We start from the raw sequence: 57,671 nt of genomic DNA, 5'->3' as shown, positions 1-57,671 counted from the left end.
GTCCGTGGTCTGGGCCGATGGCGAATGCGCCCTGTTCGCCCATGGCGAGGAGGATCTGGCCGGGTTGCACGGCATCTGGCAGCGGGTTTTCACCCTGTAAGGTGAAAACCCATTCTGTTGTCGCGCAGCTTGGCCGCCTTCAGGCGGCGAGCTGCGCCTGCATGTCCCGTTTCAGCTGCAGCAGGATGCTGGTGGCATCAAACAGCGACGCGCCGTCCTGTTCCACCTGGATCAGCTGAATGAGGTCTTCCGCTTCCGAGACCGCGCCGCGGATCTCTGCCAGTGCGTTGCCGCCGTTGCCGCCATACTCCTCAAAATGGCTGTCCAGCCATTGCACCGACTTCAGGGCGGTGCGGATCAGCTGGCTGCTGCTGCTGCCGGTGCCGTCCTGCAGGGCTTGGCCCATGCTGCGCCCCTGCGCCGACAGGTAGTCCAGCGCCTGATCAAAGACCTGCCGGGTGTCCGGGCTGAGCGCCGCGTCCTGCGGCTCCGCGGATTCTGCAGCCGCCACGGGCGCCTCTGCCACGGGGGCAGGGCGGTCCGGTGCAGGTGTTTCCGCCGCAAGCGGAGCGTCCGGCTCTGCCTGGAGTGCCGCCGGGGGGGGCGGTGCGGCGGTTTTCTCTGCCGGTGCGGCTGCGGGAACGGGAGCGTATTTCGCCAGCAGCACGCCGGCCTGATCCAGCGCCGCCTGCCGCCGCAGCTTCACCTCATGCATGATGGCCGAGATCAGCGCCTGCCCGCCGGAGCGGCGCAGCCGGTCGCGGTCCACCGTGCCATCCGGCTGCCGTGCGGCCTGCGCCTCCAGCGCGGCCAGCGGCAGGATGCCGTTGAAATGCTCCGAGGCCGCGTCCTGAATGCCCGCCAGCGCGGGGGCCAGCCGGTCCTGTGCCGCCAGCTCATCCGCCTTGGTCACCAGGAGGAAGGCGCCGTCCTTCATCTGCTCCGGCGCGCGCGCCCAGGCGGCCTGCTCTGCGGCGGTGAAACCCTGGGTGCACCACAGGGCAATGCCGGTCCGCTGGGCAGCCCAGGGCACCGCGCGTTCCAATGCAGCGGCATCCGGGGCGGCAATTTCCAGGATGCTGATCTGGTTCAGGGCGGGCAGCGGCAGCTGCGCCTCGGCAAAGACCGCGCCCCGGGCAGCCAGCGCGCCGGTGTCGAAACCCGGCAGGCTGAAGCCGCTGCCGTCCGCCAGCACCCCGCTGCAGGCCGCGGTTCCGCCGCCGCTGATCTGCAGGGTGGGCAGGGAGACGCCCGCCGGGATCACCTGGCTGCCAAGCAGCAGGTTGGCGACGCTGGACTTGCCTGAACCGGACAGGCCGAACAGGGTGACGGCCACCGGTTTTTCCAGCTGCTCCAGCAGCGTACCGGTGCCGGCTTGCAGGCGGGCGGGGATCCGGTCCTCTGCCAGAGCGCGCCGCAGCGATGCGGCCGCGGCTGCGGTTTCCGCTTGGGTCATGCCTAGCGCCCTTTCCCGGCCAGCCGGACGACCTTGGCATCCTGCTCCGGCAGGGACGGCCCGTCATAGGAGTTACTGTTCATGGCCACCACGCGGGTTGCGCTGGCCGATTGGTCGCCCACCAGGTCGATCGGCTTGCGGCGCATCTTGCGGGTCACCGGCTTGTTATGGTTGAGCTTGATCACCGCAAAGGAAATGTTGTCCTGATCCGGGTCCGCCAGATCATCCAGCGCCGCCAGCAGCCGTTCGACGATTTCCGCGCTCTTGCGGCGGCGGTACTTGTGCAGGATCTTCTCGATCCGCGCGTCCTCCAGGAACTGCAGCCCGTCGCTGGAAACAACCACCAGGTCGCCGACTTCCAGCCGGAAGGGGGTCTTGGGGCAGTCGGTGCGCGTCACCCGGTCGCCAAGGATCACCGAGGTCAGGCAGTTGCGGTCGGGATGGTCGCGGCCGGCTTCGGCGTCCAGCAGGCCCGCCTTGACCATCATGTCGATCTGCGGCGCCATCGAATGGTCCTCATTCAGCTGCTGCAGCTTGCCGCCGCGCATCAGATAGAGCGGCGAGTCGCCGATCGACAGCCAGTACAGGCGGTCCTCGATCATCACTACCGACACCAGGGTCGCGCCCATGCCGCGGACGCTGGGGTTGTCCTGGACATACTCCTGCACACAGGTGTTGGCCTCAGCCGCAGCGTGGGTCAGGTGATAGGGGATCTGCTTCTCGTACTCGGCGAAGTTGACGCTTTCGAACTTCAGCTTGCTGAAGGCCTCGGTCACCACCATTTTGGAGGCGACATCGCCGGCGGCGTGGCCGCCCATGCCGTCCGCCAGGATGGCCATGCCGATGTCGGTGCCGGCCGGGAAGTCGGTGATGATGGCGTCTTCCTGGTAGTCGCGCGCGCCCTGGCAGATCGCGGCGGCAACGTCAAAGCGCGGTTCAGGCGATTTCCACATGTTCCGCCTCCTGCCCGCCGGCGCTGGTCCAGTTGAAGTCTTTTCCGCACAGCGCCATGAAGCGCAGGGTGGTCTCGCCCAGGCGGATCAGGTCGCCGCTTTTCAGCACCTCGTTGCTGATCACCGGCTGGCCGTTCAGGCGCACGATGTTGCTCTTGCCGCCGTGACCCAGATAGAATTGCGAGCTTTCGGGATCAAAGACGATGGCGGCATGGTTGCTGCGGGAGATCGCGGTGTCGCCGAAGTCGAGCGCAACCGCCTGATCCTCGCCGCGGCCGATGGCCGACATGCCGGCCTTGAGCGTGAAGCTCTCGCCATAGCCCGGTCCGTCAGCGACCACGATCCAACCCACCGGGAACTTGGTGTCGCGGGCCGGGGTGGCGGCGCCAGAGCTGTCGAACAGATTGACGACGTCGCCGTCGGAGGTGTCAAAGCCCAGCAGGCGGGTCTTGGCGCGGCGCTTGCGGGCCGGGGCGGCGCTGACATGCGCGGTCAGATCCGGCAGCTCGCCGCCGGGCTGGGGCATCTGCGCAGCAGCGCCTGCGGGCGGGGCAGCCGGGGCGGCGGCGGCCGGGTCCAGGTCCCAGATGCCGGCTGCCGGATCCGCGGCGGGCATGGCGGCGGTTTCCGTCTGGCTGTCTGCAGCCTGGTCCGCCTGCGGGTCCAGATCCAGTTCCACGGAGCGGGTGTGCTGGGCAACCGCCTTCAGCACTTCCTGCTGCATCGTTTCGTCCGCGACCTGCAGCCTCTCCATCGGGGCGGGTTCAGAAAGCGGGTCCTGCCGTCCGATAAGTTTTCCGAAAAATCCCATGTCGTCTGCCTTTTTTGTTTTACAGGCGTCCGTGCAGTCACGGCAGGCGCCCGGTTTTCCCTTTGTGCGGAGAGCCGCCCGTTCGCGGCCCCTGCGGCCTGCCATGCCCCCGAACCGGGGGCATGGCCGTTGCCCGGATCAGCTGCCGATCTTGTTGAACTCGGCCAGGCTGTCGGCGATGATCGCGTACCATTCGCCGCTTTCGCGCATCTCGTTCAGGCCCTTGTTGAGCAGGGTCAGGTAGACACGGCCGCGCGGGTTGGTCTTATGCGTCACGAAGTGGATCGCCTGCAGCTGCGACAGGTTGGAGTTCAGCTGCACCTTGCCTTCGGCTTCCGCCACTTCGCGGACCGCGGCATCACCGGCTTCGAGGTCCAGCAGCGCCATGTCGGCCTCGCCGCTCACCAGCTTGCGGATGCAGTCAACCGCAGAGGTCGGATGCACCAGGGAGATCACCGGCTCCACCAGGCCTTCGCCGGACAGCTCGGCCAGGGACCAGCCTTCGGGGCGGCAGATCTTGGCGCCGGCGTAATCCGCATAATCCTTGATGTTGGCATAGGGGTTGTCGGCCATGGTCCAGTGGGCGGACACCGATTCATAGATCGGCAGCGAGAAGTTCAGCTGGGTGCAGCGGTACTTGGTGTCGGCGTCGGTGTTTTCGAGGTTGGAGCAATCTGCCGGCTTGTACCAGGCGATCGACACGTCGAAGGCGCCAAGCGGCAGCAGGGTGTCGAAATGGGCTTTCCAGTCGTCCACGAAGCTGAGGTTGTATTCACGGTCGTTGCCGCCGCGGTTCAGCGCGGTGGTGGCCAGGCGCACCAGCATGCCGCCGCCCTTGAGGCTTTCGCCGGTGAAGGGTTCCCAGCCGTTGCCGGACACCATCTTGATCGGCGGCTCGTAGATGCTGGACTTGGCCCGCTTGGCCTGCTTTTCCTCTTCCTGCGCGATGATCTCGGTGACATCGCTGTCGGCGGTCAGGCGGCCGTCCTCACAGGGGATCTGCAGAACGGTGCCGGCCTCCAGGCTGTTGGGGTTGGCAATCGCGTTGCGGTTGGCGTTGAAGATCATCTGATAGTCAAACGAGCCGTAAGCGGCCTGGGCGATGGAGCCGAGGCTGTCGCCATCCTGCACGGTGTAGGGGGCACAGGCCTCCTGCGCGGCTGCCGAAGTGGAGATGAACAGGGCGGCGGAAACGGTGGTTGCGCTGTATTGAACCAGGGATTTGATCATCGACATGAGAGTTAGTTCCTTTTCAATGGGGCACCGCCGTTGCGCAGGGGGCTGCAGGCAGTGGGTCAAGGTTTCTGTTGGGGGGTAGGTCAGTTGGTGAGGGTTCTGATTTCGCGTTGCAGGGCCTTGGAGACGATGGCGTACCATTCGCCGGAGACGGACATTTCCTTCAGTCCGCTGTTGAGCAGATCCAGGGTCTCCTGGGCCCGGGGGTGATCCTTGTGAACGATGGCGTGCAGGGATTTCACCTCGCCTAGGTTCGGGTTTTCCTTGATCTGGCCGGCCAGGCCCATGGTGGCGAGCGTGTCGCTGGCAACCAGGGTATCCAGGGCAACCACATCGACAGCGCCGGCGGCCAGAGCGGTGAAGCACTCCGCGATCTGGACCGGGCGGTAGAATTTCACGGTTTCCGCGGTGAGGCCCGCGGTATCCAGATGGGCCATGGAATAGCCTTCAGGGCGGCAGATCCGGGTGCCCATCAGCTCGCCGTAATCAAAGGCGGCGGCGTAGGGGCTGCCGGTGGCCGCAAAAAAGCCGTCGACAACTTCATAGAAGGGATCGGAGAACCGGTAGTTGTCGCAGCGGAACTTGTCGCCGGCGGACAGCAGGCCGTAGTCGCCGCAGTTGGGTTTCAACCAGGGGAAGGAGCCTTCGAACGCCATGGCAGGCAGCAGGGTTTCCAGATGCGATTCCCAATCGTTGACAAAGGTCACCGAGATCTCGGTCTCCGGCGCGGCGCGCAGGGCGGCGGTTTCGATCAGCTGGGTGAACATACCGCGGCCGGGCAGGTCCTCGCCGGTGAAGGGCGGGAAATCATTGCCGGTGATCAGAACCATCGGTTCCGGGGTTGCAGGCGCAGCCGGGGTCTCTGCCGGCGCGGTTTCTTCTGCAACGGTCTCGGTTGCAAGCACTTCTGCGGCAGCGGTTTCCGCGGCGGATGCCTCCTGAATTTCCGCCGCCGGGGCTTCAGCTTCCTGAGCTGCGGACGCCGCGGCCGGCAGGCTGCCGTCGGCGCAGGGCAGGACCAGCTGCATGCCGATTTCAATGATGTTCGGGTTGCGGCCGATGACAGCGCGGTTGGCGTTGTAGATCACCCGGAATTTGGAGTGGCCATAAGCCTTCTCGGTGATTTCCCGCAGGTTGTCGCCGGACTGGACCTCGTACACCTGGCAGGCTTCCTGGGCCTGAGCAGACTGACCGGCAGCCGCGATGGCGATCAGGGATGCACCCATAAATTTAGCAGTATTGCGCATTAAATCTGTCCTTCGTGGGTCAGAGAGGCAAAGCTCTCCCGGGAACGGCCGCCGGTGGGGCTGACCGCCTGATGCTTGTGGTTGGGTGAAAGGCTGGCGGGGGTTAGCTGTTTCCCGCCAGTTCCAGGCTGGCTGAGGCCGCAGCCCCGTCGCGCAGAATGTCGAAGGTTGCGGTGGCTGCGCCCTTGTCCTGCAGCGCCTGCATGATCTCAGCCAGCGACTCCGCTTCGGTCAGAGTGATGCCGGTTGCGGTTTCACGCAGCAGCACGTCGCCGGGCTGCAGATCCGCGGATCCCTGGGCAGCCTGCTGGCTGACGGAAGTGACCCAGGCGCCATCCTGCATCCGGGCTTCGAACTGCAGGCCGCTGTTCAGACCGGTCCGGCGCACCACCGGAACCGCCAGCAGCCCCATTTCGAACCGCTTGCTTTCGGCACCCTTGTAGCGGATGGAGGCGCGGGTGTAGCCGTCCGGGTCGATCTGCATCGCGGTCAGCAGCTGCGACGCAAACGGCGAGTCTGCCGTCAGCGGCTGGTTGTTGACGGTCAGGATTTCCACGCCCGGTGCAATCCAGCTGCCGGTCTTGCTGAGGTCGGTGTTTTCCCCGGTTCCGGTGATGGACACCACCTGCGCCTTGCGGACGGTCCGTTCTTCGTACTCGAAGGGGATCGAAACATCCCACAGCGCATAGCTGACCTCATGGCCTGCAAAGGGCGCGGGGGCTGCCGGGACCGGCTCTGCCGCTTGCGGTGCAGGTTCGGCGATTGCTGCAGCTTCTGGTTCTGCAACGCCAGCGCTGTCTGCCGCGGCTGTGAGACTGGCAGCTTCCGTGTCCGCAGCAGGGGCCGGGTCAGCGGCCGCCGGGGCCGGATCGGCCGCAACAGGCGCCGGTTCCGCAACTGCCGCGGTTTCAATCGCCGCTGCCGGCTGCTCCGCCGCTGCATCCGTCTGGGTGTTGCTATAGTAGATGTAGCCAGCGGCGCCCAGACCGGCCAGAACCGCCAGAGCGGACACGGCCGGCAGGCGGCTGCGCTTCTTTTCCTCATGAGCAGGTGCCGCGGTGCTGTTGGCCGGCTGCGGTGCAGCAGCCGCAGGTTTCTTGCCGTCCAGCATCGCCAGCCACTCCTCAGCCGATTGCAGGCGCATGGAGGGCTTGGTGTTCATCGCCTTGTCGATGGCCTCCAGGAAGCCTTCGGGGTAGCCGTCCACAGCACCGGCCAGGGGCTCATAGGGGTCGGGGCGCTGTTCGGCGATGGCGACCAGGCGGGCCTGGCCGTTCACCGGCGCCTCGCCCCGGATCACATGATAGAGGGAGGCTGCCAGCGCATAGAGATCGCTCCAGGGGCCCTGTTCGCTGCCGGCAATGTAGAATTCCTGCGGCGAGTAGCCGTCCTTGACCACCCGCAGCGCGGAATGCTTGCGGCCGTCCTCGCTGGTGTCTTCGCGGGCGGCGCCGAAATCAATCAGCACCGGCTCGCCGTCTGCGGTCAGCAGGATGTTGTCGGGGGAAATGTCGCGGTGCAGCAGGTTGGCGTCATGCACATACCCGATGGCGTCCAGCAGCTTGCGGGTCATGCCGGTGATCTGCTCCGGGGCCAGAACGGTTTTCTGATCATCCAGGATGTCCTGCAGGTCGCGGCCGTCGACATAATCGATTGCCATATAGGCGGTGTCGTTGTCCTCGAACACCTGATGCACGCCGACGATGTTGGGGTGCTTCAGCTTGGACAGGCTCTGGGCTTCGCGGATGAAGTGGCGGATGATCGACTTCAGCTCGCTCTGATGCGCCCGCGACCGGGCGCTGACCAGCGCGTTGGTGCGGCGGCAGAAGGCATCCGCAAAGCATTCCTTGATCACCACCGTCCGGTCGAGGCTGTCCTTGGCAAGATAGGTGATGCCAAAGCCGCCGTTGTTCAGAAAGCGTGTGATGGTGTACTGGCCATGGAGCAGAGTCGTGCCCGGCTGCAGATCGTCCTGTTGATCCGCGTCAACTGAAGTCTCAACAAGCGAATTGAGTGCCATTTTGTTGCTCCCGTCTCAATGTTGTCCGGCCGCTGCGTCTGCTGCTGCCCGCTTCTTGCGTTAATTCTTTGTTAAGCTGATCTGTTGAGAAACCGGCAACAATAAGGCGCAAAGAGGGAATATTGGCGAAGCGGGATTTTCCGGGCTTTTCAACCGGGCCGGGAAACATGGTATCCGCAGAGACCGCAGGATTTTCGCACTTTTTCTCAATAGCTTATGCAGGCTATCGGCCGCCGGGCCGCGGATTGGCTGAACAGTGGGCTTAAACCGCCATTTGACGGCAGTACGCCTGGACAGATGCATTTTCCGGCCGGAATCGGGCTGTGTTGCCCCCGGAATCGGCCTGCGGGCGAAGTAAAAAGCCGCAGATTGGTTAACGCAATCGCAACAATATGCAGCAGGCAGGCGGGCCGCTCAGCTGGCTTTTGACTGTTTCCGGATCAGCCCTGCATCTTCCGCAGACCGGTGCTGGCCGCAGCTGCCGCCAAACCCCCGTGCTGCTGGACGCCGGCAGATGAGACAGCACAGACAGGTGCCGGCTGAAAAAATAACATAAACTCCCTTACGCGCCTGTTGGCTGCACGCGGAGCACACTCCCGTGCGCGGCAAGCCTTGAGTATCAAAGCCAGCCAGGATCTCATCGTGCGCGGCAAGCCGGATTGCGGCGAGCTCCGCCAGCAATTCTTCCGGCTCGTCGGTTTGGCTCTCAGGAAAGCGGGCGAAAGGCCGCAGCGGTGAATTTGCCCAGGGCGCAACAGCAAACAACCTCTGATCTGCGGCAGGCATGGGTCAAGAGTCTGGAGGAACGGTGGCGGCAGCGCCTATGCCAGAGCGGACAGGCAGGCGCAAAGCTCTTCGACGGCAGCAGGAATGCGGTCTTCATGGGTGCAGCCGAACCCCAGCAGCAGCCCGTTCAAGTCCCGCCGGTGCATACAGTAATAAGACAGCGCGTAGGCAGACAGCCCGCGCGAATCCAGCTTGCTCAGCACATCCAGGTCGCGGGTGCCCGGCGGCAGATCGGCAATCACCCGCAGGCCGCTGGTGTTCTGGCGCAGCGACACATGCGGGCTGGCAATACGGTCAAAGCTGCTGATCATCGCCCTGCGGCGGCGCACATAGGCGCTGTGCATACGGCGCATGTGGGTGCTCAGGTGGCCCTGGCTGATGAACTCCGCCAGCACTGCCTGCAGCCAGGTATTGGGACCGCGGTCGGTGATCGCGCTCAGCGCCATCAGCGGCCGGGCCAGCGCCGGGGGCGCAATGATGAACCCCAGCCGCAGCGACGGGAACAGTGCGTTGTTGAAGCTGGAAACATAAATCGTGCGCCCCTGACGGTCGTCGCAATAGATCGCCGGATCGGGCCGTCCGCCGAACATAAACTCATTGTCCAGATCGTCCTCGATCAGCCAGGCATCCTTGCGGCGGGCCCAGTCCATCCACTCCAGCCGCTGCGCAATCGGCATCACCGCACCCAGCGGATACTGGCAGGAGGGGGTCAGATAGGCCAGCCGCGCGCCGCCGGTCTGCGGGCCGTCCTGCGGAACTGCGGCGCCGGTTTCCGTTACCCGGACCGGCACCACGGTTCCGCCCTGGGCCTGAAAGCTCAGCCGCACCACCGGGCTGGAGGGATCCTCCATCAGCACCTTGCCGCCGGGGTCGAGCAGCAGCGCGGCAATCAGGTTCAAGGACTGCTGCGATCCATTGGTGACGATCACCTGGCCAGGGCTGCATTTCAGGCCGCGCCGGTTCAGCACATGGTCGCAGATTGCCTCGCGCAGCGGCCCATAGCCGCCGGGCTGGCCATAGGCCATCATGCTGCTGTCCAGCTGGTTGCGGATGCGGTTTTCGATGCGGCCCCAGACCTTGTGCGGAAACAGGTCGATGGCTGGAATATTAGCGAGGAACGGGCGCACCCGGACCGGATCGAAATAGGTAGGATCCAGCCCCTCCGCAGCCGCCCTGCCGCGCAGTGACAGCCGCGGCGGTTGCGGCGCTTCCACGGCAATGCCGGTGCCGGGATGCAGGCCGGGAAACTCCGGGTTCACAAAAGTGCCGGACCCGGTGCGGCTTTGCAGGTAGCCTTCGCTGGCCAGCTGCTCGAAAGCGGCGACCAGGGTGCTGCGGGCAATTCCGTGATGCTCTTTCAGCCAGCGGGTCGACGGCAGTTTCTGTCCGGGTTTGATGCCGCCGTCCCGGATCATCCGGCGCAGCTGCTGGACCAGTTGCAGATAAAGCGGCGTGGCCGATGCGCGGTCCAGCTGCAAAAACGGCAGCGGGGCAAAATGCTTGGTCTGCTCCGGCACCGGCGGCCTCCAAAATGGTTTGCATCATTTAACCAAAATGGACGTAGCGGGCAAAACCATTTTCTGCCACCACATCCTGGCCTGCCCCAGACGGGGCGTTTGAACAGCAACAGGCTGTATTGCCCTGTCCGGGGTGTGGTGCAGCCAGCAGGGAAACAACATGTCCGACATCATCAGCCACTACGTGGAACGGGCGGTCAAAGGCTTCATGACCCGCCGCGAATTCATCGGCCGCCTTGGCGCGCTGGGGGTTGCCGCCGCCAGCGCCAACAGCCTGCTGGCCTCTGCCGCTCGGGCCGAAGGCCCGAAAAAGGGCGGGCTGATCCGGTCCGGCCTGCAGGGCGGCGCCAGCACCGACAGCCTGGACCCGGCGCTGGCAGCCAGTTCGGTCGCCAACAATGTGCTGACCGCCTATGGCGATCTGCTGGTCGAAGTCAGCCCGCAGGGCGAAATCGTGCCGCGCCTGGCGGAAACGGTCGAGGCCAGCGCCGACGCCAAGACCTGGACCTTCAAGATCCGCCGAGGGGTGGAGTTCCACAACGGCAAGACGCTGAAACCGGAAGACGTGCTGAAAACCATGCAGCGCCACTCCAACGAGGACAGCCAGTCCGGCGCCCTGGGCATTATGCGCGGCATCGAGTCGATGAAGGCGGACGGCGGTTACTTCAGCGTCACCCTGGAAACGCCGAACGCCGACCTGCCCTATCTGATGGCGGATTATCACCTGGTGGTGCAGCCGGAGGGCGGCATGGACGCACCCGCTGCCGGCATCGGTACAGGCCCCTACACGGTTGAGGTCAACGAGCCCGGCGCCCGCCACGCCTTCAAGAAATTCGCGAACTACTGGGATACGGACCGCGGCCACGCGGAGGAGATCGAGATCCTGGTGCTGAACGACGACACCGCCCGCACCGCCGCGCTGCAAAGCGGCCAGGTGCATTTCATCAACCGGGTATCGCCCAAGATCGCCAACCTTCTGGGCCGCGCACCCGGCCTGCGGATCGAGAGCATTTCGGGCCGCGGCCATTACTGCTTCCTCATGCATTGCGACACTGCGCCTTTTGCCTCCAACGACCTGCGGATGGCGCTGAAACTGGCGGTGGACCGGCAGGAGATGGTCGACAAGGTGCTGCGCGGCTATGGCAGCGTGGGCAACGACATGCCGATCAACGCCGCCTACCCGCTGTTCTCCGGCGACATCGAGCAGCGCAGCTATGACCCGGATCAGGCCCGCCACTATTACCAGAAGTCCGGCCATGACGGCCCGGTTGTCCTGAAAGTGTCAGACAACGCCTTTCCCGGCGCGGTGGATGCCGCGGCACTGTTCCAGCAAAGCGCGGCCAAGGCAGGCATCCCGCTGCAGATCGAGCGCGTGCCCAGCGACGGCTACTGGTCCGAGGTCTGGAACAAGGACCCCTTCTGCGCCTCCTACTGGGGCGGTCGCCCGGTGCAGGACCAGATGTTCTCCACCGCCTACAAATCCGATGCCGACTGGAACGACACCCGGTTCAAGAGGGAGGATTTCGACGCGCTTCTGCTGCAGGCCAAGGGAGAGCTCGACACCGCCAAGCGCACCGCGCTCTACCACGAAATGGGCCTTATGGTGCGCGACGAGGGCGGCGCCATCATCCCGATGTTCAACGACTTCATCGACGGGGTCAGCGAGCAGATCGGCGGCTGGGAGAACGATCCGGGCGGCGGCATGATGTATGACGGCGCGCTGGTGAAAACCTGGCTGCTGTGAGCTGATTTCCCGAAGACTGCGGCGGGCGCCCTTGGGCTGCCCGCCGTTTTTTGGAACGCTGCGGTCAAAATCACTGACCTGCCAGCGCCAGACACAGATCCCCGTCACCGAATGGGATGCAGGGGAAAACGCATCTGAACCCGCCCTATTCCGCCGCCTGCGGGAACGTGTGCCGTGCTAGCAGGCCCGCAATATCGGGGCGGCAGGAGCCGCAGTTTGTGCCCGCCTGCAAGGCCGCGCCGACCTCCTCAACGCTCATCAGCCCGCCGGTTTGGATGGCGTGCACAATCGTATTGGCTCCGACGCTGAAACAGGCGCAGACCACCGGGCCGGGGTCGGGCCGGCCCGCTGCGGCAAAGCCGGTCAGGACGTCCGGCGCGAAGCTGCCCGGCAGCCCCGCCAGGTAATCCCGGCGGACTGCCACCGGCTCCGGCGCCGTGAACAGGGCGGCCATGACCTTGCCCTCCTGGTACAGGGCAAGCCGGGCAATACCCTTGCGGCGGTCCGTCATCACCTGCACGTCTGCTTCCGGCAGCGCGAACAGATCCCGCGCAACCGCCTCCAGGTCCGCCAGCGGGGTCAGCCCGGCCAGTTCCGCCCGGTACCCGGCACCGGTCCGTGACACGGCCCAGTACTCCGACTGGGGGCTCATCGGCCGCGAAGATACCGCAAAACCGTACCAGGCGGGCTGCCAGCGTTCCGCGGCAACAACGGCAGCCTTGCTTTCGGGCTGGCCCGAAACCGGATCAACGGCAGCAGCGACGAGAGTATCTATACGCGCCGCAGGGGCGGTTTCGCCGGTCCAGTGGATCGGCACAAACAGGTCGCCGGGCTGCACGTCCGCAGTGATCCGCGCCCGCAGGATGGCCTGCCCGTACGGGCTGTTGAGGCGCAGCAGGTCCGCGGGCTGCACCCCCAGCCGCCGGGCGTCCTCCGGGTGGATGTCGGCAAAGGGTTCCGCCAGGTGGCCCGACAGGCGCGATGCTTTGCCGGTGCGGGTCATCGTGTGCCACTGGTCGCGGATGCGGCCGGTGTTCAGGCGGAACGGGTAGCGGCGGTCCTGCGCAGCAGCCGGGGGGCGCCAGCGGACCGGCAGCATGCGGGCCTTGCCATCCGGGTGAAAGAACCGCCCGTCCGCGAAGAACCGCCCGCCCTGCCTGTCGAGGCTGACCGGCCAGCGCACTGGGGCCAGCCCGTCATATCCTGCATCGGACAGGGTGCTGAGGCCGGAGATATCGAAGTCCAGCCCGAAGCCGCCGGCCAGCCCGGACAAGGCCGCATGCTCGCGGAAGATCTGCGCCGGGGTCTGATAGTCAAAGGCTTTGCCCCAGCCCATGCGCCGGCCTGCGTCTGCCAGAATGTCCCAGTCCGGGCGGGCCTCGCCCGGCGGCGGCAGGACAGCGCGCTGACGGCTGATGGTGCGGTCCGAATTGGTGACGGTGCCATCCTTTTCCGCCCAGGCGGCGGCGGGCAGCAGCACATCCGCCAGACGGGCGGTGTCGGTTGCGGCGGTGATGTCGCTGACCACGGTGAAATCGCAGGCCTTGATCGCGGCGGCAACGGCATCGGCCTCCGGCATGGTGGCGGCGGGGTTGGTGTGGATGATCCACAGCGCCTTGAGCCGCCCGTCACCCGCGGCGCGGAACAGGTCCACCGCCTTCAGGCCCGCCCGCTCCGGCATCGCGGGCGCGTCCCAGAACGCCTGCACCGCATCGCGGTGGCTGCTGTTTTCCAGATCCATGTGGCAGGCCAGCATATTGGCCAGCCCGCCAACCTCGCGCCCGCCCATGGCATTGGGCTGGCCGGTTACTGAGAACGGCCCGCAGCCGGGCTTGCCGATGCGCCCCGTGGCCAGATGGCAGTTGAGGATGGCATTCACCTTGTCCGCACCGGAAGTGGACTGGTTCACGCCCTGGCTGAAGACCGTCACCACCTTTTCGGTGCGCATCCACAGATCGCAGAAAGCCTTGATTTCTCCGTCAGGCAGCCCGGTCACAGAGGCATCCTCTGCAGCGGCGGCTTCCAGCGCCGCGCCCAGCCCCTCCACATGCCGCAAATACTCCGCATCCAGGGCGCCGCCCTTATAAAGCGCCGCCAGCAAGCGATTGAACAGCGCCACATCGCTGCCTGCGCGCAGCTTCAGGTGCATGTCCGCCTGATCGCAGCTCGCCGTGCGGCGGGGGTCGATCACCACCAGCCGGGTGCCGCGCGCCTCGCGCGCTGCCAGGATGCGCTGGTACAGAACCGGGTGGCACCAGGCGAGGTTGGAGCCCACCAGCACGATCAGATCCGCCTCCTCCAGATCCTCATAGGTGCCGGGCACCGTGTCGGTGCCAAAGGCGCGCTTGTGTCCCGCGACGGTGGAGGCCATGCACAGGCGCGAGTTGGTGTCGATATTGGCGGAGCCGAGAAAGCCCTTCATCAGCTTGTTGGCGACGTAATAGTCCTCGGTCAGCATCTGCCCCGACAGGTAGAACCCCACGCTGTCCGGGCCGTGCTGGTCCACGGCCTGCCGGAACTTGGCTGCCACCAGGTCCAGCGCGCTGTCCCAATCACCTTCGCGGCCCTGCACCTGCGGCGCCAGCAGGCGGCCCTCCAGGCCCACGGTCTCCCCCAGCGCCAGCCCCTTGGAGCACAGCCTTCCGCGGTTGGCCGGGTGATCAGGGTCGCCGCGCACCGCCAACCCGCCCGCGCCATCCGGGCGCAGCAGCACGCCGCAGCCGGTGCCGCAATAGGGGCAGGCAGAGCGGACCTCCCGGCAGGCGACCCCCGGCATCACGCCGCGCTCCGCTTGCCGATGGCATCACCATCGATCAGCAGGCGCCCGCTTTCGATGCGCACCGGGTAAGTGCCGATCCGGCCCTCATCCGCCCCCTGCGCCGCGCCGGTGTTCAGGTCGAACACCCAGTTGTGCAGCGGGCAGGTCACGCTTTGGCCGTGCACGATACCCTCGGACAGCGGCCCGCCCTTGTGCGGGCAGCGGTCGTCGGCGGCAAACACTTCCGCCGCGCCGGTACGGAACAGCGCAACGCAGCCCACCGGGGTTTTCACAACCCGCGCGCCATGCAGCGGGATGTCTTCGATATGGCCGATGTCGATCCAGTTCATTCCGCAGCCTCCAGGGTGAGATTTGCAAGCGGCACGTATTGCGCCCTTGTGGCGCTGTCCTGCGCGTGTTCGGCCCAGGGGTCCTTGCGGTAGACCGATTGCGACAGCTGAAACCGCTCCGCCAGCGCCCTGCGGTTCTCCGCATCATCCACGATTTGCGCCTTGACCCAGTCGAGCCCGACCCTGGCCAGCCATTTGTAGATCCGGTCCAGGTACCGGGCGTTCTCGCGGTAGATCTGGGTCATCGCCGAGATCACCTCGATCGCCTCTTCCTCACTCGCTACCTTGCACAGCAGCTCGGTGCCCTTGATCTCCATCCCCGCGGCGCCGCCGACGTGGATCTCATAGCCGCTGTCGACGCAGACCACGCCGATATCCTTGCAGGTCGCCTCGGCGCAGTTGCGCGGGCAGCCGGAGACCGCGAGCTTCAGCTTGTGCGGCGTCCAGGACCCCCACAGGTGTTTCTCCAGCTTGATGCCCAGCCCGGTCGAGTCTTGGGTGCCGAACCGGCAATGGTCGGTGCCGACGCAGGTCTTCACCGTGCGCAGCCCCTTGGAATAGGCATGGCCCGAAACCAGCCCGGCCCGGTTCAGATCGGACCAGATCTCGGGCAGGTCCTCGCCCCTGACGCCCAAAAGGTCGATACGCTGGCCGCCAGTCACCTTGACCGTGGGCACCGCGTATTTGTCGGCAGCATCGGCAATCGCACGCAGTTCGTCCGGGGTGGTGATGCCGCCCCACATCCGCGGCACCACGGAAAAGGTGCCGTCCTTCTGGATGTTGGCATGCTTGCGCTCGTTGACGAAGCGGCTTTGCGGGTCGTCCCGGTATTCCAGCGGCCAGTCCGCCAGCAGGTAGTAGTTCACCGCCGGGCGGCAGACATGGCAGCCGTTGGGGGTGGTCCAGCCCAGTTCTTGCCAGACCGCCGCCTGGCTTTTCAGCTCCTGCGCCTTGATCAGGCGGCGCACGTCCTCGTGGGTATGGCTGGTGCAGCCGCAGACCGGCTGCGCCTGCGGCGCGGCATAGCCATCGCCCAGCGTCACCGCCAGCAGCTGCTCCACCAGCCCGGTGCAGGTGCCGCAGGAGGCCGAGGCCTTGGTTGTGGCGCGGATCGCGCCAAGGTCGGTGGCGCCGCCTTCGATGGCGCTGGTGATCTGTCCCTTGCAGACGCCGTTGCAGCCGCAGATCTCCGCCTCAGGCGGCAAGGCTGCAACGGCTGACAGAGGGTCCGCGGAGGCGCCCCCCTGGAAGGCCGGGCCGAATATCAGCGTCTCGCGCATCTCCTCGATATCGGTGCCGTCCTTGATCAGCCCGAAGAACCAGCTGCCGTCTGCAGTGTCGCCATACATCACCGCACCGACCAGCCGGTCGTCTTCGATGACCAGCCGTTTGTAGACCCCGCGGGCCGGGTCGCGGAAGACAATGTCCTCGCGCCCCTCGCCCTCGGCAAAATCCCCGGCGCTGAACAGGTCGCAGCCAGTGACCTTGAGCTTGGTCGCCAGTTCCTTGACGGCAAAAGCATTCGGCTGGCCCAGCAGACTGTCCGCCAGCACCTTGGCCTGATCGTAGAGTGGTGCCACCAGGCCGAACAGATGGCCGCCGAACTCCACGCATTCCCCCACCGCATAGACATCCGGGTCGGAGGTCTGCATCTGCGCGTTCACCTCGATGCCGCGGGCCACATCCAGATGCGCGTCCGTGGCAAGCCGGGTTTCCGGGCGGATGCCCACTGCCATCACCACCAGATCGGCCCCCAGCGTCTCGCCGCTTTCCAAGAGTACCGCCTGGGCGCGGTCCTCGCCCAGGACCGCCTTGGTGGAGGCCTGGGTTTTCACGGTGATGCCGCGCGCTTCCAGGTCCTTGCGCAGCAGATACCCCGCGGCCTCATCCAGCTGGCGTTCCATCAGGTGGCCCATCAGGTGCAGCACGGTCACATCCATGCCGCGCTCCTTGAGCCCCGCCGCGGCCTCCAGCCCGAGGAGGCCGCCGCCGATCACCACCGCCTTGCCCCCGCTGGCGGCAGCGTCGATCATCGCGTTGGTGTCATCAAGATCGCGGTAGGAAATCACCCCCGGCAGATCGTGCCCCGGCACCGGGATGATGAAGGGGGCGGAGCCGGTGGCGATGATCAGCTTGTCATAAGGCACATGGCCGTTCTCGCCCTCGACCACTTTCATCTCGCGGTCGATCTTCACCACATGCTCGCCGAACCGGCAGGTGATGCCGCGCTCCGCGTACCATTCGTCACTGTGGGTGACGATCTCTTCATAGGTCTTCTCGCCCGACAGCACCGGGCTCAGCATGATGCGGTTGTAATTGCCGCGCGGCTCGGCGTTGAACAGGGTGATGTCATAGGCGCCGGGATCGGCATCGAGCAGATGCTCGATCACCCGGCCAGAGGCCATGCCGGCCCCGATGATGACGAGTTTCTGGGTCATGGTCTCACTCCGCTGCGATCTGTTTTGCGGCTGGCTTGGGTTTGGCCCCGTGCTCGTATTCCTCCAGGAAATCGAGCACCTCCTGCCGGTAGGTGTAGTAATTCGGGTGCTCCAGCAGCGCCTTGCGGGTGCGCGGGCGCGGCAGGTCTACTTCGGTGATCTTGCCGATGGTGGCCTGGGGCCCGTTGGTCATCATCACCACCCGGTCAGCCAGCAGGATCGCCTCGTCAACATCATGGGTGACGCAGATGGCGGTCACCTTGGTGCGGCTCCAGACCTCCATCAGCACCTCCTGCAGCTCCCAGCGGGTCAGGCTGTCGAGCATCCCGAAGGGTTCATCCAGCAGCAGGAGTTTCGGGGACAGCGCAAAGGCGCGGGCGATGCCGACCCGCTGCTGCATGCCGTTCGACATCGCGTTTGCGGGCTTGTCCATCGCATCCGCCAGCCCGACGCGCTCCAGGTAGTATTCGACCACGTCCTGCCGCTCGGCCTGCGACGCCTTGGGATACACCTTGTCGACCCCGATGGCGCAGTTCTCCCGCGCGGTCAGCCAGGGAAACAGGTTGGGCGACTGGAACACCACGGCGCGCTCGGGGTCGGCACCCTCGACATGGCGGCGGTCCAGCTTGATCGCCCCCTTGGAGATCGGGTTCAGCCCCGCGGCCATGGTCAGCACCGTGGACTTGCCGCAGCCGGAATGGCCGATCAGCGAGATGAACTCGCCCTTATTGATCTTGAGGTTGAAGTCCTCGACCACGGTCAGCGGCCCCTTGGGCGTCGGGTAGATCTTGTGCAGCTGCGAGAAATCCAGAAACCGCTCCTCGGTCATCGACTTCGCGGCTTCAGCCACAGCCGCCGGCAGCCCGTGGATCGGTGTCACGTCCGGAAGGATCTTCGAACCCTTGGCCCGCGCCTGGATGCCCACGTCCATCAGGCAGGAGGTGACCGCTGCCCGCAGGCGCTTGAAGCTCTCGTCCGTGTTCATCGCGGAACGGTCGCGCGGGCGGGGAAGGACGACGGAGAACTCTTCCCCCAGGCTGCCGTCCGGGTTCAGCACGAGGATGCGGTCGGCCAGCAGAATGGCCTCGTCCACGTCGTTGGTGATCAGCACGCAGGTCTTCTTGTCCGCCTCCCAGATCGCTTCGATTTCATCCGCCAGATTGGCCCGTGTCAGCGCGTCCAGCGCCGAAAGCGGCTCATCCAGCAGCAGCATCTCCGGGTCCATCGCCAGCGCCCGCGCCACGTTGACCCGCTGGCGCATCCCCCCCGACAGCTCTGCCGGGCGGCGGTGCGCAGCATGGCTGAGGCCGACCATTTTCACGTAATGGTCCACCTTTGCCTGTTTCTCTGCTTTGGTTAGGCCGGGAAACACGGTGTCCACCGCCAGCGCAACATTGCCGTTCACCGTCAGCCACGGCATCAGCGAATAGTTTTGGAAGATCACCCCGCGCTCAGGGCCGGGGCCTGTGATGGCTTTGCCCCGGTAGGCAACCGACCCTTGCGACGGCCTCTCCAGCCCGGCCATCAGGTTGATCAGGGTTGTCTTGCCGGTGCCGGAAAAGCCCAGGAGCACAAGAAACTCGCCCTCCTGCACCTGCAGGCTGATGTTGTTCAGAACCTGGGTGCGGCGGGTGCCCTCGCCAAAGCTCTTGGAGACATTTTTGAACTCAAGAATGCTCATGGCGGCTCACCGGTTGTTCGTGAAGGTAAACAGCGACTGCAGCGCGTACATCACCCGGTCCAGCAGGAAACCGATGACGCCGATGGTCAGCACCGCAACAATGATCCGGGCCAGCGACTGGCTGGAGCCGTTCTGGAATTCGTCCCAGACGAATTTGCCAAGGCCCGGGTTCTGCGCCAGCATCTCTGCCGCGATCAGCACCATCCAGCCGACCCCCAGCGACAGCCGCAGCCCGGTGAAGATCAGCGGCAGCGCCGACGGCAGCACCAGCTTGGTGATCTTGGTCCAGGTGTTCATCTTCAGAACCTTGGAGACATTCACCAAGTCCTTGTCGATGGAGGCCACCCCCAGCGCGGTATTGATCAGCGCAGGCCACAGCGAACACAGCGTGACAGTGATGGCAGAAACCAGGAACGACTTGGAAAACAGCCCGTCATTGGTGGCATAAAGCGCCGAAACCACCATGGTCACAATCGGCAGCCAGGCCAGCGGTGACACCGGCTTGAAGATCTGCACCAGCGGGTTGATGGCCGCGTTTGCAGCCGGTGAAAGCCCGGCCAGGATGCCCAGCGGGATCGCCACGGCGGCAGCAATCAGGAACCCGAAAAAGACAGTCAGGATCGAGGTCCCGATCTGCTGGTAATAAGACGGCGCACCGGTAAAGGGGATGTCCTTGACCCGCTCCGGCTGGCCGCGGTCGATGAACCGCTGGTTGCGGGCCTCCACCTTCTCGTAATGAGCGCGCTCCTTGGCGGCCTTGGCCTGCGCGTCCTGATGCAGGTTCACCGCTTCGGTCCACACCGCCCCCGGGCCGGGGATAGCGCCCAGCGAGGTCTGCACCTTGGGCGCCAGCACGGCCCACAGCATCAGGAAGGCGGCAATGGCGATGACGGGAACCGCCAGCAGCCGCCAGATTTCCTTCATCTGCGCCCTGGGATTGTCCCCGGCTGCGGCTTTCAGCACCGGGGTCACCCAGGCAAGTCCGAAGACCTGGAACCAGGCGTCCATCTTGCTGATGCGGGTGAACAGCCGGGCGCGGCGGGCCTCCTTCTGTTCACTGGCGGGGCTCAGAGTGTCGGGGTCGGCGATCGTCATGGTGTCGTCCTCTGGGAATTACTGAGGGTGGGAAACGCCGCCCGCTCATGCGGGCGCATCGCCCCCCTGCCCTCTTGTCCGGGGTCAGCCCTGGATGGCGCTGCCAACAACGGTCTGGCCGGACTTCAGTCCGATCGGCAGGCTGTCGATATAGGCGTTGGGTGTTTTGCCATCGAAGGGGATGCCGTCGATGATGTCCTCTGCGGGCGTCGGGGCCTTGTAGCCGTCGCTGTCCCAGGGGAAATCCCCGGGGCTGGCAAGCCCCTCATCCACCAGCATTTTTGCGGCTTCCAGATAGATCTCCGGCTTGTAGACAGAACGGGCAACCTCGTCATACCAGCTGTCCGGCTTGGGCTCGGCAATCTGCCCCCAGCGGCGCATCTGGGTCAGGTACCAGACCGCATCCGAATAAAACGGATAGGTGGCGTTGTAACGGAAGAACACGTTGAAATCCGGGACGTCGCGCTTATCGCTCTTCTCATACTCGAAGGTGCCGGTCATCGAATTGGCGATCACCTCATAATCGGCACCGACGTACTCGGGCCGCGACAGGATCTCCACCGCTTCCGGGCGGTTGGCATTTTCGCTTTCATCCAGCCACTGGGCCGCGCGGATCAGCGCCTTGACCACCGCCAGCGTGGTGTTCGGGTTTTCCTCGGCAAATTCCGCGGTGATGCCGAACACCTTTTCCGGGTTGTTCTTCCACAGCTCGTAATCGGTGATCACCGGCACGCCGATGCCCTTGAACACCGCCTGCTGGTTCCACGGCTCGCCGACGCAGTAGCCGGAGATCGTGCCGGCCTCCAGCGTCGCGGGCATCTGCGGCGGCGGGGTCACCGACAGGAACGCCTCTGCGCCGATCTGCCCGGTCACGTTCTCCGGCGAGTAATAGCCGGGGTTGATGCCGCCCGCCGCCAGCCAGTAGCGCAGCTCGTAGTTATGAGTGGAAACCGGGAACACCATGCCCATGTTGAACGGCTTGCCCTTGGCATTGAAATCCTCGATCACCGGCTTCAGATAGGAGGCCGAGATCGGATGCGCGATATTACCATCCGCGTCCGTGGGCAGGTTCGGCTTCATCATCTCCCACACCTCGTTGGACAGGGTGATGCCGTTGCCGTTCAGATCCATGGAAAACGGCGTGACGATATGCGCCTCGGTGCCATAGCCGATGGTCGCGGCCAGCGGCTGGCCTGCCAGCATATGGGCACCGTCCAGCGTGCCGCTGATCACGCCATCCAGCAGAACCTTCCAGTTCGCCTGCGCTTCCAGCGTGACAAACAGCCCCTCGTCATCGAAAAAGCCCTGCTCATAGGCCACCGCCAGCGGCGCCATATCGGTCAGCTTGATAAAGCCGAAGGTCAGCACGTCCTTTTCCAGCTCCAGGGTTCCGGCCAGGGTCGGTCCGGTCAGTGCAGTTGAGGCCGCAAGCGCCATTATGAGTGTCTTCATCGGGTTGGTTCCTTTTCCTAGCTGCGTCCGGCGGCAGGCGCCGGAACAGAAAAAAGCCGCTGACACGCACCGCCGGAAGGAGTGGCGGTGGGTCGAGCGGCTTTGCTCAGTGAACCCCGGTCTTCGGGAAAATTCTCAGTCAGGCTCCGTTGCCTGTCTGACCTCAGACTGCCGCAAGAACCGGCCTGCGCCAAAGGTTTCTTTGCTCGTGCAGCAAGAAATTCTGCGTTGCAGCGTCGCGGCGCAGCAAGCTGCCTGTATTTTCATCAGTCCGCGGCCAGGGGATCAAAAACGCGGCCATCGAAAAACCGGTTCTGCAGCAGGCCGGCCGGTTCCGATTCTCCGCCAGCCGCCAGCGGCGCGCCAACAGCACCCTCCGGTTTCGAGGAGCCGTCCGGCAATTCCGCGCCAGTGTCCCGCAGGGCGGCACGGTACAGGTCGCTGCGGAATACTGACCCGGCTGTTTCCAGCGCTGCCCGGCGGTCCAGCCCGTTGCGCCGGGCAAGCTGCAGGGCAATCCACTGCGCCTGGCTGCGCCAGGGAAACCCCGCGGCGCCATCGTGGAAGCCGATGAAACCGGGCGCTTCGCGCTGCAGCCCCTGCGGCGTCACGGTGAACTTCCCCGACAGCGCACGCTCGATGATTTCAGCCGGCAGGTCAAGGTAGCGCCGCGCGGACAGGATTTCCGCCGCCAGCCCGCGCGACGCCGGATCGGCCAGCCAGCGGCCTGCGCGCCACAGCGCCCGGATCAGGCGGCCGGACAGGCCGGGTTCCCTGTCCGCCCAGGCGCTGCGGACCGCCAGCACCTTTTCCGGCGCAAAGGACCAGATCGCCCGGCCGGGCAGCAGCAGCGCGCCGGCCCCCTGCTCCACCGCCATCGACCCCCAGGGCTCGCCGACACAGAAGGCGTCGATCTCGCCGCTGCGGATGGCCTCCGCCATCAGCGGCGGCGGCACCGTGCGGATGCCGATGTCCGGGGGCGTGCCCGCCCCCAGCCCTGTCAGCCAATAAGTCAGCAATTCGGCATGCATGGAAAAGGGGAACGGGACGCCGATCCGCAGCTCCGGGCCGCCCGCAGCGATCAGCGCCCTGCCCGCGGCCACGGCATCGTCAAAGAAAAACCTGTGCCCCGCCGCCGCCATTTTGCGGGCCAACCCGCCGCTGACCCCGATCACCGTGCCGTTGACGGACAGCACCGACAGCACCGACAGGGGCGCGCTGGCGCCGCCCAGGCCAAGCGCCGCGGCAACCGGCACCGGCGCCAGCATCTGGGCGGCGTCCACTTGGCCAAAGGCCAGCATGTCCCGCAGCAACGACCAGGAGGGTGCGCGGTGCAGGTCCAGCGCCAGCTTCTCCTCGGCGGCAAAGCCCATTTCCTGCGCCGCAATCAGCGGCGCCGCATCGGTCAGCGGGACATAGCCGGCCGGGATCCGCGTCACGCTCATGCCAGCAGCCCCGCCGCCGTGACCAGCGCCTGCGCCACCTCGGCGACCCGCTTGTTCTGATCCATCGCTGCCTTGCGCAGCAGCGCATAAGCTTCGTCCTCGCTGATGCCGCGGGCCTTCATCACCATCCCCTTGGCGCGGTCGATCACCTTGCGCTCTTCCAGCGCGCGCTTGGCCTCGGCAAGCTCCGTGCGCATCCGCTGAAACAGCCGGAAGCGGGCAATGGCAGCATCCAGAACCGGTTTCAGCCGGGCCGGCTGCAGCCCGTCCACCACATAGGCCGAAACCCCCGCCTCCACCGCGGCAGCAGACAGCCCGTCCTCGCTGCGGTCGGCGAAAATGGCCACCGGCCGGTCCTTGGGCCCGGAGGCCAGCGTCAGCTCCTCCAGCACATCGCGGGAGGGATTGGCGATATCGATCAGCACCACATCCGGGTCGCGCATCTGTATCTGGCGCGCAAGCCCCGACGGCTCCGAGATTACCTGGACGTCAAAATCCCCGGCTTCCCGCAGCCCCTCCACGATCATGAAGGCGCGTTCACGGTCCGGTTCGACAACGGCAATGGACAGGGCATCCGGCATGCGCAGAACCATGCAGAGCGCTGCGGGCGGCTGTAAAGGACACAAGCATGCCGCAATTTCCGGATACCCTGCGGGCGCCGGATTTTTAGGCAATCTGCCCGGACATCCGGCATCAGAAACACACGCGCCGGCGGCGGTCCTTGTGCGCTCCGCCGCCGGGACTGCGCCTTAGACGGTTGCCGCAGCAGCAGGAAGCGGCTAAGCAGGCAGCGGCGCAGTTGGAGTTGCGAGGCGAGAGTGAAATCTGTTTCTGGATGCCCCGGATCCGCCGCCGCAACCCTGGCCAGAAAGCGGTCCCTGTCCTTCATGCTGCTGCGGGTGATCCGCGGCCACCAAAGCGATGATGACATTTCCCTTGGCGCCTTTCTGGAACAGCTTGGCGACCGGTCTTTCGGCTGGGCCATCCTGCTCTCCTGCCTGATCAACCTGCTGCCGCTGCCGCCGGGGGCAACGCTTGTCACCGCCCTGCCGCTGCTGTTCTTCTGCGCCCAGATGGGGCTTGGCTTTGCCAGTGTCCGGCTGCCGCGCAGGATCGCACGGATCCGGATCTCCGGCGCGGCCATGCGCCGGATCGTGCTGCGCCTGCGCCCGGTGTCGCGGCGGCTGGAGCGGATCGCCCGGCCGCGCCTTGGGGCAGTGTTCCAGCCGCGGCGGGAGCAGCTGACCGGGGGCCTGCTGTTCCTGGTCTCGCTGGCCCTGTTCATTCCGCTGCCGCTCACCGGCTGGTTTCCGGCCATCGCCCTGTTCATCACCAGCATCGGGCTGGTGGAGCGGGACGGGGTGATCGTGCTGGCAGGCGCCTGCGCCGGGCTGCTGTCGATTGCCCTGACGGTGTTTGTGGCCGCTTCGCTCCTGATCGGGGCAAACAGCCTGATGCACTGACCCGCATCCGCAGCACCTGCAGCGGACAGTTCTCCTCTTGGCGGTTGTTCCCCGCGCACCGGCGGCCTATATTGCACGCACCGGAAATGGAGATTTTGTGTCCTGGTAAGGATGGGAGGCTTGCTGCCTCCCGGTGCACAGCAGCCGATTGCCCCCCGCCTCCCGCCGGAGAGCGGCTTCGTCTCTGTGCATGTACATTCCCCTTACTCCTGCGCCCGGGCCCACCCCGCGGCAACGACATGAAAGACATTCCAATGACACGGGACTATTCCCAGTTCTTTTCCAGCCCGCTGGACACGCAAAAACCTACCCTCACCCCGCTGCAGGCCCTGGGCTGGCAGCCGCATTTCGCACAGCAGGTCTGCACCGAAGAGATGGCCGCCGCCCCGCCCGTCCGCATCACCGCGGTGCACCGCAGCGTGCTGCACGCCACAGGTGACGGGTTTGAAACCACCCTGCCGCCGCGCCCGGATGCAACCGTGGGTGACTGGCTGATGCTGGACCGCGCGCTGCCGCAGAACAGCCGGATGCTGGAGCGCACCAGCCTGATCCGGCGGCGGGCACCCGGCACCGGCCGGCAGGACCAGCTGATCGCGGCCAATATCGACACCGGTTTTGCCGTCACCTCCTGCAATCAGGACTTCAACACCGCCCGGCTGGAACGCTATCTGGCGCTGATGCTGGAGGCGCAGATCACCCCGGTCATCGTGCTGACCAAGGCGGACCTGACGGATGATCCGCAGGGTTATGTTCAGGCCGCCCGCGCCATTTCGGACAGGGCTGAGGTGGTGGCGCTGGACGCCCGCGGCGGCGAAGTGCAGACCGCGCTTGCGCCCTGGTGCAAACCGGGCAGGACGGTGGCCTTCCTCGGCTCTTCCGGGGTTGGCAAATCGACGCTGGCAAACGCGCTGCTCGGCGGCCAAACCATCGCCACGCAGGCGATCCGCGAGGACGACGCCAAGGGCCGCCACACCACCACGCACCGCGAGCTGCACAAAGCCCCGAACGGCTGCCTGATCCTCGACACCCCCGGCATGCGGGAGCTGCAGCTGACCGATGCGGCGGACGGCATCAGCAGCCTGTTTGCAAACATCACCGAACGGGCCGCGGGCTGCCGCTTCAGCAACTGCCGCCATGACAGCGAACCGGGCTGCGCCGTGCTGCAGGCCGTCGAACAGGGGGAAATCGAACAGGCGCAGCTGGACCGCTGGCGCAAGCTGATGGCTGAGGACGCCTTCAACTCCGCCACGCTGGCCGAGCGCCGCGCCCGCGGCAAGGCGTTTGGCAAAATGGTCCGCAGCGCGGTGAGGATGAAAGACCGCAAGAGGTAGGCGGAAACAAACGTTAGGGTCAGGCTCAGGCCTGACCCTAGATATGCAGCGCCTGCCCCAGCGCCCTCAGGCAGGCCTCCTGCAGGGCTTCCGACTGGGTCGGGTGGGCGTGGATCGTCGCGCCGATATCCTCCAGGCAGGCGCCCATTTCGATGGCCAGCGCAAAGGCGGCAGACAGTTCCGACACCCCTGCCCCGACCGCCTGCAGGCCCACCACCGCATGGTCGCTCTGCCGCCAGATCACCCTCAGGAACCCGTCCTCGCGCTCTGCTGTCAGCGCCCGCCCGTTGGCCTGCAGCGGAAACAGCGTGGCGGCGGTGCCCTCGGCCTCACCCGGCAGCGCGCCGCAGGCCACCACCTCCGGATCGGTGAAGCACACCGCCGGAATGGCCCGCTTGTCCCACTGGACCGCATGGCCCGCGATATACTCGGCCACCATCTCGCCCTGCGCCATGGCGCGGTGCGCCAGCATCGGCTCGCCGGTGACATCACCGATTGCATAGATGCCGCGCATCGACGACTGGCAATGGCTGTCGGTTTTGACAAACGGCCCGTCCTGGGTCAGCGCCAGCTCCTCTATGCCGATCCCGGCGGTGCGGGGCCGCCGCCCGACGGTCACCAGCACCTTCTCCGCCGCCACGTCGCCCTGACTGGTCTGCAGCCTGCCGTTCTCATAGCCCCGCGCCCTTGTGCCGGTCTTCACCGCCACCCCCAGCGCCTTCAGCCGCGCCGAAACCGGGCGGGTCAGCTCCGCATCATAGAGCGGCAGGATGCGCTCTTCCGCCTCGACCACCGTGACCTTCGTGCCCAGCTTGGCAAAGGCGGTGCCCAGCTCCAGCCCGATATAGCCGCCGCCTACCACCGCCAGGCTGTCCGGCACCTGCGTCAGCTCCATCGCCCCGGTCGAGGACAGGATGGGGCCCCCGAACGGCAGATCCGGCAGCTCCACCGGGGCAGAGCCGGAGGCGATGACGATATACTGCGCCTGGATCACCTGGCCGCTGCCGTTCACCGCCACCGTCTTGCCATCCAGGAACCGGGCGCGGCCCTCAACAAACCGCACGCCCGCCTTTTTCATCAGCGCCGCCACGCCGCTGTTCAGCCGCTGCACGATGCCATCCTTCCAGGCCACCGTCTTGGCAAAATCAATCTCAGGCGCGCCGCAGCGGATCCCCAGTGGCCCCTGCGGCGCCTGTGCAATCCGGTGGAACTCTTCCGCCGCATGGATCAGCGCCTTCGACGGGATGCAGCCCACGTTCAGGCAGGTGCCGCCCGGCTTGCCCTCGTCCACCACGATGGTGTCGATGCCCAGCTGGCCCGCGCGGATGGCGCAGACATAGCCGCCGGGGCCGGCACCGATGATCAGCAGTTTGCATTTCAGATCAGACATTCAGCCCTCGACAAACAGCATCGCTGGGGTTTCCAGCAGGGATTTCAGTTTCTGCACAAAGACCGCGGCGTCCCAGCCGTCGACCACCCGGTGATCGAAGGAGCAGGACAGGTTCATCATCTTGCGCGGCCGGAACTGCTGGCCGTCCCAGACCGGGCGGATCTGCATCTTGTTGACGCCGACGATGGCCACCTCCGGGTAGTTCACGATCGGGGTGGTGGCGATGGCACCCAAGGGGCCCAGCGAGGTGATGGTGATGGTGCCGCCGCTCAGCTCCTCCCGCTTGATGGAGCCGTCGCGGGCGGCCTCTGCCAGCCGCTGGATTTCCGCCGCATTGTCCCACAGGCTGCCCGCCTCGGCATGGTGCACCACCGGCACCGTCAGCCCCTGCCCTGTCTGGGTGGCGATGCCCGCATGCACACCGCCGTGGCGGTGGATCACGCCGTCTTCGTCATCGAACCGGGCGTTCAGCCCGGGCTGCTCGCGCACCGCCTCGACAATGGCGCGCAGCAGGAAGGGCAGCAGCGTCAGCTTGGGGCGGCTGCCCTCGTGTTTCTTGTTCAGCGCCGCGCGCAGATCCTCCAGCGCGCCCATCTCCACCTCCTCGACGATGGTGATATGCGGGATCTGCCGTTTCGCCAGCGCCATCTTCTCGGCGATCTTGCGGCGCATGCCGACCACCCGGATCTCCTCGACCCCGGTGTTGCGGCCGCGGGTGACACCGCCCTGCTTGATGCCGCCGGAGGCGATCCAGTTGTCCAGGTCCTCATGGCTGATGCGCCCCGCCGGGCCGCTGCCCGGCACCTGCCGCAGGTTCACCCCCTCGGCCCGCGCCCGCGCCCGCACCGAGGGCGCGGCCAGCGGCTTGGCGCCCTCCGGCGGCGGCAGCCGGTGCCCCGCTCTTTTTGCCACCGCCGGCGGCGCCGGCTCTGGCTCTGTCCCAGCCCCCTGCTCAGACTGCGGCGCAGGCTTTGCCTCCGGCTCAGGTGCGGGCGCGGCAGCATTGCCCGCGCCTTCGACCTCCAGCCGCACCAGAACCCCGCCGACCGGGATCATTGCGCCGATCTCGCCGCCCAGCTCCAGCACCGTGCCATCGGCTGAGGACGGCACCTCCACCGCGGCCTTGTCGGTCATCACCGCGGCCAGGATGTCGTCCTCGCGCACCACATCGCCCGGCTTCACATGCCATTCGATCAGCTCCGCCTCGGCGACGCCCTCGCCGACATCGGGCAGCCGGATTTCAAACACCCCCATGGATCACTCCTCCATGACTTTCTTCAGCGCCTCGCCAACCCGGCCAGGCCCCGGAAAATACTCCCACTCCTGCGCATGCGGGTACGGCGTGTCCCAGCCCGTCACCCGGATCACCGGCGCCTCCAGGTGGTAAAAGCAATGCTCCTGCACCAGCGCCATCAGCTCCGCCCCGAAACCACAGGTGCGGGTCGCCTCATGCACGATCACGCAGCGCCCGGTTTTCTGCACCGAACCCACGATCGCCTCCAGGTCCAGCGGCATCAGGCTGCGCAGGTCGATCACCTCCGCATCCACCCCGGTCTCCTCTGCCGCGGCTTCGGCCACAAAAACCATGGTGCCATAGGCCAGCACCGTCACCTCCGCGCCCTCGCGGCGGATGGCCGCCTTTCCCAGCGGCACGATTTCGTCCCCGTCCGGCACCTCGCCCAGCGGATGGGACTTCCAGCTTTCGACCGGTTTGTCGTGATGGCCGTCAAACGGCCCGTTATAGAGCCGCTTCGGCTCGAAAAAAATCACTGGATCCGGGTCGGCAACCGCCGCCAGCAGAAGCCCCTTGGCGTCGCGCGGATTGGACGGCATCACCACCTTCAGCCCCGACACATGGGTAAACAGCGCCTCCGGGCTCTGGCTGTGGGTCTGGCCGCCAAAGATGCCGCCGCCGGTGGGCATCCGGATCACCAGCGGACAGGTGAAATCGGCGTTCGAGCGGTGCCGCAGCCGTGCCGCTTCTGAAACGATCTGGTCATAGGCCGGATAGACATAATCCGCGAACTGGATCTCGATCACCGGCTTCAGCCCATAGGCCGCCATGCCGATGGCGGTGCCGACAATGCCGGATTCATTGATCGGCGCGTCAAAGCAGCGGGATTTGCCGTATTTCTCCTGCAGCCCCGCGGTGCAGCGGAACACGCCGCCGAAAAACCCCACATCCTCGCCGAAAACAACCACCCGCTCGTCCGCCGCCATCGCCACGTCATGGGCCTCGCGGATGGCTTCGATCATGGTCATCCGCGCCATCTCAGAACCCCGCTTCCTGGCGCTGCCGGATCAGATGCGGCGGCATCGTTTCATAGACGCCTTCGAACATGTCGCGCGGGCTGGGGACCTTGCCGGCGCTCAGCGTGCCGATGGCCTCCGCCTCCTTCTGCGCCGCGCGCACGGTGTCCAGCACCTCCGCCTCGGCCTGGGCGTGGCGCTCCTCGCTCCATTCCCCGATGGCGATCAGATGCTTCTTCAGCCGCTCCACCGGGTCGCCCAGCGGCCAGGCCGCCGCCTCGCGCCGGGACCGGTAGGCAGAGGGGTCATCGCTGGTGGAATGGCCGCCCGCGCGGTAGGACACATGCTCGATCAAGGTCGGCCCATGCCCCCGCCGCGCCCGCTCGCAGGCCCATTTCGCCACCGCATGCACCGCCAGGTAATCGTTGCCATCCACCCGGACAGAGGCGATGCCGAACCCGTGGCCGCGGGCGGCAAAGGTGCCGACCCCGCCGCGGGCAATGCCCTGGAAGGTCGAGATGGCCCATTGGTTGTTGACGATATTCAGCACCACCGGCGCGGTGTAGGTCGAAGCAAACACCATCGCCGCATGGAAATCGTTTTCCGCGGTGGAGCCGTCGCCGATCCAGCCCGCCGCAATCCGCGTGTCGCCTGATATGGCAGAGGCCATCGCCCAGCCCACCGACTGCACGAACTGGGTGCCCAGATTGCCGGAAATCGTGAAAAACCCGTGTTCCTTGGAGGAATACATGATCGGCAGCTGCCGCCCGTGCAGCGGGTCCTCGGCGTTGGAATAGATCTGGTTCATCATCGTGACCATCGGATAGCCGCTGGCGATCAGCAGCCCGGCCTGCCGGTAGGTCGGGAAATTCATGTCGCCCGGCTCCAGCGCCCGGCTGAAGGCGCAGCTGACCGCCTCCTCGCCCAGGTGCTGCATGTAGAAACTGGTCTTGCCCTGCCGCTGCGCATTCAGCATCCGCGCATCGAACGTCCGCAGCAGCAGCATGTGGCGCAGCCCCTCGTGCAGCTCTTCGGTGCTCAGCGCGCCCGCCCAGTCGCCCACCGCCTCGCCGTCCTTGTTCAGCACCCGCACGATGGAAAACGCCATGTCCCGGATCGCATCCGGGTCCACATCCACCGGCGGCCGCGGCACTGCGCCTGCGCGGGGGATTTCAAAGCCGGAAAAATCCGGCGTGCTGCCCGGCCGGCAGCCCGGCTCTGGAACATTCAGCGAAAGCGGTCGGGTGTCACTGGTCATGCTGCACCTTTCTGGCTGCGCAGCCTTCGGACGCCGTCGGGCGGGCTGCTCCGTGCCGGGCAAGCGCCGCCGCTCTGTGCCGCTGCTGCCTGCCCTGCCCCGTTTTTTACCACATAGTCCGGTAACCAAGTGCGGCCACGGTTGCAGAACCGCGCCGCCGCGGCAACCTTTGCATGACGGCAAACCGCCCGGGCGGCGGCCCAGGCGGCTGGTTTACGCAACTTTTCGGTACAAGGGACGCCGCAGGCGCTCTCAGGCGTAATGCTTGTTCCGTGACATCTTGCCGATGCCGGGGTTCATGCTGTTGGTGGGGTCCACCGATTTATAGAACTCCGCCAGGTCCGGTTTGGCCGGGTACAGGTGGCCGACGTTGTGCTCTGCCGGGTATTCCGCCCCGCGCTGATCCAGCAGCGCCAGCATCGCCTCCTTCAGCGCCTTCACGTCTGCGCCCTTCTTCACGATGTAATCCTGATGCAGCACGTGGCACATGAAATGCCCGTAATAGAGCCTGCCGGCCAGCTGATCCGCGATCTCCGGCGGCAGCTCCTCGAACCAGTCCTGATCGTTGCGGCGCAGGGCGATATCCAGCGCGATGATGTCCTCCACCTCCGCCCGGTGCACCGCCATGTAGCGCACCGCGGCGCCGGCCGCGGCAAAGCGGTGCAGCCCCGCCATCTTGGCCTCGCGCGGGGAGCATTCGAAATAGCTGAGCATCCCCTCCCCCGCCATCTCCTCCAGCAGGGCGCGGGCCTCGGCGATGCCGCCATCGCGCATCTTGAGGATCAGGTGATGCGGGTGGGACCGGCGGAACGCCCGCATCCGCCGCGGCAGGATATCCGGCCACAGGCGCGACAGCATCTGCATTACGCGGTCGGTCAGATTGCCAAGCCCGGGAATGCCCGCCAGCCGCGCATCCACCGCGCCTTTCAGGGCAAAGAACAGCGGCAGCCGGTCCGTGCCCAGCTTGTCGATCATCACCATGGTGTCCTTGCCATAGCGGTCCGACAGGTCAAAGACATCCCGGTGCATGTATTCGGCGCTCACCGGCAGAGTGGCAAACTCCGCCAGAATGCGGCGGCGCAGGGCGGTCAGCGCCGCGGTGGTCCGGCTGCCGACGTAAAACGTCAGCTCTTCCTCATTCTTGGCATAGGTATCCAGCCGCACCGCAAACACCGCCAGCTTGCCCGCACAGCCCGCCGCCTCATACAGCCGCGACTTGTCGGCGTTGAACCGCGCCGGGGTCGGCGCGTCGATGTCCCGGACCCGGCGGGCATAGGAGGTGTCAGAGGCTTTCCGATTGCCGGTCTCGATATCTTCGGGGCGGTAGTCGCCGCTCTGCAGCCGGGTCAGGATCTCCTCCGGGCTGGCGCCCAGATTGATGCCCAGGTGGTTGACCAGCTCCAGCTGGCCGTCCCCGGTAATGCGGGCGAACAGCGACAGTTCGGTATAGGACGGCCCCCGCTCCACCAGCGACCCGCCGGAATTGTTGCAGACGCCACCCACGATGGACGCCCCGATGCAGGAGGAGCCGATCACCGAATGCGGCTGGCGGCCCAGCGGCGCCAGCAGCCTTTCCAGCGCAAACAGGGTGCTGCCGGGGAAGCTGACGACCTGCCTGCCGCCGTCCAGCAGCTGCAGCTGGTCCATCCGCCGGGTGTTGATCAGCACCACGTCCCGGTCATAGCGGCCCTTGGGGGTGGAGCCCTCGGTCAGCCCGGTGTTGGCCGCCTGCATGATCACGATCTTGTCCGCCGCCACACAGGCCTGCAGCACCTTCCACTGCTCCAGCAGGGTTGCGGGCCGGACCACCGCCAGCGCCTCCCCCTCGCCGGAGCGGAACCCCTTGCGGAACCGCCGCGTGGCGCGGTCGCCGGTCAGCACATGGCGCCGCCCGCAGATGGATTTCAGCGTCTCGATCAGCTCTGCATCGCTCATGACAGCCGCCCTCCCCTGCTCAGTAAGCCACAGATGGCAGCCAGGTCGCCAGTGCCGGCCACAGGTAGACAAACATCAGGCCCGTCAGCTGCAGCAGCACAAACGGAATGATGCCCTTGTAGATATGGCCCAAACGGATCTCCGGCGGGCAGACGCCCTTGAGGTAGAACAGCGCAAAGCCAACCGGCGGCGTCAGGAAGGAGGTCTGCAGCGTCACCGCCACCAGGATCACGAACCACACCAGCGCCGGCTCATCGATGGCGCCGAAACCGGGAATATCCAGCCCCAACCCGTTCACGATCGGGCGCATCAGCGGCAGCACGATCAGGGTGATCTCGATCCAGTCCAGCACAAACCCCAAGAGGAACACGATGAACAGGATCATGAAGACGGTGCCCTCCGGCCCGAAGCCGGTGCCCTGGATCATCTCCTCGATCAGCGCATCGCCGCCCAGCTCCCGCAGCACATAGGAAAACACCGTCGCGCCGAGGAAGATCGCAAAGATATAGGCGGTGGTGTTAAACGTCGCCTTCAGCACGTTGACCAGCTTCGCCAGCGTCAGCCTGCGGTAGCCAAGCGCCAGCAGCGTCGCCCCCAAAGCGCCCACTCCGGACGCCTCGGTCGGGGTGGTGAGACCTGCAAAAATAGAGCCTAACACAGCCAGAATTAGCCCCAGTGTCGGCAGCACCGCAATCATCACGTCCTTGACCGCCGCCCAGTCCGGGCGCTTGGCCCCCGCAGGTGCCGGGGCCGCGTCGCGTTTGATCAGCGCAATCACGAAGATATAGGTGAGGTACAGCGCGCCGATGATCACGCCGGGGAACACCGCCGCCATGAACAGGTCGCCGACGCTCAGCGCCATCTGGTCCGCCATGATCACCAGCATGATCGAGGGCGGGATCAGGATCCCCAGCGTGCCGGAGGCAGAGACCACGCCCGCCGCCAGCGCAGGCGAATACTTCTGCTCCATCATCGACGGCAGCGACAAGACACCCAGCAGCACCACAGAGGCACCGATGATGCCGGTGGAGGCCGCAAGGATGATGCCGATCAGGGTGACGGTGATCGCCAGCCCGCCGCGCACGGTGCCGAACAGGCGCTGCATCGCACTCATCAGACGCTCCGCCACGCCGCTTTCATCCAGCATCAGACCCATGAAGATGAACATCGGCAGCGCCACCAGCACCGCGTTCGACATGGTGGCATAAACCCGGTTCACCACCGCACCCAGGGTCAGGTAATCCAGCCCGGTCAGGGTTTCCTCCAGCCCGGTCCAGTGCATCATGCCGTTGTCGAACAGATAGGCCAGCCCGCAATAGGCCACCCCTACCCCGGCCAGCGTCCAGGCCACCGGAAAGCCGGTGAACAGCAGCGCGATGAAGGTCAGGAACATGGCGATGACCAACTTTTCCTCGGTGGTCTCCACCAGGAAGGTCAGCGCGGTCGCCACAACAGCAAAGCCAACCAGCGCCCAGACCACCAGCCGCAGGCTTTTGCCGGCGCGCTCCTCTGCCGGGCCTGCCAGCAGCGCGTGGCCGTCATGGATCAGCCGCGCCAGCGCCGCCGCCGCCAAGAGGACAAAGCTCAGCGGGATCACCGCTTTCAGCGCCCAGCGGGCCGGCAGGCCCGTGGGGCTGTCAGAGCGTTCGCTCACCCGCCAGCTTTCGTAAAAATAATCATAGCCCTGATCGATCATCAGATAGATGAACGGCACCAGCAGGGTCAAGATGCCGATCACTTCGATGATCCGCCGGGCGCGGCGGCTCAGCTGCATATGCAGCACATCCACCCGCACATGGCTGTCAGTGACCAGCGCATAAGAAATGCCGATCATCGTCACCAGCCCGTAGAAATGCCACTGGATCTCGTCCAGTTTGGGATAGTTCTGGTTCAGCAGGTAGCGCAGCGCCACTTGCGACACGATGGCCAGCACCAGCAGCACGTTGGCCCACATCACCAGGTTGCCGGTCCCCTTGACCGCAGTGTCGATCCACACCGCCAGCTGCTGCCGGTCCTCGTCGCCATGCTCCAGGATCTCTTCGTAGCGTTCGATCGGGTCATCCTGCAGGTGCAGATTCTCAGCCATGGTTTCCTCCTCCGGAACGTGGCGTGCGCGGACGTGAATGCGCCCGTGTCAGTCAGGGAAATGACGAAAATCAGGGAAAGCGGGGCGGCGGAAATACTGCCGCCCCAAGGTGCGCAAGCGGGTTACTTGCGCGGGAGGAATGCGTTTTCTTTCCAGACCGCATAGCCTTCGCGGAAGGTCTGCATGTCCAGCAGCACCCGGCCGAAGAACTGGTCGTTGGTGGCCTCTTCCGCGGCGACCTCGTCCCAGGTGGCACGGAACAGCTCCAGCATCTGGTCGTCCCATTGCTTGATCTGCACGCCGTTGTTTTCGACGTTGTCGATCAGCGCCTCGTGCTGGATCGCCTCGCCTTCGGCAAAGCTGTCGGCCATCGAGGCCTTGCAGGCATTTTCGATGATCGCCTTGTGCTGGGCGCTGGCCTCGTTCCAGACGTCCTTATTGACCAGCAGTTCAAACACGGTGGCCTGCTGGTGCCAGCCGGGGAAGTAGTTGTATTTCACCAGCTTGTGAAAGCCCAAACGGGCGTCGATTGCGGGCATCGAGAACTCGGTCGCGTCAATCGCGCCCTTCTCCAGCGCCGGGAAGATCTCGCCGCCGGGCAGCAGCGATGTGGCCACGCCCAGCTTCTGCATCACCTTGCCGCCGAGGCCGAAGAAGCGCATCTTCAGGCCGTTCAGATCCTCGGCGCTGTTGATCTCCTTGGCGAACCAGCCGGAGGTCTCCGGCGCGATCACCGCGCAGGGCAGCACCTTCACGTTATAGCCCGCCTGGTCGTACATCTCCTGATACAGGGTCATGCCGTTGCCATAGTAGAGCCAGGCCATGTACTCGCCCGCCTCCGGGCCGAACGGCACAGCAGAGAACAACGGCGCAGCCGGGATCTTGCCCGCCCAGTAACCGGCGGTGGTGTAGCCGGAGTTAATCTTGCCGGAGGATACCGCGTCCAGGATTTCAAACGGCGGCACCAGTTTGCCAGGCTCATAGACCTTCATCTTCAGGCTGCCGCCAGACATCAGGTCCAGCTGCTCCGCCACCCGCGGGATCGGCGAGCCGAGGCCCGGCAGCGCGGTCGAAAACGCAATCGGGGTTTTCAGCAGCAGCTTGTCAGCGGCCTGTGCGGCGGGGGCTGCCAGCAGCGATGCGGCCACGGCCAGCGAGGTCAGGGTCTTTTTCATGGGATCTCCTCCGGGTTCAGTCCGGCCGCTCCTCCGGCCGCAATTCCAACCGCTGATGCGGTATGACTGGTAAATATTGTTGACCACATAATTCAGTCAACAACTTTATTTACCACTTTGCTGGTAGGCCGCGGGAAGGTGAGGCGTGCAAAACCGCATGTATTTTCGGAGATTTCAGCGCCGGTTCAGAAAAGATTGTTTTCTTTCATGCTATTGTCTCAATCCCGGATATCCGTATTTCTGGGTACCTCGGCTTGCAGTTTTGCGGCGCAGTGGTAAAGTTTCGGAATGACCTCTGGCTTGAGGTTTCCCTGCATCAAAGTGGACGCCATGACCGACATCCGCCCGTTTGACCCCGTTGGACACGAATCGATTGCCGATGCCGTGGTGGAGCAGATTGAGACGATGATCGTAGACGGCATCCTCAAGGAAGGCCGCAAACTGCCCTCCGAGCGGGAACTGGCAGAGGCCATGGGAGTGTCGCGCCCCAAGCTGCGCGAGGCGCTGCAAACGCTGGAAGGCCGCGGGTTGGTCAATGTCCGCCATGGCGAGGGCACCTTCATCGCGCCGCTCACCGGCCGGGCCATGTCCCCTGCCCTCCTGTCGCTCTACACCCGCCACGGCGGCGCCTTCTACGACTACCTGGAATACCGCCGCGAACAGGAGGCTTTTGCCAGCCGCCTGGCCGCCGCCCGCGCCACAGACTCCGACAAGGCGCGGCTGGCTGAGATCATCGCCGATATGCAGAAAGCCTGGGAGCAGGACGATCAGGACGCCAGCCAGGAGGCCGATTTCCGCCTGCACACCGCCGTTGTCGACGCCAGCCAGAACACCACGCTGATCCACATGATGGCCTCGGTCTACGACCTGACCCGGCAGGGGGTGTTCTACAACCGCGAATTCCTGCGCACCATGGACGGCACCGGCGCGGAGCTGCTGAAGCAGCACAAGGAGATCGCCCAGGCAATTATCGACGGCGACCCGGAGCGCGCCGAGGTCGCAGCCCGGCGCCACATGGATTTTGTCGAGGAATCCTTCCGCACTGGACAGGAGCAGCAGGCCCGCGAGATCCGCGCTGCCAAGCGGCGGCAACTGACTAAATAGGTCCGCGGCGGACCCGCCGGAGCGCTTTTACCTCAACCGGGCCGGAGCCTTATCCAGTCGGCAAAACCGCACTGCCCCGGTTTTCTGCTCCCTGCGACTCAGGCAACTGGCTCCGCATTTACTGCCGCAATCTGGCTAGGCTGTTTTCACAGCGGTAAGGGCAGGCAAGGAGTTCACAGCTGTGAACTCTCTAGGCTGCGGCTTTGCGGGCGAGTGCCATGACCATCGGGGCACTGGTGAAGGTTCCGGAGACAGCCTTGGCATTCAGATGCCTGAGGTATCCGCTGGGCGAGCGGATATCGGGGAACCGTTCGAGCATTGCGGCGACCACGGTTGCGGCTTCTGCGGCCCCCATAACAGTCTTGGTCTCTTCCCAGACGGCTGAAGAGATTCCCATCATCGGCCGCACGGTATCGGCGGCCCGCAGGAGGTCGGGCCAATGGCGGATGGCTCCATCCGCATAGCTCTGGATTTCACCGCAGGCCGAAAGGATCAGGCGCAGCGGGAGGTTCGGGCCGCTGGGGTCAGGGGCCTTTGGTGGCTGGGGTCGGGTTTCATGGCTCACGGGACCTTGTTCTGAGGGTTTCTCAGCATAGCCGGTATCCTCTTGCGATTCCGTATGCGGTGCGTGCGCTGGCTTAACGGCCTGTTCAGATTCAAAAGAGTCTTTCTTAGAATTCTGATAGTGGTGCTCAATTTGGGCGTCACTGGTGCCCGGTTTCTCTGCAAAAAGGGTCTCTAATTGGCGTTTGGTTTCCTCCAATGCGGTGGAGAGAGATGCCTGGATGTCAGCCAGATCAGTCAGACCGAGCTTGCGGCGCAGGTCGCGGGCTGTGAGATGTGCGAGGTCCTGGAACTGGTCCCAAATGGACAGCTCAGGATCTTCTGCAGCGCCAAGCAGAGCCAGGTTCAGCAGGTCGCGGCGCATCAGGCTGACGGTTTCGCGCAGCTGCTTGATGCGGGACGCCAGGGCGCGCTCAGCCTCGGCGGCGTCCGAAAACTCGGCGTAGCGGCGGGCGAGGGGGGAGAGGTCGAAGCCGTAGGCCACACGCTCGCCCTGGGAACGGCGCACGTAGCGTTTGCCGTTGGGGCTGTCGCGGCGGATCAGGATGCCCGCGGCTACCAGCTTGGCCATGTGGCGGCGCATGGTGGAATTGGGCATCCCGTTCAGCCGCTCGCAGATGGTCCGGTTGGAAGGGTGCACCACGGTGACTCCGGGCTGGGGATCCACATCGGTGCCGGGCAGGAAGCTGATCAGCGCCTGCAGGACGGAGAGGTCGCGGTCATTCAGGCCATAGGCCTTGCGCGCCGCTGCGAGTTCGCGCAGCGCGTCCCACTTGCTGACAGGGCTGAGCATAGGGGAGGGTGCGGCGGCGGCCTGCTGGTGTTTCAGCAGGACAGCATCCACCGTTCGCCCAAAAGGCGTGAGGGGCATATATCCCATGTCATCATCACGAAAGACAAAAAAACAGCGGCCCGCGAATCGCTTTGGACTTGCGGTCAAACGCTCCGGCCACTAACTTGAAGGTGCTAGAAACAAGTTGGTCTCGTGGAGCTTCGGTTTTGCGGGGCCTTCTTTTTTGCCTGCTCAGTGCCTCCTAAGTTGTTGTTATCATTTATTCTTCGCCGCGCGACTGCCAGCGCGCGTGAAGCTCTTCAATCAGTGTTTGCGCCTCAGCCTCCAGCCAGTCGGCAAAGCCGCCGCCAGGAAGTTCGAGGCTGACGCCCTTGGCGGTGCGGCGCAGGGTGGCGCTGCGCAGGCCATCCACGGTGAGCGGCTGGCTGAGGGTGCGGGCCTTGGGTTCCTTTGCCGGTTTCTGCGGGGCAGGGGAGGGCGCTACGGCGCTGTACACCGCCTCAAACGCAAGCACCGACGGGTCGGCGGGCTCCGTCTCGGCAGCGCCGTTGACGGCCCGCATTGTGAAATCGTCGTATTCCTTCTGGGCGATGGCAATCAGCCCCTCCTGGCTGGCGCCGCTGGCGGCAATTGCCTTGGCCAGCGCGTCCCAGCGGGGGCGGCCGATGCCCTGGGCCGGGCCGATGGCGCGGATCAGATCGGGGCCCACCGCCTCGGCAATGGCGATGGCCATGGAGACGGAGGATTTGGTGACGGTCAGAACCTCGGCGACCTGCGACTGGTTGCCAAAGCCGTTTTCGACCAGCTCCTGCGCGAACAGGGCCTTTTCGATGAAGCTCAGGTCGCGGCGCGCCATGTTTTCGGAAATCTGGGCGCGCACGGCGGCGTCATCATCCAGTGTTGCGACCAGGGCGCGGACCTTGGTCACCTTGTCGGAGGCGCGGATCGCCTCCAGCCGGCGGCGGCCGTAGACCAGCAGATAGCGGTCGGCTTCGGACGGGTGGCGGCGCACCAGGATCGGCACGGTCTGGCCGTTGGCCTCAATCGCGTCGCGCAGGTCGTGGATGTCGTTGGGGTCGAGCCGGTCGTGGACGCGGGTGTCCTCGATCTGATGCGGCTCCAGATCCCAGACCCGGTGCGAATCAACCGCGTCGCGGGCCGAGCGCAGGGCGCGGTTGCTGGACATCATCGGCGTCGCCGGGGCAGGGGAGGAGACCGGCGCGCCGGCCGCGGCCAGGCTGTCGAGCATCGAAAGGCGTGATTTTTTGCTGGTCATGTGCGCCCCCAGGTTTCCTGAATGAGCTGGCTGATTTCGTCGTTCACGGCGTTCAGGCTTTCGACCGCGCGGTCATAGGTGGAGCGGGTGAAAGCGCTGCGTTCGACCTCGTATAGAGTCTGTTTTGTGAGGCCTGCGTCGGAAATCGCTGTGGATTTCAGCATCGGCGCGTTCAGCACCTTGTCGCCGTACATGGTGCGCAGGAAGGCAACGATGCGGTTCTGCGGCGCGTCCGAGGGTTCGTAGCGGGTCAGCAGGTAGCGCATCCAGTCGTGGCTCATATCCGCGCCGGACTGGGCGATCACGTCCATCAGGTCGGCGGTCATGCGCAGGAATTGCGACATCGACATCACGTCGAGCATCTCCGGGTGGATCGTCACCAGCACGCCGGTGGCGGCGGAGAGCGCCGACATGGTGAGGAAGCCGAGCTGCGGCGGGCAGTCGATCACCACCACGTCATAGTCGGAATCGACCTGTGTCAGAGCCTCTTTGACCCGGAAAAAGAACAAGCCGGCGCTGCCCTGCGCGAGGGCGCGGGGGGTGTCGTGCTCGAATTCCATCAGTTCGAGGTTGCCGGGGATCAGGTCGAGGTTCGGGATATAGGTCTTGCGGATCACCGAGGAGATCGGCGCCGGGTCGTCGTAGCGGATGGCGTCATAAAGCGTGCCGCCGTCCTTGAGGTCGAACTCCGGCTGGACGCCGTGCAGCGCGGTCAGCGACGCCTGCGGGTCGAGGTCGATCGCCAGCACCCGGTAGCCCTTGAGCGCGAGGCGCTGCGCCAGATGGGCGGAAGTGGTGGTCTTGCCGGAGCCGCCCTTGAAATTCATCACGCCGATGATCTGCATGTGATCATCTTCGCGGCGGCCGGGCAGGTAATCGCCGGGTTTGCGGGCGGTTTTTTCCAGCAGCTCGCGCAGCTCGCGGATGTCCTCGGCGGAATACTGGCGGCGGTTGCCGGCGGTCAGCTCGGGCGAGGGGCCCTTGCCGTCCAGATGCAGCTTGCGCAGGTAGGAATCATTCACGCCCAGCAGGCTTGCGGCCTCGCCGGAGGTGAATTTGCGCATGGTCTTGGAGGCGTTCGGCGGGAACAGGCTTTCGCGCTGCGCATGCAGCTGGGCCGCAATCCATTCGGAATGCTGGCGGATCACCGCATTGAGATCCTCAGGTGTGTATGTATGATCCATCTGCCCTTGTGCCTGCCATCTGCGCCGCTCTGCCTTTTACCCGTGTGTCTGCTGCCTGGCGTGTTCACGGAATTTGGCGTTTGCCGCCTCTTTTCCGTGACTATTGGCCAAAGAGCGGGATTCGTGCAAGCGTTTTCTATAGTTGGCGTTTGCCGGGCGGGCAGGGGGCGCGGCGTCAGCGGCTGGGAAACAGGCCGGGCATCCAGTCCCCGGCCAGCGCCGCGGGGAAGGTCAGCTGCAGGGGCGCGCGCTGGGTTGGCGATGCCAGCGCGCCGGCCGCCAGCAATCCGGCGGTCACCTTGCGGGCCTGGCGGTCGCTGACGCCAAGCAGCCCGTGCACGCTCCCGCGTTCCAGTTTGCCCAGGGTTAGAGCCTCGCGCATCACGGTTTCGGCACCGGTCAGCAGGCGGCCTGCCTTGATTTCCTGCTGGCACCAGGCCTCAACCCGGGTGCGCAGGGCCTGCGGCTGCATCAGCCGCTCCATGAAGCGGACCTGGTCGATTGCGGTTTCCAGGAAGAAGGCGGCAAACTCCGCCAGCCGCTGCTCCGACAGGTTGCCGCGGCCGTCGGCGCCGCCGTGGCGGGGTTCATCCGCAGCCATCAGGCGCTGCTTGTACTCGGCCTCCTTGCGGGCGAGGCCGCGGGAGGCGGACCACAGGCCCTCGGAATTCACGTTCTGGCGCAGCATGGCGTGGGCGACCATGCGCGACACCCGCCCGTTCAGGTCCAGGAAAGGGTGCACCCAGACCAGCCGGTGATGGGCGCAGGCGGTGGCGATGATGGCGCCGCTGCGGCCCTGGGCGCCGTACATCTTGCGCATATGGGCCAGCAGCCGCGCCACCGCGCCGGGGCTGGGGGCGACGTGCTTGCCCACCTGCACGTAATCCGTGCGGAAGGCGCCGGGGATGATCCGGGTCTCCGTGCCGTCCGGGCTGCGCGCGGTCAGCAGGCTTTCGGGCAGGTTTTCGCAGAACCGGCGGTGGATTTCCTGCAGCACGGCGGGATCGAGCGGATGGCCGGGCAGCCCGCCCTCATCTATCCATTTCTGCACGGCGATATGGGCGACTGCCTCCAGCTGCAGATCGCGCTTGGCCTGATCCTGGCTGAAATCCTGATTGAGTGCGCGTTCGATGTCGACCGGGTGGGTGTTGTGGCCCTCGATCAGGTTCGAATAGTAGCAGTTCATCGACCGCACCAGGCCTGCCAGCGGAGTGCGGACGGCCTCTGGCAGCGCGGCGCGCAGGGCTGAGGAGGCCATCGCCAGCTCCACCGCCAGATCGTTGAGGGCAGGGCGGTGCCGGGAGGCTTCTTCGGGGATCAGCGGCTCGACGATGGTGATCGGCTCGCCATCATCCGCCAAGTCGGTTGGCCTGTCCGCCGCCATGCAGTGCCCCTGTTCCGCTTCCGGGGTGTGACGCCCGTTTTGTTCCTATTCAAGTTCCGTTTTATAGCCCGTTTTCGGCCGCTGGGGAACAGAATAAAATAGTATTATTATCATCGTGTTATCAATGTGATTGGAATGCTTTATGCTGACTCTGTTCCGCTTTTAGTTCCGGTTTCTATTCCGGTTTGAGCCTGGCATAGGCCCCTGCGGCGTTGGTGCAGTTGCCGGAGGGGCCGGTGATGCGGCAGGCTGGAAACGGTGGCCGGTGGCGGCCGCGGAGGGCAAAGCGCATGGCAAATCCGGCTCAGGACAGCGCTGGCGGGCGGGTCAGCGGGCTGACGCGGCAGCAGGCGGAAGCGGCGCGGCGGACCTATGGCTGGAACGAGCTGCCGCGGGGCCGGCGCACCGGGCCGCTGAAAGTGTTCCTGCGCCAGTTCAGCAATTTTCTGGTGCTGATCCTGATTGCCGCCGGGATCATCGCCTTCACGCTGGGCGAGTATGCCGACACGCTGGCAATCGGGCTGGTGATCGGGCTGAACGGGATCCTGGGCTTTGTGCAGGAATGGCGGGCGGAGACCGCGCTGGAAAGCCTGCGCAGCATGCTGTCGCCGCAGGCGCTGGCGGTGCGGGACGGGCGCGAGCAGGTGATTGAGGCGCGCGAGCTGGTGCCGGGCGATCTGATCATCCTGGAGGCGGGCGCGCGGGTGCCCGCCGATGCGCATCTGGAGGAAGCTGCCGGGCTGCGGCTGGATGAAAGCGCGCTGACCGGGGAATCGGTTCCGGTGGACAAGGCGCCCGGGGGAGACGCCGCGGAGGTGTTTGCCGGCACGGTGGTGGCAGCGGGGCGGGCGCTGGCGGTGGTCACGGCGACAGGCGCGCGCACCGCCTTTGGCGAGATCGCGGCGCTGACCGGGGCGGTGGGGCTGAAGAAGACCAATCTGCAGGTGCAGCTGGGCCGCCTGGCGCGGCAGCTGGGGTTTGCGGCGCTGGCCATCGCCTCCGCGATCCTGGCGCTGGGGCTCTACATGGGGCGGGACGCGGCGGAGATGTTCATGACCGGCCTGTCGCTGTCTGTGGCAATGGTGCCGGAGGGGCTGCCCGCGGTGGTCACCATCACCCTGGCGCTGGGGGCGGCGGCGATGGTGCGCCAGAAAGCCTTGGCGCGGCGTTTGCAGGCAGTGGAAACGCTGGGCGCGGCCTCGGTCATCTGCACCGACAAGACCGGCACCCTGACTGAAAACAAGATGACCGTGACGCGGGTCTGGACGCTGGACCGCATCTATCAGGTGACCGGCACCGGCTATGACCCGGCGGGCCATATTGCCTGGAACGGCGCGGTTACCGGCGCGCGGGAGGATGCGGTGCTGGCGCAGCTGTTGGAGGCGGGGCTCACCTGCACCCATGCCAGCCTGCACCGCGAGGGCGGCCACTGGCAGATGACCGGTGCCCCGACCGAGGGCGCGCTGGTCACGCTGGGCTACAAGGGCTGGGCAGAGCTGCCGCCGCCGGATTCGGTGCTGGCGGAAATCCCCTTCAGCAGCGAGCGCAAGCGGATGAGCGTGCTGGTAAAGGGCATCGGCGGCGAAAAGGTGCTGACCAAGGGCGCGCCGGAGCAGGTTCTGAGCCTCTGCACGGAGGTGCTGACCCAGAACGGCCCGCGGCAGCTGGGTGCAGAGCAGACGGCAGCAATCACTGAAGCCTATGAGGTGATGGCAGCGGAGGGGCTGCGGGTGATCGGCCTCGCAACGGGTACGGCGCCGGGCGGAGAGATTCGAGAGCAGGACATGACCTTCCTCGGGCTGGCGGGGCTGATTGATCCGCCGCGGCCGGAGGTGCGGGCCGCAATCGGCGCGGCCCGGTCGGCGGGCATCCGGGTGATCATGATCACCGGCGACAGCCCGCTGACTGCCAAGGCGATTGCCGCCCAGCTGGGCCTGCCTGCCGGAAAGACCCTGACCGGCGATGCGCTGGAGGCGCTGGAGGATGCGGAGCTGGACCGGATCCTGCAGCAGGATGTGCTGTTTGCCCGCACAAGGCCCGCCCACAAGATGCGGATCGTCTCCGCCCTGCAGGGGCAGCATCAGATCGTGGCGATGACCGGCGACGGGGTGAATGATGCGCCGGCCCTGAAACAGGCCGACATCGGCGTCTCGATGGGGGTGCGGGGCACGGATGTGGCCAAGGATGCCTCTGACCTGGTGCTGCTGGACGATAACTTTGCCACCATTGTGCGCGCCATAGGCGAGGGGCGGCGGCAGTTCACCAATGTGCGCAAATTCGTGCGCTACCTGCTGTCTTCCAACGCGGGCGAGGTGATTGCGCTCTTGATCAATATCCTGATCGGCGGGCCGCTGATATTCCTGGCCACCCAGATCCTGTGGATGAACCTGGTCACCGACGGGGTGACGGCGGTGGCGCTGGGGCTGGAGAAGGGCGAGCCGGACCAGATGGAGCATCCGCCGCGCAGGAAGGACGCGCCGATTGTGGGGAAGGCCGGGCTGCTGACCATTCTGGCGCTGGGGCTGTATACCGGGCTCGCCAGCCTATGGCTGTTCCTGCATCTGCTGGACGGCAACGAGGATCTGGCCCGCACCGCCGCCTTTACTGCCATGGTGGTGTTTGAGAAGGCCAGCGTCTTTGCCTTCCGCTCCTTGCATCTGCCGTGCTGGCGGATCGGGTTTTTCAGCAATCCGCTGCTGCTGGCGGCGCTGGCGGTGACCATCGGGGCGCAGGTGGCGGCGGTGTACTGGCCGCCGCTGCAGGTGCTGCTGCACACGGTGCCGCTGCAGGCGGAGCACTGGGGCCTGATCGCGCTGCTGGTGCTGCCGGTCCTGGTGGTGCCGGAGGTGCTGAAAACCCTGCGCTATCTCGCCAGCCGCCGGACCAGCCGGGCAGCTGCGGCGGCTTGACCTCCCTCAATGCGGGTTTTGCCGTTTCGGGTCATCCTGCGGGCATGAAGGGCGATCACGGGCACAGCAAGGAGGACATCGCGCGGCGGCTTGCGGGCAGCAACGGCACCGGGCGGCTGCGGGATGCGGTTTACGGCGGCATTGACGGCGCGGTCACCACCTTTGCGATTGCTGCAGGTGTTGAGGGGGCCGGGTTTTCGCAAGGTGTGATCATCGCCCTGGGCATTGCCAACGTGCTGGCGGACGGGTTTTCGATGGCGGCGGCCAACTACCTGGGCACCAAGGCGGATCTGGACGACCGGCGGCGGCTTTACAAGGTGGAGAAGCGCCATATCCGCCAGTACCCGGAGGGCGAGCGCGAGGAGCTGCGCCAGATCTTCCAGGAATTGGGGCTGAGCGGCGAGGTGCTGGAAGGGGCGGTGCGGTCGGTTGCCGCCAAGCCGGAGAAGTGGATCTCGCTGATGCTGACCAGCGAATACGGGCTGGCCCCGGCCGAGCCCAACCCGGTGGCAGCGGCGCTGACCACCTTTGCCGCCTTCATGGCGGCGGGCATTGTGCCGCTCTTGCCGTTCATGCTGGGGGTGCCGGATCCGTTCCTGACGGCGGCGCTGGCCACCGGGGCGGTGTTTTTCGGCATCGGCGCCAGCAAGAGTGTCTGGTCGCTGGCGCCCTGGTGGAAATCGGGACTGGAGACGCTGGCAATCGGCTCCTGCGCTGCCGCGGTGGCCTATCTGGCGGGCAGCCTGTTCCGGGTTTGAGCCGGATCAAGGGGGCGGGGCCGGTTTGGCGCTAGGGTCGGGACGGGAGGGAAGCCGATGTTTTCCAATGCCATCAAGATCGCCACCTTGCAGGGGTTTGACATCCGCATTGACCCGAGCTGGGCGCTGATTGCCGCGCTGATCACCTGGAGCCTGTCGGCGCAGTATTTTCCGATGGTCTATCCCGGTGCCAGCGGCAGCGTGTATTTCACCTTGGCGCTGCTGGCGATGCTGGGCCTTTTTGCCTCGCTGATCCTGCACGAGATGTCCCATTCGGTGGTGGCCCGCCGCTTCGGGGTTGAGATCAAGGGGATCACCCTGTTCATCTTCGGCGGGGTTGCCGAGCTGGGATCGGAGCCGAAGACCGCCGCCAGCGAGTTCTGGATTGCGATTGCCGGCCCTCTGATGAGCTTTGCGCTGGCCCTTGGCTTCTGGCTGCTGGCTCAGATGGGCGGGTGGCTTGCGCCGGGGATGGCGCTGAACCCGGTGCTGGACTACCTGGCGCTGATCAACCTGGTGCTGGCGGTGTTCAACCTGCTGCCGGCTTTTCCCTTGGATGGCGGGCGGATCTTTCGCGCCTTCCTGTGGAGCCGCAGCCGCGACCTGCTGCAGGCGACCGCCACCGCGACCCGGATCAGCAGCTATTTTGCCTATGCGCTGATCATTTTTGGGGTCGTCGGGTTGTTTTCCGGCAACCCGGTTGCGTCGCTCTGGCAGGTGCTGATCGGGGTGTTTGTGCTGACCGCGGCCAAGGGCACCTATGCCCATCAGCTGCAGGCGGCGGCGTTCAAGGGCAAGACGGTGGCCCTGCTGATGACGCGCGACCCGGTCACGGTGGCACCGGATATCAGCCTGCAAGAGCTTGCGGATCAGGTGATGCTGGCGGAGCGCAAGAGCTTTGTGCCGGTGGTGCTGGATGATGTGCTGCTGGGCTATGCCGATACCGGGCTGCTGGCGCAGACCCCGCGCGCGGACTGGGCGGCAACCCGCGTGGGCGATGTCTATGCCGCGGCGGATGCAGATAATACGGTCGGCCCGGAAATGCCCGCCGCGGAGCTGATGGCGAAAATCTCTGCCACCGGGCGGCGCAAGTTCCTGGTGGCGGAGGACCGACAGCTGCTGGGGGTGGTCACGCTATCCGACCTGATGGGATATCTGGCGGTTCTGCAGGAAATCCGGCTGCCGGACCGCAAGGTGGAGTAAGACGGCGGCGTCAGCGGCTTTGCTCAGATGAGTGTTCAGGCTGCCGCTGCGCGGAGCCGCCGAGAAAAGCGAACCAATAGGCCAGGGCGACACCGCCCGCGCCGCCGGCGATATTGCCAAGGGTGACCCAAAAGAGGTTGGCGGCTGCCGCGGCAAGGGGGATGTCCGCCCCGGCACCCCAGGCCTGCGGAAAGAAATACATGTTGGCGATGGAGTGCTCGAGCCCCAGGAGGACGAAGGCGGTGATCGGCCAGAGGATGGCCAGGACCTTGCCAGCGGCGGTGCGGGCGGCAAAGGAGAGCCAGACGGCGAGGCAGACCAGGGCGTTGCACAGTGCACCGCGCATGAAGGCCTCAAGCGGCGTCAGATCTGCCTTGGCCATGGCAAGGGAACTGGCGGTTGCGCCCATCGGGCCGTCCAGCAGCCCCGTCAGGGCAAAGGCGGCGGCCAGCCCGGCGGCGCCCGCCAGATTTCCGGCATAGACAATGCCCCAGCTGCGCAGCAGCAGGCGCAGCGGGATCTTGCGGTCCACTGCAGCAATCACCATCAGCACGTTGCCTGTGAACAGCTCTGCCCCGGCGATCACCACCAGGATCAGGCCGAGCGAGAACACCGCACCGCCCAGCACCCGGACCGGTCCTGTGATGAGGGATGCGCCGGTCAGGGTCATGGTATAGGCCGCCGCGCCGAAGCCAATGAAAGCGCCGGCCAGCATCGCCAGCACGAACATTTGCGGCAGCGGCAGCCGGGCCTTGGCGGTCCCGGCGGTCTCTACCAGTTTTGCGATTTCGGCAGGCTTGTAGGCATCAAACGGGGCCTGGCTGGTCATTAGGCGGCTCCTGAGTTCATGGGCTAAGGGGGCAGCGGGTATCAGTGGGCAAAGAGGACCGGCAGTTCCGTCTGGTCTATCATCGTGCGGGTGGTGCCGCCAAACACTGCCTCGCGCAGGCGGGAATGGCCATAGGCGCCCATCACCACCAGACCAGCCCCGGCCTCGCGGGCGCGCTGCAGGATTGCGTGGCCGACGTCCTGGCCGCCGCCGGGGAATTGCGAAACAGTGACATTGCAGCCGTGGTGGCTGAGCCAGGTGGCAGCATCGGTGCCCGGGTCCTCGCCGTCGCGCTGGTCTGAGGCGCTGGATTCAAAGCAGCCGATCACCACTTCCTCAGCGCGGCGCAAGCGGGGCAGGGCCGCATGGGCGGCGCGGGAGGCGGCAAGGCTGCTGTCCCAGGCGAGAAAGACACGGCTGAAGCTGGCAAATGGCGAGCCGTTCACGATGACCGGAACCGGCGACTGGAACAGCAGGCCGTGCAGGGCTTCGCGGAACACGTCCTCGCGGTCCCTGAGGCCATCGGCAAACTGTGCGGTATCGCAGGTCTTGGCACGCTGGGCGCAAAGCTGCCGGATGTCAGCGCCGGCACAGACTGCGTATAGCACGTCGCCGGAGCAGCTGTTGCGGGTGAGGAGATCGTTTACCTCTGCGGCGCGGGTTTCTGCCGCCTGCCGGGCGTCCCGCAGATGATCAACCCAGTCCGCAGGCATCGCCGCCGCGCCAAAGCCCGTCGCACTGTAAACGAAGTAGGGCCTGGCGGGCAGGCTGTCCAAAAGCAGGCAGGCGAGATAGGCGTCGTGGCTCTGCGCCGCCTCGGCAGCGGCGGTGACGGTTTCATCGCTGGTGTCAGGGGCGAGCACGAAGAGAGAGGTTTGGCGTTGCATGGCAGGCCTCCGGCAGCTGGTTCGCGGCAGGCGGGCATGCACACCGCGTTCACCAGTAGAGCAGTTTTGCGGGAGGTTGCCATGATCCTGATCAATCCGCTGCCGCTGGGGCGGCTAACCTGTGTCAAGGCAGGCCGCCGCCAACCGGCGTAGACTCGGGCCGCATCAGAGGAGGAATACGATGTACAAGCATGTTCTGGTTCCGATTGCCCCGGATCACGGTGCCGATACGGCCCGGTCGCTGGAGGCTGCCCGCCTGCTGGCGGACAGCGATGCCAGGATCACCGCGCTGACCGTAGCAGATGAGATCCCCGGCTATGTGGTTCAGCAGCTGCCCAAGGGTCTGCTGGAAAACACCCTCGCCGAGATGCTGGCAGAGCTGAAGGCGGATCTGGGCGGGGTGACGGACGTCGAGGCGGACTTGGTCACCGGCCACGCCGGGCGCACGATCACCGATTACGCGGACGCGCATGGCGCCGACTGCATTGTCATCGCCTCGCACCGGCCGGGCCTGCAGGATTATTTCCTGGGTTCGACAGCGGCACGGGTCGTGCGCCATGCCAAATGCACCGTGGTTGTGATCCGTTAGCCGTCCTGCGCCACTGAGCGGCGGAACAGAACCAGGCTGGTTGCCAGCAGGGCCGCGCCCAGCAGTGCCATCCACAGGAATTCCGGCCAGACGGTCTCAGCCCCAGCGCCCTTGAAGACGATGGCCTGGCTGGCGGCCATGTAGTGCCGCGAGGGCAGGAGGGTGGTGGCGGCCTGCAGCCACGCGGGCTGGCTTTCCACCGGGGTTTCGCCGCCCGACAGCATCAGCATCGGCAGGATGGTAAGCATCACCAGCAGCGCAAACTGCGCCATCGAGCGCGCGACGGTTGCCAGGAATACCCCCAGCGCGGTTGCGGTGAACAGGAACAGCGCCGTGCCGCAGAGAAACAGCAGCGTGGATCCCGCGATGGTGATGTCCAGCACCCCCTGCATGACAAAACCCAGCGACAGGGCCGCCGCAGCCAGCACCACCGCGGCGTTGGCCCAGATCTTGGCAACCGCGATGTCAAAGGGCGACAGCGGCATCGCCAAAAGATGCTCAATGGTGCCGTGCTCGCGCTCGCGGATCATCGCGGCGCCGGTGAGGATCGTGGTCAGCCACATGATCTGGCCGATCAGCGCGTTGATGCCGGCAAAGCGAACGGTGTCGCGGTTCGGGTTGAAGGCGCTGCGGATAATGATGTCCAGCGGCTGCGGCTGGGCCAGATCGGCGCCGATGGCAAAGCGGCGGATCTCGGTGCTGAGGATGCTGGTGATGTAGCTGGCGCCGATGCCCGCCTGTTCCATTGCGGTGGCGTCGATCAGCACCTGGATTTCCGGCACGCGGGCGGCGCGCAGGTCTTTTTCGAATCCGGGCGGCACGGCGACGACGAACAGGAAATCGCCCGCATCCATCCGGGCGGCACCGGTGCCCGGTTCGATCTGCACCACCGGCTGGAACTCGGGCGGGAAGAAGGCGGCGGCCAAGGTGCGGGACAGGGGGGAGTTGTCCTCATCCGCAAAGGCGATCGAGGCGTTGTTGACCGAGGTGGCGACCCCGGTCGCCTCCATCACCGGCGCCAGGGTGAAGGACCAGGCCAGGAGCGCCATCATCACCCAGTCGCGGCGCAGGCTCATCATCTCTTTGAGGCCGAGCCAGAATATGCAGGAGAGCCGCCGCATCTATTTCTCCTGCGCCCGCAGGGCGAGTGCGGCCAGCAGGGTGAGGGCCGGCCCGAAGCAGGCCCGCGCCAGGATGTCGGGCAGCAGCGCCTCCCAGCCCAGCCCCTTGGTGAAGGCGCCGACGTTCAGATGCAGGAAATAAGACGACGGCCACAGCGCGCCGATGGTCTGGGCGCCATCCTCCAGTGTCGAGACCGGCTGCAGCAGGCCGGAGAACTGGATCGTCGGCACCACCGAGGCGATGGTGGTTGCAAAGGTCGCCGCCACCTGGCTGGAGGTCATGGTGGCGATCAGCAGCCCGTAGGACGTGGCGGCCCAGACATAGAGCAGCGCGCCCAGGGCCAGCGGCAGCGGGTCGCCCTTGAGCGGCACCCCGAAGACCGCGATGGTCATTGCCGTCAGCAGCAGGAAGTTCAGATAGGCGATTGCGATATAGGGGATCTGCTTGCCGATCAGGAACTCCAGCCGGGTGGTCGGGGTGACGTAAAAATTGGTGACTGAGCCCAGCTCCTTTTCCCGCGCGACGCTGACCGCCATCAGCACCGCAGGCAGCATGATCAGCAGGATTGCGGGCATTGCCGGCGCCATCGCGGCAATGCTTTCAAAGCTCTGATTGTAGCGGAACCGCGGCTGTATGCGGGCGATTTCGGGCTGGCGGGTGCCACGGGCGGCGGCCTGTGCGGTCAGGAATGTCTGATGCAGACCGGCGGCGTAGCCCTCCACCGTTTCGCCCTTGAAGGGGATCGCGCCATCGACAATCGCCAGCACCTCTGCCGGTTCACCGGCGCGCAGCTTGCGCCCGAAACCGGGGGGGAGTTCGATCACCAGCGAGACCTCGCCCGAGACCAGCCGGCTGCGCCCTTCGGCAGCGCTGGACAGGGGCGGGGTGGGGCGGAAGTAGCGGGAGCCGGATATCTCCGCGAGGTAGGCGCGGCTTTCGGGGCTTTGCGACAGGTCGAGGGCGGCATAGTCCAGCTCATCAATGTCCAGCGAAATGCCAAAGCAGAACACCAGCATCAGGATCACCGAGCCAAGGAAGGCAAAGGCAAGCCGCACCCGGTCGCGCAGGACCTCGACCGTTTCGCGCCGGGCATAGGCCAGCGCGCGGGTGAGGGAGCCGCCGGCCGGAGCGGCGCCTGTATGCACGGCTGTTTCGGGAGCGGAGACCGGGGCAGGGGGGTCGGCGGCCTTGAGAATGGAGACAAAGGCCTGTTCCAGCGTATCCGGCCCAAGGGGCCCGAAGCTGCAAAAGTGACCAAAATCTAGAACATTTGTGAACGCTTGAAGCCCCCGCCATTCGCTGCGCACTGCTTGAACTGGAAAGACGCGGGACAATGTGAGCATTCGCTGCGCCTGCGCCAGTGTCTGCAATGGCTTTAAAATGGAGGCGGCCGCATTCTCACCGGGCTGGATTTCACGATAGATGTATTTGTCGTCGCCATCCGGCTGAATGTTTCCAGCAGCGGGTCCAGTTCGCCAATCTCTTTCAGCAAGATACGAGCCACGAAACCATCCTCCCCAGTAACCTTGTCGCATTGTACGATCCTGTCGGTCTCCTGAATTTGCGCTTCCAGCACATGGCGCTTGCCGGGGAGCGGCCGAAACCTCACTACGGCTTCGAGTGAGAAACCCAACGCGGCTGGAGCAATCTCGACCGCGAAGCCCTGAATTACACCTGTGTCCTGAAGCCGTTTCACGCGATCGCGGATGGTTGGCGCCGAGACCCCCGCCTCGGTGGCGAGGTCTTTCCAACTGACGCGCGCGTCACGCGCCAGAGCGGTTAGAATGCAGCGGTCAAGATCGTCCAATGGGCTTCTCATAAAAAACCAACTAGCGCATACAGCCTCATAAAGCACGATCCATTTAGCGAGAGACTTTTCTTGCTGAAAGTACGGGCGACCGGTTGAATGGTAGATTTCCTGCAATCTGACTTCATCGGCAGGAGGCACCATGAACTGGGCGCTTTGGATATCGTTCGCAACCGTATCGGCCGTGAATATCGTGACACCGGGACCGGCAAATCTGAACACGGTGCGCCGTGCCGTGCAATTGGGCGGCAAACGTGTCCTGCCAACAATATTTGGCAACGCCCTCGGCCTTGCCATTGGCGGGGCCATTTGCGCGGCAGGGATCGCGTCCTTTGTGATGGCCTCGGGCTTTTTGTGGTCACTCTTTCGCTGGTTGGGCGTTACCTATCTTGCCTGGCTTGGCCTCAAGCTGATCTTCAGAAAAGAAAGGTTGTCCCTGACGGCACAGATAGAAGCGCCTGTGCGCGCCAAGGCGCTGTTCTCCGAGGCCTTCCTGCTTGCCGCGTCCAACCCCAAGGCGCTGCTCTTCTATATGGCGCTGTTCCCGCAGATATTGGACCCGGAGCGCGGTCTGGCGCCGCAGGCGGGCATTCTGATCCTGACCTATTGCGGTCTGTCCATCCTGTCTCTCAGCACCTATTCCGCATTGGCGCACGTGCTGCGGACCCGGTTCATGACCCAGGCGAGATACGACAGGTTCCGGCAGATTTCGGGCGCCGTTCTCCTGGGCTTTGCGGCCAAGCTTCTCACCGGCATGAGGTAGGTCCATGAAGTATAGCCTGTTAATCCTTCTGGGGTTGCTGTGGAGCCTGCGCCTCGCAGCCATGAAATCAGCGGGTCAGTCGGGTATTCCGCCTCATGTGGTCGCTCCGGTATCGATCTTGGGAATAGCGATCATCTATTCAGCCGCAGCTGCCATGCGCCGCAGATGGCCGCCGCTCGGCCGACACGCCATCGCATTCTATCTATTCAGCGGCGTCCTTGGCTTTGTTCTGCCATTCATCCTAGAGATCGTGGTCGCGCCCCAGCTCCCATTGTTCGCCTTTGTCGTTATCATTTCCACGATGCCCGTTCTCACGTCCATGCTCGCCGCTATTCTTGGCGTGGAGCATCTGAACATGAAGCGGGTCTGCTCGGTTCTTCTGGGGTTTGGCGCCGCGCTTCTGGTCTTATGGGATACCGCGGATCTCCCGACTGGAAAAGTTGCATGGCCATGCCTTCTTGCAGCTTTGGCGGTTCCAACTCTCTACGCTGCAAACACGGTTTTTGTCGCCTCCCGGTGGCCAAAACAGGTGGATGCATTGCACGTGGCCAATGCGCAGGCACTTATCGTTTCGATAGCCTCCATTGCAGGGGGAGTGGCTTCCGGCATCATCTCTGAGTGGCACCTGGCAGCGTCGAACATACCAGCCGTCGGCACAATCAGTGCCAGTGAGGGACTTGCATTGCTTGTCTACTTGAAACTGACCCGCGACCATGGCCCGACGCTCGTTTCACTTGCAAATTTCATCTCGCTGTTTATGGCCGCGATACTCGGAGCCATTTTCTTCGATGACCGGTTTACCTGGATGTCTGCTCTGGCGGGATTGGTTCTCGTAGCGGCTTTGGCCATGCGCAATCAGGATGAGCGGTACCGCGCATCGCACGGGGGCTCTCTCGTTGAATCCGCTGCAGTTTCAATCAACGACCGCTTCGGTTTCGGGATCTGCGAGTGCCCGGTAGACGGTCATTCTTGAAACCCCCAAATCTCGGGCGATCTGCGCTTTGGCAATGCCTTCACTTGCCAGTCGCCGAATTTCATCATCATCAACGGATTTCCGTCTCCCCTTGTAAACACCCTTTTCCTTGGCCGCCTCGATCCCGGTGCGCTGTCGGTCGCGGATGAACTTGAGCTCCATGTCAGCGACCATGCCGAGGACGGTGATGACCATGCGGCCCATATCCCCGCCGGTGGTGACTTCAGGTTCCAGCACGCGGAGCGATGCGCCTTTGGCATCCAGCTCGTGGACCAAATTCAGCACATCTCGGGTGGAGCGGCCGAGGCGGTCCAGACGATGCACGACCAGCTCGTCGCCTTCGCGCAGGAACTCCATTACCGTTACCAACTCGGAACGATCATCACGTGACGCCCCGGAAGCTGTTTCAGAGCGGATGACCTGACAACCTGCTGCCTTTAGTTTGGCTTTCTGGATATCGAGATCCTGGCTTGATGAGCTGACGCGGGCGTATCCGATCCTGGGCATGGCAATCTGTCACATTAGGGTGGCTTGCTCTCTGATACTGTAACAAGATGCAGTTGACCACTCATTTGTGACATTTTGAGCTGTCACAACAGCTTGTCTCCTATGGGTGCACCCATATGTGACGACATAATCATGCGGCCATCGCTTCAAAATCGATCCGCTTGCCCAGATCGACATCGAACCGGCCATAAGGATTGATGTGGGAATAGATTAGCGGGGATAGTCCGCGATAATCACGCTCGGATAGATGATCCGCCCAAGTGGGCCCGGCCAATACCGACTGCACCATGCGTGTGTTCACATAGACCAGTGATGCCTGAAGCAGATGAAGGGCGTGAGCGGAGATTTCCTGATCGGAAATCCGGTTGCTGGAAATCTCGCCGCCTTTGCCGAAGAATACGAAACCATTGGCACTGTTCCAATTCTCGACCACATTCAACCCGTCATGGATCTCCCGGCGAAAATCTTCAGATCGTAGGTAGCGACACAGGAAGATCGTCTTGATAGCGCGGCCCAGTTCAGCGAGCGCCTTGTAGGTTGGATGCATCACATCGGCGCGGGCAAACCGGCGCAGGATCGCTTCCGGCTCTGCTGTACCATGTTGCATGGCCGCAGCGTATTTGACCATCTCATCATACTGCTGTTCGATTTCAGCCCAGTCGATGGTTCCGGACAGGATCGGCAGAAGGTTTGGCAACTGCCCTCTCATCCCGGAATTTGGTAACGCCAGTTTCTGTCGCGCGATGGCTTTTAGGCGGGGAGCCAAATCAAATCCCAGCAGATGGCAGAAAGCAAATCCAATCGCGCTCTGACCATGACTGTCCACATACTGGCGTTGGATTTCCATGTCGGTGCAGTGCCGCAGAACACCCTCAATCATTGCCGCCACCTCGGATGAAGAGCAGCGCTTCAGTTGAGAATAAACACAGGTCGCCTGGCGTTCGACATGCCAGTAAATCATGACACCGCGCCCACCATAGCGGGCATGCCATTCAGTCATCAGGTTCCGGTCCCAGGCTCCGAATTTGGTAGAATCCGCCGCACAGGCTGTTCCCGCATCGCCCCATATTTCTGGGTTTCGAACGGCCAGAGTAGAATTTGCTACGCGAGCGGCCGCGGCTCGAAGAGAGGCTGGGTCGATGTAACGGCGGCGAACGTGCTTAAGTTCGTCATAACTGATCCCCGGCACTCCAGCGGCGATGCGCTTCAGGCCAGCATTTGTACCCAGGCCATATAGACAAAGAAGAAGCCGCTGATCTCGGAGGCAACGCGGCAGGGCTTCGCGGCTGGCCGAGGTTTCAAAAGCATCAAGAAAGCCGGTGTCCAGCGCGGTTTCTTTCAACGTATCCAGTAGTCCCGTCATTGGCCACCGTTTGCCAATCTCCGACTTCAGGCTGAGAAGCCCTTTGGGTTCCGGAGCGGGAACAAAGGGCGTAATGCAGATCCGGTTCTCACCGGACCATCGCAACCGAACCTTGTTGTTGGCGCGCAACGTCGCATTTAACTGGAACAATTCATGCCCCAGCTGCTCTCGCAAAGACCGGGAAAATTCCTGCGCGTCTTGGGTGAGCTTCAATCCAGTATAGTAGGCGCCCCGTTTCTCGGGAAAATCTCTGGGCAGGTCATCGTCTGGATTGCGAAAACGATCTGCACCTTCAATCCAGATTTCCTTGGCCCGGATGCGGTCCCTCAATTGGGCCAGAACACAGAGTTCATAAGAAATGACATTCAGACGCCCCCGTTCATCAATCACAGTTCCCCGCCACTTGCGTGGGATTGAATCGTCCGGGGCCAGGGATGACGGAGCGTAGCGCCGCCCCTCTTTATTCAGGCGGGTGATCAGAGACAGGGCGTTCAGGATCGGTCGCCAGGTCTCATTGTTAGAACGGAACTTCAGAACCGACAAAAGAGAGGGCAGCATCCGGCGATAATGGCTGGCGTACGATCCCCGCATCACGGTTTGAATCCGGACATCCAATGTGCCTTTGGCACGATGTTCGTCTATGATGGCCTTTAACTTGGCCGCCCCCGCGATAGGAAAGATCACATCCGAAACCTTTCCGTTCGGCGCCATCATCGAGGCGGTGGCAATATCCACCAACAACCGTTCCTTTCCGTGGACTTTCTCGATGTCAGCGGCAATCTTGCCGATCACCTTCCGCCGGGATTTCGTCCCGATGCGGTGCACAACTTCAATCAGCAAGTCCACCAGTCCATCAATCAGCTTTGCTCTGCGCGACATTAAATAGATAGCCAGTAATCCAAGGCGTTTTTCGCGTTTATGCCGCCGCATCTCAGAGGCAGTCTCTCCCTCAACCCGGCGCACCAGAATCTTGATCCATGACGGATCAACGCTGGACATCATATCAAACGGCAAGTCGAGACCTTGAATAAAGGCAAGCCGGTCAGCAGCATCCAACACGCTTTCCAGCGTTGCGGCGCCAACATCGTCTTTCAAACGCTGAAACCCGTGACCGCCACGCGGATCGGTAAGGCCGACCTCAAAAGCCTCTGACGCATTTGGTGACAGCGCCTTCGCGATACCAGCTAATAGACCATCTACAAATGCAATCCGTGCGGTTCGAATGGAACGCGCCAGGATGCCTTCGGCTGGCGGGAGCAAGCATCTTTCCCGAAACCAGCGATAGCATTGGTCAAGCATGTCGCCTATTGAGCCACCATTTGGGCAAATCACATCACGCAACCAAATTTTGAGCTCAGCGCGATGGTTCGCCTGTGTTCGGGAAAGACCAAGGTGCTTGGCTATCTCCAGCCGATAGCGGCGGGCAGTCCGGTCAGAAAAGGACCGAAGGGGGCGAACAGCCTGCATGTCGAGTTGGGAGGCGACATAGTCGACTGTAGTGTCGTCGACATTGGTCCAGTCTTCGACAAATCTACCTGCGCAGCGAACGCTGCAAATCTGTAGTGCGACCTCAAGGCAAACAGACTGGGGCAGCGACGATAGAAAATCCATATCCTGAAAGGACAAGCTCCATTTGCGTGCCGCGCTGGCATCCATCTACCCAACTCCAAAATACCGCATGAAAGCAAATGGCTACGAGTTTTCGTGATTAGCGCAACATAAATCGTTCACAAATGTTCTGAATTTTGGCCACTTTTTCACGTTCGAGCCCCTTGGGCC

General features: G+C 64.7%; 45 protein-coding genes (1 of these 45 running past the window's edge). 12 read left to right on the top strand and 33 right to left on the bottom strand.

Annotated features, from left to right (window positions below; all coding sequences use genetic code 11):
* A protein-coding gene (locus tag A9D60_RS10690) for a hypothetical protein (RefSeq protein WP_065267572.1) crosses the window boundary here: on the top strand, window positions 1–100 show its final stretch. Its footprint begins 689 nt before the window's first position; the window shows 100 of its 789 coding nt (coding positions 690–789); its start codon lies off the left edge, out of view; its stop codon occupies window positions 98–100.
* Window positions 101–139: 39 nt separating this feature from the next.
* Here the strand turns inward: A9D60_RS10690 and A9D60_RS10685 are convergent, their stop codons facing one another.
* The 6 genes from A9D60_RS10685 to A9D60_RS26840 form a co-directional block, all read right to left on the bottom strand.
* Window positions 140–1,456: a hypothetical protein gene (locus A9D60_RS10685; protein ID WP_065267571.1), complete on the bottom strand. Its 1,317-nt coding sequence runs from the start codon at window positions 1,454–1,456 to the stop codon at window positions 140–142.
* 2 nt (window positions 1,457–1,458) lie between these two features.
* A complete protein-coding gene (locus tag A9D60_RS10680; protein WP_065267570.1) occupies window positions 1,459–2,409 on the bottom strand; it encodes a PP2C family protein-serine/threonine phosphatase in 951 nt (316 codons plus the stop codon).
* Complete coding sequence (locus tag A9D60_RS25470; RefSeq protein ID WP_083194153.1) at window positions 2,393–3,220, bottom strand: FHA domain-containing protein; 828 nt, start codon at window positions 3,218–3,220, stop codon at window positions 2,393–2,395. The genes A9D60_RS10680 and A9D60_RS25470 overlap by 17 nt, the downstream gene beginning before the upstream one ends.
* Before the next feature lie 138 nt (window positions 3,221–3,358).
* Entirely contained in the window at window positions 3,359–4,456 is a 1,098-nt protein-coding gene (locus A9D60_RS10670; protein WP_141117890.1) for a LysM peptidoglycan-binding domain-containing protein, read from the bottom strand.
* Between the two features lie 83 nt (window positions 4,457–4,539).
* Window positions 4,540–5,682 carry a transporter substrate-binding domain-containing protein gene (locus A9D60_RS10665; protein WP_175392940.1) on the bottom strand — a complete coding sequence of 381 codons (1,143 nt, stop codon included), beginning with the start codon at window positions 5,680–5,682 and terminating at the stop codon, window positions 4,540–4,542.
* 124 nt (window positions 5,683–5,806) lie between these two features.
* Complete coding sequence (locus A9D60_RS26840; protein ID WP_065267568.1) at window positions 5,807–7,723, bottom strand: serine/threonine-protein kinase; 1,917 nt, start codon at window positions 7,721–7,723, stop codon at window positions 5,807–5,809.
* A gap of 612 nt (window positions 7,724–8,335) precedes the next feature.
* Between A9D60_RS26840 and A9D60_RS27225 the strand changes: the two genes are divergently transcribed.
* Window positions 8,336–8,461 (top strand): hypothetical protein, encoded by a 126-nt coding sequence (locus A9D60_RS27225; protein WP_302621844.1) that lies wholly within the window; start codon window positions 8,336–8,338, stop codon window positions 8,459–8,461.
* A gap of 83 nt (window positions 8,462–8,544) precedes the next feature.
* Here the strand turns inward: A9D60_RS27225 and pdxR are convergent, their stop codons facing one another.
* The gene (gene pdxR, locus A9D60_RS10650; RefSeq protein WP_065267566.1) at window positions 8,545–10,026 is read right to left on the bottom strand and encodes a MocR-like pyridoxine biosynthesis transcription factor PdxR; all 1,482 of its coding nucleotides are present in this window, start codon (window positions 10,024–10,026) and stop codon (window positions 8,545–8,547) included.
* 160 nt (window positions 10,027–10,186) lie between these two features.
* Between pdxR and A9D60_RS10645 the strand changes: the two genes are divergently transcribed.
* Window positions 10,187–11,770, top strand: a complete 1,584-nt coding sequence (locus A9D60_RS10645; RefSeq protein WP_065267565.1) for an ABC transporter substrate-binding protein — start codon at window positions 10,187–10,189, stop codon at window positions 11,768–11,770.
* A gap of 145 nt (window positions 11,771–11,915) precedes the next feature.
* On the opposite strand, the gene A9D60_RS10640 is transcribed toward A9D60_RS10645, so the two are convergent.
* The 8 genes from A9D60_RS10640 to A9D60_RS10605 all read right to left on the bottom strand — a co-directional run bounded on the left by A9D60_RS10640 (window position 11,916) and on the right by A9D60_RS10605 (window position 23,570).
* Window positions 11,916–14,546 (bottom strand): nitrate reductase, encoded by a 2,631-nt coding sequence (locus A9D60_RS10640; protein WP_065267564.1) that lies wholly within the window; start codon window positions 14,544–14,546, stop codon window positions 11,916–11,918.
* Window positions 14,546–14,878, bottom strand: coding sequence for a nitrite reductase small subunit NirD (nirD, locus tag A9D60_RS10635; protein WP_065267563.1), 333 nt, complete (start codon window positions 14,876–14,878; stop codon window positions 14,546–14,548). The genes A9D60_RS10640 and nirD overlap by 1 nt, the downstream gene beginning before the upstream one ends.
* On the bottom strand, window positions 14,875–17,316 hold the full coding sequence (gene nirB, locus A9D60_RS10630) for a nitrite reductase large subunit NirB (protein WP_065267562.1): 2,442 nt from the start codon (window positions 17,314–17,316) through the stop codon (window positions 14,875–14,877). The genes nirD and nirB overlap by 4 nt, the downstream gene beginning before the upstream one ends.
* A 4-nt stretch (window positions 17,317–17,320) precedes the next feature.
* Entirely contained in the window at window positions 17,321–18,997 is a 1,677-nt protein-coding gene (locus tag A9D60_RS10625) for an ABC transporter ATP-binding protein (RefSeq protein ID WP_065267561.1), read from the bottom strand.
* A 6-nt stretch (window positions 18,998–19,003) separates the two neighbouring features.
* On the bottom strand, window positions 19,004–20,092 hold the full coding sequence (locus A9D60_RS10620) for an ABC transporter permease (RefSeq protein WP_065267560.1): 1,089 nt from the start codon (window positions 20,090–20,092) through the stop codon (window positions 19,004–19,006).
* Window positions 20,093–20,176: 84 nt separating this feature from the next.
* Window positions 20,177–21,544: a CmpA/NrtA family ABC transporter substrate-binding protein gene (locus A9D60_RS10615; protein WP_065267559.1), complete on the bottom strand. Its 1,368-nt coding sequence runs from the start codon at window positions 21,542–21,544 to the stop codon at window positions 20,177–20,179.
* Window positions 21,545–21,810: 266 nt separating this feature from the next.
* Window positions 21,811–22,989 (bottom strand): CmpA/NrtA family ABC transporter substrate-binding protein, encoded by a 1,179-nt coding sequence (locus A9D60_RS10610; protein WP_065267558.1) that lies wholly within the window; start codon window positions 22,987–22,989, stop codon window positions 21,811–21,813.
* Window positions 22,986–23,570, bottom strand: coding sequence for an ANTAR domain-containing response regulator (locus A9D60_RS10605; RefSeq protein ID WP_065267580.1), 585 nt, complete (start codon window positions 23,568–23,570; stop codon window positions 22,986–22,988). The genes A9D60_RS10610 and A9D60_RS10605 overlap by 4 nt, the downstream gene beginning before the upstream one ends.
* Window positions 23,571–23,876: 306 nt before the next feature.
* On the opposite strand from A9D60_RS10605, the gene A9D60_RS10600 reads away from it, so the two are divergent.
* A complete protein-coding gene (locus tag A9D60_RS10600) occupies window positions 23,877–24,452 on the top strand; it encodes an exopolysaccharide biosynthesis protein (protein WP_065267557.1) in 576 nt (191 codons plus the stop codon).
* A 254-nt stretch (window positions 24,453–24,706) separates the two neighbouring features.
* Window positions 24,707–25,783 (top strand): ribosome small subunit-dependent GTPase A, encoded by a 1,077-nt coding sequence (rsgA, locus tag A9D60_RS10595; protein WP_065267556.1) that lies wholly within the window; start codon window positions 24,707–24,709, stop codon window positions 25,781–25,783.
* Window positions 25,784–25,820: 37 nt separating this feature from the next.
* On the opposite strand, the gene lpdA is transcribed toward rsgA, so the two are convergent.
* From lpdA to A9D60_RS10560, 7 genes are all read right to left on the bottom strand, one after another.
* Window positions 25,821–27,173, bottom strand: coding sequence for a dihydrolipoyl dehydrogenase (lpdA, locus tag A9D60_RS10590; protein WP_065267555.1), 1,353 nt, complete (start codon window positions 27,171–27,173; stop codon window positions 25,821–25,823).
* Window positions 27,174–28,427, bottom strand: a complete 1,254-nt coding sequence (locus tag A9D60_RS10585; RefSeq protein WP_065267554.1) for a dihydrolipoamide acetyltransferase family protein — start codon at window positions 28,425–28,427, stop codon at window positions 27,174–27,176.
* 3 nt (window positions 28,428–28,430) lie between these two features.
* The gene (locus A9D60_RS10580) at window positions 28,431–29,444 is read right to left on the bottom strand and encodes an alpha-ketoacid dehydrogenase subunit beta (RefSeq protein WP_065267553.1); all 1,014 of its coding nucleotides are present in this window, start codon (window positions 29,442–29,444) and stop codon (window positions 28,431–28,433) included.
* A 1-nt stretch (window position 29,445) separates the two neighbouring features.
* Window positions 29,446–30,681: a 3-methyl-2-oxobutanoate dehydrogenase (2-methylpropanoyl-transferring) subunit alpha gene (locus tag A9D60_RS10575; protein ID WP_065267552.1), complete on the bottom strand. Its 1,236-nt coding sequence runs from the start codon at window positions 30,679–30,681 to the stop codon at window positions 29,446–29,448.
* A 252-nt stretch (window positions 30,682–30,933) separates the two neighbouring features.
* The gene (gene dld, locus A9D60_RS10570; protein WP_065267551.1) at window positions 30,934–32,616 is read right to left on the bottom strand and encodes a D-lactate dehydrogenase; all 1,683 of its coding nucleotides are present in this window, start codon (window positions 32,614–32,616) and stop codon (window positions 30,934–30,936) included.
* 19 nt (window positions 32,617–32,635) lie between these two features.
* Window positions 32,636–34,702: a TRAP transporter large permease subunit gene (locus A9D60_RS10565; RefSeq protein WP_065267550.1), complete on the bottom strand. Its 2,067-nt coding sequence runs from the start codon at window positions 34,700–34,702 to the stop codon at window positions 32,636–32,638.
* A gap of 122 nt (window positions 34,703–34,824) precedes the next feature.
* Window positions 34,825–35,877, bottom strand: coding sequence for a TRAP transporter substrate-binding protein (locus tag A9D60_RS10560; RefSeq protein WP_065267549.1), 1,053 nt, complete (start codon window positions 35,875–35,877; stop codon window positions 34,825–34,827).
* Between the two features lie 330 nt (window positions 35,878–36,207).
* Here A9D60_RS10560 and A9D60_RS10555 point away from each other — a divergent pair, with 330 nt between their 5' ends.
* A complete protein-coding gene (locus tag A9D60_RS10555; RefSeq protein WP_065267548.1) occupies window positions 36,208–36,981 on the top strand; it encodes a FadR/GntR family transcriptional regulator in 774 nt (257 codons plus the stop codon).
* 190 nt (window positions 36,982–37,171) lie between these two features.
* On the opposite strand, the gene repC is transcribed toward A9D60_RS10555, so the two are convergent.
* The 4 genes from repC to A9D60_RS10535 form a co-directional block, all read right to left on the bottom strand.
* Window positions 37,172–38,416: a plasmid replication protein RepC gene (gene repC, locus A9D60_RS10550; protein ID WP_302621845.1), complete on the bottom strand. Its 1,245-nt coding sequence runs from the start codon at window positions 38,414–38,416 to the stop codon at window positions 37,172–37,174.
* Between the two features lie 181 nt (window positions 38,417–38,597).
* On the bottom strand, window positions 38,598–39,614 hold the full coding sequence (repB, locus tag A9D60_RS10545) for a plasmid partitioning protein RepB (protein ID WP_065267546.1): 1,017 nt from the start codon (window positions 39,612–39,614) through the stop codon (window positions 38,598–38,600).
* Complete coding sequence (gene repA, locus A9D60_RS10540) at window positions 39,611–40,798, bottom strand: plasmid partitioning protein RepA (RefSeq protein ID WP_065267545.1); 1,188 nt, start codon at window positions 40,796–40,798, stop codon at window positions 39,611–39,613. Before repA ends, repB begins: the two co-directional genes overlap by 4 nt.
* 175 nt (window positions 40,799–40,973) lie before the next feature.
* Window positions 40,974–42,182 (bottom strand): Fic family protein, encoded by a 1,209-nt coding sequence (locus tag A9D60_RS10535; RefSeq protein WP_065267544.1) that lies wholly within the window; start codon window positions 42,180–42,182, stop codon window positions 40,974–40,976.
* A gap of 290 nt (window positions 42,183–42,472) precedes the next feature.
* On the opposite strand from A9D60_RS10535, the gene A9D60_RS10530 reads away from it, so the two are divergent.
* From A9D60_RS10530 to A9D60_RS10520, 3 genes are read left to right on the top strand one after another with little or no spacing between them, the layout of a single operon-like run.
* On the top strand, window positions 42,473–45,091 hold the full coding sequence (locus A9D60_RS10530) for a cation-translocating P-type ATPase (protein ID WP_065267543.1): 2,619 nt from the start codon (window positions 42,473–42,475) through the stop codon (window positions 45,089–45,091).
* Between the two features lie 44 nt (window positions 45,092–45,135).
* Entirely contained in the window at window positions 45,136–45,849 is a 714-nt protein-coding gene (locus A9D60_RS10525) for a VIT1/CCC1 transporter family protein (RefSeq protein ID WP_065267579.1), read from the top strand.
* Between the two features lie 57 nt (window positions 45,850–45,906).
* Window positions 45,907–47,052, top strand: a complete 1,146-nt coding sequence (locus A9D60_RS10520) for a site-2 protease family protein (protein WP_065267542.1) — start codon at window positions 45,907–45,909, stop codon at window positions 47,050–47,052.
* A 10-nt stretch (window positions 47,053–47,062) separates the two neighbouring features.
* On the opposite strand, the gene A9D60_RS10515 is transcribed toward A9D60_RS10520, so the two are convergent.
* Together A9D60_RS10515 and A9D60_RS10510 are read right to left on the bottom strand one after the other, a co-directional pair.
* A complete protein-coding gene (locus A9D60_RS10515; RefSeq protein ID WP_065267541.1) occupies window positions 47,063–47,881 on the bottom strand; it encodes a formate/nitrite transporter family protein in 819 nt (272 codons plus the stop codon).
* Window positions 47,882–47,922: 41 nt separating this feature from the next.
* On the bottom strand, window positions 47,923–48,768 hold the full coding sequence (locus tag A9D60_RS10510; RefSeq protein ID WP_065267540.1) for a universal stress protein: 846 nt from the start codon (window positions 48,766–48,768) through the stop codon (window positions 47,923–47,925).
* A 181-nt stretch (window positions 48,769–48,949) separates the two neighbouring features.
* Between A9D60_RS10510 and A9D60_RS10505 the strand changes: the two genes are divergently transcribed.
* Window positions 48,950–49,357, top strand: coding sequence for a universal stress protein (locus A9D60_RS10505; protein ID WP_065267539.1), 408 nt, complete (start codon window positions 48,950–48,952; stop codon window positions 49,355–49,357).
* On the opposite strand, the gene A9D60_RS10500 is transcribed toward A9D60_RS10505, so the two are convergent.
* The 3 genes from A9D60_RS10500 to A9D60_RS10490 are packed head-to-tail and all read right to left on the bottom strand — an operon-like array spanning window position 49,354 to window position 52,286.
* On the bottom strand, window positions 49,354–50,478 hold the full coding sequence (locus A9D60_RS10500) for an ABC transporter permease (protein ID WP_065267538.1): 1,125 nt from the start codon (window positions 50,476–50,478) through the stop codon (window positions 49,354–49,356). The two genes, A9D60_RS10505 and A9D60_RS10500, sit on opposite strands and share 4 nt — an antisense overlap.
* Window positions 50,479–51,822: an ABC transporter permease gene (locus A9D60_RS10495; protein ID WP_254656671.1), complete on the bottom strand. Its 1,344-nt coding sequence runs from the start codon at window positions 51,820–51,822 to the stop codon at window positions 50,479–50,481.
* A 32-nt stretch (window positions 51,823–51,854) separates the two neighbouring features.
* Window positions 51,855–52,286 carry an Lrp/AsnC family transcriptional regulator gene (locus tag A9D60_RS10490; RefSeq protein ID WP_254656670.1) on the bottom strand — a complete coding sequence of 144 codons (432 nt, stop codon included), beginning with the start codon at window positions 52,284–52,286 and terminating at the stop codon, window positions 51,855–51,857.
* A 142-nt stretch (window positions 52,287–52,428) separates the two neighbouring features.
* Between A9D60_RS10490 and A9D60_RS10485 the strand changes: the two genes are divergently transcribed.
* Window positions 52,429–53,049 (top strand): LysE family translocator, encoded by a 621-nt coding sequence (locus A9D60_RS10485; protein ID WP_065267537.1) that lies wholly within the window; start codon window positions 52,429–52,431, stop codon window positions 53,047–53,049.
* Between the two features lie 4 nt (window positions 53,050–53,053).
* Window positions 53,054–54,022, top strand: a complete 969-nt coding sequence (locus tag A9D60_RS10480; RefSeq protein ID WP_065267536.1) for a DMT family transporter — start codon at window positions 53,054–53,056, stop codon at window positions 54,020–54,022.
* Here A9D60_RS10480 and A9D60_RS10475 read toward each other — a convergent pair.
* Entirely contained in the window at window positions 53,963–54,529 is a 567-nt protein-coding gene (locus A9D60_RS10475) for a recombinase family protein (RefSeq protein WP_065267535.1), read from the bottom strand. The two genes, A9D60_RS10480 and A9D60_RS10475, sit on opposite strands and share 60 nt — an antisense overlap.
* A gap of 130 nt (window positions 54,530–54,659) precedes the next feature.
* Window positions 54,660–57,548, bottom strand: coding sequence for a Tn3 family transposase (locus A9D60_RS10470; RefSeq protein ID WP_065267534.1), 2,889 nt, complete (start codon window positions 57,546–57,548; stop codon window positions 54,660–54,662).
* Window positions 57,549–57,671: the final 123 nt, after the last annotated feature.

The organism is Leisingera sp. JC1 (assembly GCF_001679925.1).
In the GTDB taxonomy this organism is placed as follows: domain Bacteria; phylum Pseudomonadota; class Alphaproteobacteria; order Rhodobacterales; family Rhodobacteraceae; genus Leisingera.
This window is presented reverse-complemented; position numbering and strand designations above follow the sequence as displayed.

Coding starts and splice junctions, on each gene's coding strand:
- A9D60_RS10685 (WP_065267571.1), bottom strand. CDS start 1,456: ATGACCCAAGCGGAAACCGCAGCCGCGGCCGCATCGCTGCGGCGCGCT.
- A9D60_RS10680 (WP_065267570.1), bottom strand. CDS start 2,409: ATGTGGAAATCGCCTGAACCGCGCTTTGACGTTGCCGCCGCGATCTGC.
- A9D60_RS25470 (WP_083194153.1), bottom strand. CDS start 3,220: ATGGGATTTTTCGGAAAACTTATCGGACGGCAGGACCCGCTTTCTGAA.
- A9D60_RS10670 (WP_141117890.1), bottom strand. CDS start 4,456: ATGTCGATGATCAAATCCCTGGTTCAATACAGCGCAACCACCGTTTCC.
- A9D60_RS10665 (WP_175392940.1), bottom strand. CDS start 5,682: ATGGGTGCATCCCTGATCGCCATCGCGGCTGCCGGTCAGTCTGCTCAG.
- A9D60_RS26840 (WP_065267568.1), bottom strand. CDS start 7,723: ATGGCACTCAATTCGCTTGTTGAGACTTCAGTTGACGCGGATCAACAG.
- A9D60_RS10645 (WP_065267565.1), top strand. CDS start 10,187: ATGTCCGACATCATCAGCCACTACGTGGAACGGGCGGTCAAAGGCTTC.
- A9D60_RS10640 (WP_065267564.1), bottom strand. CDS start 14,546: ATGCCGGGGGTCGCCTGCCGGGAGGTCCGCTCTGCCTGCCCCTATTGC.
- nirD (WP_065267563.1), bottom strand. CDS start 14,878: ATGAACTGGATCGACATCGGCCATATCGAAGACATCCCGCTGCATGGC.
- nirB (WP_065267562.1), bottom strand. CDS start 17,316: ATGACCCAGAAACTCGTCATCATCGGGGCCGGCATGGCCTCTGGCCGG.
- A9D60_RS10625 (WP_065267561.1), bottom strand. CDS start 18,997: ATGAGCATTCTTGAGTTCAAAAATGTCTCCAAGAGCTTTGGCGAGGGC.
- A9D60_RS10620 (WP_065267560.1), bottom strand. CDS start 20,092: ATGACGATCGCCGACCCCGACACTCTGAGCCCCGCCAGTGAACAGAAG.
- A9D60_RS10615 (WP_065267559.1), bottom strand. CDS start 21,544: ATGAAGACACTCATAATGGCGCTTGCGGCCTCAACTGCACTGACCGGA.
- A9D60_RS10610 (WP_065267558.1), bottom strand. CDS start 22,989: ATGAGCGTGACGCGGATCCCGGCCGGCTATGTCCCGCTGACCGATGCG.
- A9D60_RS10605 (WP_065267580.1), bottom strand. CDS start 23,570: ATGCCGGATGCCCTGTCCATTGCCGTTGTCGAACCGGACCGTGAACGC.
- A9D60_RS10600 (WP_065267557.1), top strand. CDS start 23,877: ATGCTGCTGCGGGTGATCCGCGGCCACCAAAGCGATGATGACATTTCC.
- rsgA (WP_065267556.1), top strand. CDS start 24,707: ATGACACGGGACTATTCCCAGTTCTTTTCCAGCCCGCTGGACACGCAA.
- lpdA (WP_065267555.1), bottom strand. CDS start 27,173: ATGTCTGATCTGAAATGCAAACTGCTGATCATCGGTGCCGGCCCCGGC.
- A9D60_RS10585 (WP_065267554.1), bottom strand. CDS start 28,427: ATGGGGGTGTTTGAAATCCGGCTGCCCGATGTCGGCGAGGGCGTCGCC.
- A9D60_RS10580 (WP_065267553.1), bottom strand. CDS start 29,444: ATGGCGCGGATGACCATGATCGAAGCCATCCGCGAGGCCCATGACGTG.
- A9D60_RS10575 (WP_065267552.1), bottom strand. CDS start 30,681: ATGACCAGTGACACCCGACCGCTTTCGCTGAATGTTCCAGAGCCGGGC.
- dld (WP_065267551.1), bottom strand. CDS start 32,616: ATGAGCGATGCAGAGCTGATCGAGACGCTGAAATCCATCTGCGGGCGG.
- A9D60_RS10565 (WP_065267550.1), bottom strand. CDS start 34,702: ATGGCTGAGAATCTGCACCTGCAGGATGACCCGATCGAACGCTACGAA.
- A9D60_RS10560 (WP_065267549.1), bottom strand. CDS start 35,877: ATGAAAAAGACCCTGACCTCGCTGGCCGTGGCCGCATCGCTGCTGGCA.
- A9D60_RS10555 (WP_065267548.1), top strand. CDS start 36,208: ATGACCGACATCCGCCCGTTTGACCCCGTTGGACACGAATCGATTGCC.
- repC (WP_302621845.1), bottom strand. CDS start 38,416: ATGCCCCTCACGCCTTTTGGGCGAACGGTGGATGCTGTCCTGCTGAAA.
- repB (WP_065267546.1), bottom strand. CDS start 39,614: ATGACCAGCAAAAAATCACGCCTTTCGATGCTCGACAGCCTGGCCGCG.
- repA (WP_065267545.1), bottom strand. CDS start 40,798: ATGGATCATACATACACACCTGAGGATCTCAATGCGGTGATCCGCCAG.
- A9D60_RS10535 (WP_065267544.1), bottom strand. CDS start 42,182: ATGGCGGCGGACAGGCCAACCGACTTGGCGGATGATGGCGAGCCGATC.
- A9D60_RS10530 (WP_065267543.1), top strand. CDS start 42,473: ATGGCAAATCCGGCTCAGGACAGCGCTGGCGGGCGGGTCAGCGGGCTG.
- A9D60_RS10525 (WP_065267579.1), top strand. CDS start 45,136: ATGAAGGGCGATCACGGGCACAGCAAGGAGGACATCGCGCGGCGGCTT.
- A9D60_RS10520 (WP_065267542.1), top strand. CDS start 45,907: ATGTTTTCCAATGCCATCAAGATCGCCACCTTGCAGGGGTTTGACATC.
- A9D60_RS10515 (WP_065267541.1), bottom strand. CDS start 47,881: ATGACCAGCCAGGCCCCGTTTGATGCCTACAAGCCTGCCGAAATCGCA.
- A9D60_RS10510 (WP_065267540.1), bottom strand. CDS start 48,768: ATGCAACGCCAAACCTCTCTCTTCGTGCTCGCCCCTGACACCAGCGAT.
- A9D60_RS10505 (WP_065267539.1), top strand. CDS start 48,950: ATGTACAAGCATGTTCTGGTTCCGATTGCCCCGGATCACGGTGCCGAT.
- A9D60_RS10500 (WP_065267538.1), bottom strand. CDS start 50,478: ATGCGGCGGCTCTCCTGCATATTCTGGCTCGGCCTCAAAGAGATGATG.
- A9D60_RS10495 (WP_254656671.1), bottom strand. CDS start 51,822: ATGCTCACATTGTCCCGCGTCTTTCCAGTTCAAGCAGTGCGCAGCGAA.
- A9D60_RS10485 (WP_065267537.1), top strand. CDS start 52,429: ATGAACTGGGCGCTTTGGATATCGTTCGCAACCGTATCGGCCGTGAAT.
- A9D60_RS10480 (WP_065267536.1), top strand. CDS start 53,054: ATGAAGTATAGCCTGTTAATCCTTCTGGGGTTGCTGTGGAGCCTGCGC.
- A9D60_RS10475 (WP_065267535.1), bottom strand. CDS start 54,529: ATGCCCAGGATCGGATACGCCCGCGTCAGCTCATCAAGCCAGGATCTC.
- A9D60_RS10470 (WP_065267534.1), bottom strand. CDS start 57,548: ATGGATGCCAGCGCGGCACGCAAATGGAGCTTGTCCTTTCAGGATATG.